Genomic DNA, 55,030 nt, shown 5'->3' with positions numbered 1-55,030 from the left:
GCTGGAACACGAGGATACCGGTCTCGCGCGCCGCCGCTGCCAAACCCCCGACCAAGCTCGGCCTGAAGCCTGGTGGGACGGTGACCGTCCGCGAAGCCGTCGACGGCATGATCATCAAGTCCGCCAACGATGCCGCAGCCGCCATGGCGGAAGCGCTCGGCGGCAGCGAAAGCGGCTTTGCCCGGCTGATGACGCAAAAAGCGCGCGAAATCGGTATGCGCCGTACCACCTTCCTCAATGCTTCCGGTCTTCCGAACATGCAGCAGTGGACAACGGCTCGCGATATGTCGACGCTCGCCGTCGCGCTCATCAACAACTATCCCCAGGAATACCGGCTCTTCTCGCAGGCAAGCTTCAACTATCGTGGCCGCAGCGTTCGCGGCCACAATAATCTGATGTATCGCTACGAAGGCATGGACGGCATCAAGACCGGTTACACCAATGCCTCCGGCTTCAACTTGGTCAGCGCCGTGCGCCAGGGCAATCGCCGCGTGATCGGCGTCGTCATGGGCGGTGCCACCGCGCGCGGCCGTGATGCGCTGATGGCCTCTCTGCTGGATCGCTATGTGCCGAAGGCTAGCCCAGTCTCGACCTCGCGCCTGCTGGCGAGCGTCGGTGGCGGCAAGGCGGCAAAGCAGGTCGAAGTGGCGTCCGCGTCGGACGACGTTGCCGTGGATGTCGATACGCAGACCACCGCGGCGACGCCGCGCAAGCGCGTCGAGGTCGTTCCGATGGCATTCGCCGCTGCCTCGAACGTCACCGTGCCGATGGATCGCCCGGCTGCGATGGACGAGATCCTCGTTGCCAACAAGCCGGCTGCGACCGGTAGCTGGCAGGTGCAGATCGCCGCAACCCCGACGGCTCAGGCCGCCAAGGACCTGCTTTCCGAAGCGAAGTCCAAGGCCGGCAATGCACTCGCTAACGCCTCGCCCTATACCGAGGCTGTCGGCAAGGGCGGCAACACGGTCTATCGCGCCCGCTTCGTCGGCTTTGCAAATCGCGACGATGCGAATTCCGCCTGCTCCGCGTTGAAGCGCAAGGACTTCGATTGCATGCTGCTGCCGAGCAAGGGCTGAGCATAATCTCAATTGGATAAGAGCGAGCCGGTGGGGCGCATCTCCGCCGGCTCGACTTTTTTGCGGGAATCGTTCATGAATGTCAGGAACATAAAGGGAACGATTTCATGCTGAAAGATCTGATGAAGCAATTCGAGACGGCTTCGGCGACCTATGCCGCCGAAAACGGCCTGGAGCGCGACGACGATTGGTTTGTCCTGAAACTCCAGGAGGAGATGGGCGAGCTGATCCAGATATGGAACCGGATCACCGGCCGCGGGCGCCGCAAGGGCATGAGCGAAGAGGAGCTTGCGACGGCGCTCGCCGATGAAACGGCCGATGTGCTCGGCCACATCCTTCTTTTCGCGCACAGCAACGGCCTGGATCTGACCGCTGCCGTCGAGCGCAAGTGGCTCTTCCGCCCGCAGGAGTAATGAGGAGGGGGCTCTAAGCCTTGGTGCCGCCCACCGTGATCTGGTCCATCCGCAGATGCGGCTGGCCGACCCCGACGGGGACCCATTGACCGCCCTTGCCGCAATTGCCGATGCCGGTATCGAGCTTCATGTCGTTGCCGATCATCGTCACGCGCTTCATCGCATCCGGGCCGTTGCCGATCAGCATGGCGCCCTTGATCGGAGCGCCAACCTTGCCGTCCTCGATGAGATAGGCCTCGGTGCAGCCGAAGACGAACTTGCCGGATGTGATGTCCACCTGGCCGCCGCCGAAGGAGACGGCATAGATGCCCTTCTTCACCGAGGCGATGATCTCTTCCGGCGTCTTGTCGCCGCCGAGCATGTAGGTGTTGGTCATGCGCGGCATCGGCGTATGGGCATAACCCTGACGACGGCCGTTGCCGGTCGCCTTCAGGCCCATCAGGCGGGCATTCTGCCGGTCCTGCATGTAGCCGACGAGTTTGCCGTTTTCGATCAACACGTTATAGGCCGAGGGCGTACCTTCGTCGTCGACCGTGATGGAGCCGCGACGGTTCTCGATCGTGCCGTCATCGACGACGGTGACGCCGGGCGCGGCTACCATCTGGCCCAAAAGGCCGGCGAAGGCCGATGTCTTCTTCCGGTTGAAATCGCCTTCCAGCCCGTGACCGACAGCTTCATGCAGCATGACGCCCGGCCAGCCGGAGCCGAGCACGACGTCCATCGTGCCGGCCGGCGCCTCGATCGCCTCGAGATTGACGAGCGCCTGACGCAAGGCTTCGTCGGCGCCGTGGTGCCAATTGTCCTCGCTGACGAAATCGCCGAAGCCGATGCGTCCACCCGTGCCGAAGGAGCCAGCCTCCTGCCGGTCGCCGTCACCCACGATCACCGAGATGTTGATGCGCGTCATCGGACGGATGTCCCGCACGCGGTGGCCGTCGGCGCGGAGGATGTCGACCACCTGCCAGCTCGCGGCGATGGATGCCGTCACCTGCCGCACCTTGTCGTTCTTGTCGCGCAGATAGCTGTCGATCCGCTGCAGGAGTTTGGCCTTCTCCTCGAAGCTCGGCGTGCCGATCGGGTTCTCGTCGCCATAGAGCACCTTGTTGGTGCGCTGGGGCGCAGCTGCATAGGAGCCGGCATAACCCGACGTCACCGCGCGCACGGCATCGGCGGCGCGCTTCAGCGCGGCTTCGGAGAGATCGCCCGCATGCGCGTAGCCCACCGCTTCGCCGGCAACGGCGCGCAGGCCGAAGCCCTGTTCGGTGTTGAAGCTGCCGCCCTTCATCCGACCATTGTCGAATGTCAGCGATTCGGCCTGGACATGCTCGATGAAGAGCTCACCGTCGTCGGCGCCCGAAAGCGCCTCGGCAACGATGCCGCGCAACTTGGCTTCATCGGCATCGAAAAGAGTAAGGAGATCGGTATTCATGGGTCAGGTGCTCCGTTCAGAGCCGATGTAGGCTTCGCACGGCGCAAGAGCAAGCCCATCCCGTCAGGGAAGGGCGTCATAGCCTTCGGCGAAGCCCTTCAGATCCACCGGAATGCCGATGCCTTCTTCCGGCGACTGGAAGACGATGAAGGTTGCCGTGGCGCCACTGCGCAGCGTCTTCAGCAATTCGTCCTCGAGCACGACTTCGGCGTAGCAGCCATCCGAGAAGCAGCGCACGAAATAGGCGCGACCGATATCCTTGCCGTCGATGTTGAGGCCGAGGCCGTTCGGCAGTAGCACGCCGAGCGGGGCCAGCACGCGCAGGATCTTGGACTTGCGGTCAGCCGTCTTCAGCACCACGACGGAAAGGCCGATTTCCGGACGATCCTCGGCGATCACGTTCTGCATCAGCGCGCATTGCTCGGTTGAAGCACCGGCCGGCTTGTCGCAGACGACGGACCAGGCGCCATGGCTCGAACGGACCGTACCCGGCGGTTGCGGAACCTGGCTGGTCGGCACCTGCTGCGTATGCGGCTGCTGCTGGCCCGGCTGGTCTGGCTGCAACTGTTGGGTCTGCTGCGCCGGCGGCTGAGTCTGCTGTGCCTGTTGCGCCCACGCGGGCGAGGCGACCGCGGCAGCGACGCTGCCGGTAACAAGCAAAAGCCGGGCGAGGGAACGAAAACCCATGGAAACCTCTAGATTCGAATCAGTGCCGATATTGTTGAAGCCCAGGCCGGCAAATGAAAAGCCCCGGGTGCTGGATTCCAACCGACTGCGGCGGAAATACGACGTCTACTCCATTTTGTCCCGGCGGCGCCATGGACCATGATGCAATTTTTCGTATGATGATGAAATGCTTGCCATGTCCGGGACAGGCATGGGGGGAATATTCGCGCAAAAATGCCGCACTAACAAATGTCGTGAGTTGTTGCGGAGCACCCCAAACTGTGGTTTGAAGCGCAATGGATTGTAGGGATACTGCGTTTGAGGAAGATCTGGGATCAAACGCTGGAGGGAGAGACATCGTGATTAAAAGAGCTTACGCGGCTCTGGCGGCTATGATCTGTCTGCTTTTTGCGACAGGTAGTTACGCCGATCAGCCGAGACCTTGGGAAACCGGTATGCAGCAGGCGGCAACCGGCAACATGCATCAAATCCGCTGGTTTGAAGCATACACGCTTTGGTTTATCATTCCGATCACGCTGCTTGTTCTGGCCCTCCTTGTGGTGGTCATGGTCAAGTTCCGGGCTTCCAAGAACCCGGTTCCGTCCAAGACGAGCCACAATACGCTGATCGAAGTTGTCTGGACCATCGGTCCGGTCCTCATTCTTCTCTTCCTGGCTATTCCCTCCTTCAATCTGCTGACCGACCAGCTGACCTTCCCGGAGAAGACGGACGTCACCGTCAAGGCGACGGCGACGCAATGGCAGTGGAATTACGAATATGAAAACGGCGGCGCGACGCCGCTCGCATTCGATTCCTTCATGCTGAAGGAGCCGGATCGCGCAGCAGCCGGCAAGGAAGACAAGTCGAAATATCCGCGGCTTCTCGCCGTCGACAACGAAATGGTCGTTCCGGTCGGCAAGAACGTGCGCGTTCTCGTCACGGCCGCGCCGACCGACGTCATCCATTCCTTTGCCATGCCCGCCTTCGGCGTCAGGATCGACGCCATTCCGGGCCGCCTGAACGAAACCTGGTTCAACGCTGACCGCGAAGGTCTGTTTTATGGACAGTGTTCCGAGCTCTGCGGCAAGGATCACTCTTTCATGCCGATCGCCATCCGTGTCGTCTCCGATGATCAGTACAAGCAGTGGCTGGCTGCCGCTGCAACTGATCTGAGCAAGGCGAACAAGGCTCTGATGGCCGCCGTCGATCAACCGACGACCGTCAAGGTCGCCGAAAACACGGCGAAATAAGAGGGATAGGAACAATGGCTGGATCTAAGGCACACGACGATCACTCCCATGATCTTCACGACGCCCATGCGCATGACGATCATCACGAACACAAGCAGAGCTTTGCGGATCGCTGGCTGTTTTCGACGAATCACAAGGACATCGGCACGCTCTATCTGATCTTCGCGATCTTCGCGGGCGTGATCGGCTTCCTCCTGTCGGTTGCCATCCGCATGGAATTGCAGGAACCCGGCATCCAGATCTTCAGTGGTCTGGCGTCGATGGTCTACGGCTTTTCGGGCGATGCCGCGATCGATGGCGGCAAGCAGATGTACAACGTCTTCGTGACGGCCCACGCGCTGATCATGATCTTCTTTATGGTCATGCCGGCGATGATCGGCGGCTTCGCCAACTGGATGGTGCCGATCATGATCGGCGCGCCTGACATGGCTTTCCCGCGCCTGAACAACATCTCCTTCTGGCTCATCGTTCCCGCCTTCCTGCTTCTCATCCTCTCGATGTTCGTCGAAGGCCCTGCGGGTGCTTACGGCGCGGGCGCGGGCTGGACGATGTATGCGCCTTTGTCGGGGACCGTCGGTCATCCCGGCCCGGCGATCGATCTGGTGATCTTCGCGCTGCATCTTGCAGGCGCTTCGTCGATCCTCGGTGCCATCAACTTCATCACCACGATCCTCAACATGCGCGCTCCTGGCATGACGCTGCATAAGATGCCGCTTTTTGCCTGGTCGGTGCTGATCACGGCGTTCCTGCTGCTCCTGTCGCTGCCGGTGCTTGCTGGCGCCATCACCATGCTGCTGACCGACCGCAACTTCGGCACGACCTTCTTCTCGCCGGAAGGCGGCGGCGACCCGCTGCTCTACCAGCACCTGTTCTGGTTCTTCGGCCATCCGGAAGTCTACATCCTGATCCTGCCCGGCTTCGGCATGATCAGCCACATCATCTCGACCTTCTCGCGCAAGCCGATCTTCGGTTACCTCGGCATGGCCTATGCCATGGTGGCGATCGGCGCGGTCGGCTTTGTCGTCTGGGCTCACCACATGTATGTGACCGGCCTCTCGCTCGACACGCAGCGCTACTTCGTCTTCGCCACGATGGTCATCGCCGTCCCGACGGGCGTCAAGATCTTCTCGTGGATCGCAACGATGTGGGGCGGTTCCATAGAGTTCCGCACGCCGATGATTTGGGCGCTCGGCTTCATCTTCCTGTTCACGCTCGGCGGCGTTACCGGCGTTCAGCTCGCCAATGCCGGTCTCGACCGTGAATTGCATGCGACCTACTTCGTGGTCGCGCACTTCCACTACGTGCTGTCGCTCGGCGCCGTCTTCGCCATCTTCGCCGCCTGGTACTACTGGTTCCCGAAGATGACCGGCTACATGTACAACGAGCGGATCGGCAACTGGCACTTCTGGATCACCTTCATCGGTGTGAACATGGTGTTCTTCCCGCAGCACTTCCTCGGCCGCGCCGGCATGCCGCGCCGCTACATCGACTATCCGGATGCCTATGCGGGCTGGAACTTCGTCTCCTCCATCGGCTCCTATGTCGCAGCCGTGGGCCTTTGCTTCTTCTTCTGGGGCGTTATAGATGCATTCGCCAAGAAGCGCGCTGCGGGCAACAATCCCTGGGGTGACGGCGCAACCACGCTCGAGTGGCAGCTTTCGTCGCCGCCGCCGCACCACCAGTGGGAAGAGCTGCCGCGCATCAAGTAGCCTGTTTCCGGACGCCGTGCTAAGCGGCGTCCGGCCCAACTGATAATTGGAAGAAAGAATGACGGTCATCGACAATCACGAAGCGCTCGTAAAGCAAGGCGAAGCCGGCCTGTCGGAAGCGAGTGCGCGCGATTATTTCGAGCTTCTGAAGCCGCGCGTGATGTCACTGGTCGTGTTCACCGCCTTCACCGGCCTGGTGCTGGCGCCTGGCCATATCAACCCGGTCCTTGGGTTCATCGCCATTCTCTGCATAGCGGTGGGTGCCGGCGCATCCGGTGCCCTGAACATGTGGTATGACGCCGACATCGATGCTGTCATGAGCCGCACGGCGCGCCGTCCGATACCGTCGGGCCGCATCAACCCGTCGGAGGCGCTGGCTTTCGGCCTGGTGCTGTCGGGCTTCTCGGTGGTAATCCTCGGCCTTGCCGTCAACTGGCTTTCCGCCGGCATTCTCGCCTTCACGATCTTCTTCTATGCCGTCGTCTATACGATGTGGCTGAAGCGCTCGACGCCGCAGAACATCGTCATCGGCGGTGCTGCCGGCGCCTTTCCGCCCGTTATCGGCTGGGCTTGCGTCACGGGCAGCGTGCCAATCGAGAGCATCGTGCTCTTCCTCATCATCTTCCTCTGGACGCCGGCGCATTTCTGGGCGCTGGCGCTCTTCAAGATGCGCGACTACGAAGCCGTCGGTGTGCCGATGCTGCCGAATGTCGCGGGCATCCCGACGACGAAGAACCAGATTGTTATTTATGCCGTGCTGACCGCGATCGTCGGCGTGGTGCCTGCCTTCATGGGCTTCGCCAGCCTGGGTTATGGTGTCGCCGCCACAGCGCTGGGTGTCATCTTCGTACACTGTTCCATCGCCGTCTGGCGGATGGCCGATGGCGACGAAAAGATGGTGCCGGCAAAGAAGCTCTTCGCCTATTCCATCTTCTATCTTTTTGCGATCTTCTCCGCGCTGCTCATCGACAGGCTCATCGCCGTGCTGATGTCGGGTGGTGTTGGAGGCTGGCTATGATCGAGCTTGTCAAATTGACGGAAGCGCAGAAGAAATCGCGGCGAGGGCGCAATATCGCGCTCGGACTGGTGTTGGCCGGCCTGGTGGTCCTGTTTTATGCGATCACTATCATCAAGGTCGGCTCCGGACACGTTTGAGGAGGCGTGATGGGGGAGGCAAAGAAAAGCGCGGGAACGGGTGGCCGTAACAACGGCCTGGTCGTTGCCATGTGCCTGAGCTTCGTCGTCGGCATGAGCGCCATGTGCGCCGCCGCAGTGCCGCTCTATCGCATGTTTTGCCAGGTTACGGGCTACAACGGCACGACGCAGCGCACCGAGCAGGTGTCGAACGTCATTCTCGACAAGCAGATCCAGGTTTCCTTCGACGCCAACGTCGCCCCCGGTCTGCCCTGGGATTTCAAGCCGATACAGAAATCGGTGAACCCGAGGATCGGCGAGACGATCGAAGTTAAGTTCCTGATCGAGAACAAGTCCGACAAGATGGAGCGCGGTCAGGCGATCTTTAACGTCACGCCGCTCGAAGCCGGCGTCTATTTCAACAAGGTCCAGTGCTTCTGCTTCAACGAAACAGATCTTGCGCCAGGGGAAAAACGCGAGATGCCGGTGGTTTTCTACGTCGATCCTGAGATCGCCAAGGCAGTGGAAACCAAGTCGATCAGCGCGCTGACACTGTCCTACACCTACTACCCACGGGACGGCGCAAAGCCCGTGGCATCGAATGAGGGCGCCGTGCAAGCGGCGGAAAAGAAGCTTTGATGGAGAGTGCTTTTCGGTTTGACCGGAAGCAATATGGGAAAAAGTTATTCGGGGATTGCTGATATGGCCGAAGCGCATCAGAGAAAACACGACTATCATATTATCGATCCGAGCCCATGGCCGATCGTCGCGGCCATCGGGGCTTTTGTGATGACCTTCGGTGGCGTTGGTTTCATGCGTTACCTCAACGGTGGCACGCTGCACCTGTTCGGGTTCAATTGGGCACATCCCTGGCTGTTCTTCATTGGCCTCGCCGTAGTCCTCTACGTGATGTACGGCTGGTGGTCGGACACGATCAAGGAAGCGCATGAGGGCGCGCATACCCGCGTCGTGTCGCTGCATCTGCGCTACGGGATGATCATGTTCATCGCCTCCGAGGTGATGTTCTTCGTCGCCTGGTTCTGGGCCTATTTCGATGTCAGCCTGTTCCCGAACGAGGCGATCCAGGCATCGCGCACGGCCTTCCTCGGCGGCCAGTTCCCGCCGAAGGGCCTGGAAGTCCTCGATCCCTGGCACCTGCCGATCTACAACACCATCATCCTGCTCTTGTCCGGCACCACGGTTACGTGGGCGCACCACGCGCTGCTGCATGGTGACCGCAAGGGGCTGATCCAGGGCTTGACGCTGACCGTCCTGCTCGGCGCCTTGTTCTCCTGCGTGCAGGCCTATGAATACGCGCATGCGCCGTTCGAGTTCAGAAACTCGATCTATGGCGCGACCTTCTTCATGGCGACCGGCTTCCATGGTTTCCACGTTCTGGTCGGGACGATCTTCCTGCTGGTCTGCCTGATCCGTGCCATCCGGGGCGATTTCACGCCGAAACAGCATTTCGGCTTCGAGGCGGCCGCCTGGTACTGGCACTTCGTCGACGTCGTCTGGCTGTTCCTGTTCTTCTGCATCTACATCTGGGGCAGCTGGGGCGCGCCGCTCGCGGCCGGCTGATCGGCATCGATCTTTCGATAGGAAAAGGCGGGCGCCTTGCGCCCGCCTTTTGCTTTTGTGCGTTCAATCGCTTGAGGCGATCCTCTCGAACGCAGTCGGATGGAGAAGGCCCCTAGCAAGCAACAGCCGGATTTCCTCGGCGCAGCCTTCAGGACTGCTGACCGACGTATCGACCTCCAGATCATAGATCCCGGGCCGATGGACATGCTCCTGCCAGGCGATAATCGGCGCAGGGATTGGCATGCCGGCTTCAACCGCAACATAGCCGCCTTGCCTTTCCGGCCCTTCCGCCAGACGCCGTTGCATGATGACATCAAGCGGACAGCGCACGCCGACGAACAACGCGGGCAGTCCCGCCAACAGCCGGGCACAGTCGCCAAGGATGCTGAGTGGCTGCGAATGACTGTCGTGATGTCCGAATTCGGCGACCACATTCAGCCCCATTCGGCTATGCGCGGCGATCGAGGCATAGAGTGCGGCATAAAAGCGCGGAACCAGCGGCTCGAGGTCAGGCCGCTCGCCGCCGGGGCGCAAGCCGATACCCGGGCGATAGCGCGCAGGCGTGATCTGTCGCACATAGGCGTCGACCCCGAGATTGACCCACACGCCCTCGAATTCAGCCTGTATGACCTCGACGATGCTGCTTTTTCCGGATCGCGGCGCACCGTTGAGAATGACGATCTGGCCGGGCGATGTGCCTTTGCTGAATGCCACGATTCAAGTCCTTTCTGCATGCTTTCCAGGCCGATGAGGAGGGCATCCGAGCTTTTCGATTGGACGGATGCGCGCATCGCGGTTACTGATGGTGGCGGGGCGAGGTCGATATGTTCGCCCGTAATGGCAGGCCGATCGAGACAGAACTTTGAGCTCAGAGCAAGACAAGACGCCAGACGAGGCATCCCATAGTGACAGCGCCCTCTTTGCGCCCGTCGATCCGTTCAAGGTCGGCATTAGGGGATGTTGCCCGCGCTGCGGCCAGGGCAAGCTCTTCGATGGATTATTGTCGATAAAGCCGCGCTGCACCGCCTGCAATCTCGATTATGCCTTCGCCGACGCGGGCGATGGTCCGGCCGTCTTCGTCATCCTGATCGTCGGCTTCATCGTCATCGGCCTGGTCCTGTGGATGCAGATCAATTACGCGCCGCCGGTCTGGGTCTATATCGTGCTGTTCGCGCCGCTGACGATTATTCTGTCGCTTTTGTCGCTGCGCTGGTGCAAGGGCATCCTGATCGCCCTGCAATATCGCAACAATGCCAGCGAAGGACGCGTCCATCGTGACTGAAACGAGCGTATCGGTCCGTCGCGCCAATCCATTCTGGCAGATCGGCAAGGCGCTGCTCCTGTTTGTGGCATTCGCTATCCTGATCGGGCTCGGCACATGGCAGGTCGAGCGGCTGCAGTGGAAGGAAGGCCTGCTGGCCGATATCGCGGCGCGCAAGGATGCGCCCGCCGTCCCCTTGTCGGCAATCGAAGCGATGGCGGCGTCGGGCGGCGACATCGAATATCGCGTCGTGACGGCCACCGGCCATTATCTGAATGACAAGGAGCGGCATTTCCTTGCCACCTATGACGGCGATCCCGGCTTTCATGTCTATACGCCGCTGCAGCTCGACGATGGCCGCTACCTCTTCGTCAACAGGGGCTTCGTGCCCACCGAGGCCAAGGAATCCGAAAAGCGCAAGCCGGGTGAACTGGCCGGCGAACAGACCGTCACCGGCCTCGCGCGCGCCAAACTCACCGACCGGCCAGATGGCATGCCGGACAATGATCTCGGCAAGAACATCTTCTTCTGGAAGGATCTGGATGTCATGGTGGAGAGCGTCGGATTGCCGAAGGACAAGGTGCTGCCCTTCTTCATCGACGCCGACAAGACGCCCAATCCGCAAGGTCTGCCGATCGGCGGCGTCACCATCATCGATCTGCCGAACAATCATCTCCAATATGCCGTGACCTGGTATGGCCTGGCGGTGGCGCTGGTTGCGATCGTTGCGATTTCCTGGTGGCGCAAGCATCATCCGGACGCGCCCTCACAATAGAGGCATGCAATAGAATAGCTTCATTTCGATGGAATATTCCGCTAGAGCAGGCGGCAGGGCGCTCCTATCTATGGCTGAGCCACTGCTGCGGATTTCGGAAGAGACATGAATATAGCCGTTTCCAAACCTGACCTGACCATCCGGCTTTGCGGGCCGCGCGGCTTTTGTGCCGGCGTCGATCGCGCCATCCAGATCGTCGTTCTGGCGCTGAAGGCCTATGGCGCGCCTGTTTATGTCCGCCACGAGATCGTCCACAATCGCTACGTCGTCGAAGGGCTCGAAGCCAAGGGCGCCATCTTCGTCGAGGAGCTGGACGAGATCCCGGCCGAACATCGCGCCCAGCCCGTGGTCTTTTCAGCACATGGCGTGCCGAAATCCGTGCCGGCCGATGCCGACCAGCGCAATCTCTTCTATCTCGATGCCACCTGTCCGCTGGTCTCCAAGGTCCACAAGCAGGCCATGCGCCACAATCGCCTTGGCCGCCACGTCGTCCTCATCGGCCATGCCGGGCACCCGGAAGTGATCGGCACCATGGGCCAGCTGCCCGAGGGCACCGTATCGCTGATCGAGACGGTGGAAGATGCCGACGTCTATCAGCCCGTCGATCCCGACAATCTCGGTTTCGTCACGCAGACGACACTTTCAGTCGACGATACCGCCGGCGTCATTGCGCGGCTGCAGGAACGCTTCCCCAATCTCACGGCACCGGCCGCAGACTCCATCTGCTACGCCACCACGAACCGCCAGGAAGTGGTGAAGGAGGCAGCGCCAGGCTGCGATCTCTTCCTCGTCGTCGGTGCGCCGAACTCTTCCAATTCCAAGCGCCTCGTCGAAGTGGCGCTGCGGGCAGGGGCGAAACAATCCGTCCTCGTCCAGCGCGCTTCCGAGATCGATTGGGACAACATCGGCGATATCAGGACGGTTGGCCTCTCGGCTGGTGCATCTGCGCCAGAAGTCATCGTCAACGAGATCATCGAAGCCTTCCGCGCCCGTTATAATGCTGTGGTGGAACTCGCTGAAACTGTGAAGGAAACCGAGAATTTCCTCGTCAATCGCGAGCTTCGCAGTATAGAGCTGACGACGGCGGATATGGCTTTCGTCAACGGAGAATGAGAGGGCCACCCCGTCCTTCGAGGCCTTGCCGCTTGCGCTGACGCTGCATCGGCAAAGCACCTCTGGATGAGGTGGACGAGAGTTTCGACGCCAGGCGCCCAAAGATCAGCCCTCATGGTGAGGAGGCCCTGCTGAGCTTGTCGAAGTGGGGCCGTCTCGAACCACGAGAGCGGGTGGTTGCGGTGGTCGGCGTGTATCAAGGGAATAATTCGTGGCTGTTTATACCGATATTACCGAAGACGATTTGAAGTGGTTCCTGACTGAATATGATGTCGGCGAGTTGCTCTCCTACAAGGGCATTGCCGAGGGCGTCGAGAATTCCAACTTCCTCTTACACACGAGCCGCGATCCGCTGATCCTGACGCTTTACGAAAAGCGCGTCGACAAGGGCGACCTGCCGTTTTTCCTGGGCCTGATGCAGCACCTGGCAAGCCGCGGTCTGTCCTGCCCCTTGCCGCTGCCGCGTAAGGATGGCGAGCTGCTCGGCCATCTCTCCGGCCGTCCTGCTGCACTCATCTCCTTCCTTGAGGGGATGTGGTTGCGCAAGCCCGATGCCAATCATTGCCGGGAGGTCGGCAAGGCTCTGGCCGCCATGCACGTTGCCGGCGAGGGCTTCGACATTCGCCGCCCGAATGCGCTGTCGCTCGAGGGCTGGCAGGGGCTTTGGGAAAAGTCCGAGGCGCGCGCCGACGAGGTCGAACCCGGCCTGCAGGACGAGATCCGCGGCGAACTCGATTTTCTTGGGCGGCACTGGCCGAAGGATCTGCCCGAGGGCGTCATCCATGCCGATCTTTTCCCGGACAATGTCTTCTTCTTAGGCGACACGCTCTCCGGGCTGATCGATTTCTATTTCGCCTGCAACGATCAGCTCGCCTACGACGTTTCGATCTGCCTCAACGCCTGGTGCTTCGAGAAGGATCACGCCTACAACATCACCAAGGGCATGGCGTTGCTCGAGGGCTATCAAAGCGTGCGGCCGCTGAGCCCGGCCGAAATCGCCGCCTTGCCGACACTTGCGCGCGGCTCGGCGCTGCGATTCTTCCTGACGCGTCTCTATGACTGGCTGACGACGCCGGCCGGCGCGATGGTCACCAAGAAGGACCCGATCGAATATCTGCGCAAGCTGCGCTTCCACCGCCAGATCGCCTCTGCTGCCGAATACGGGCTGAAGGCATGAAGCACGTCGATATCTTTACCGACGGCGCCTGCTCCGGCAATCCCGGCCCCGGCGGCTGGGGCGCGGTGCTTCGCTATGGCGAGGTGGAAAAGGAACTCTCCGGCGGCGAGGCTGACACCACCAACAACCGCATGGAGCTGCTGGCGGCGATCTCGGCGCTGTCAGCCCTGAAGAGCCCTTGCGAGGTCGACCTCTACACCGACAGCGTCTACGTCAAGGACGGCATCACCAAATGGATCTTCGGCTGGAAGAAGAACGGCTGGAAGACCGCTGACAAGAAGCCGGTGAAGAATGCCGAGCTCTGGCAGGCGCTGGACGAGGCCTATAACAGGCACAAGGTGACGCTGCACTGGGTGAAGGGCCATGCCGGCCATCCGGAGAATGAGCGGGCGGATGAGCTGGCGCGCAAGGGGATGGAGCCGTTTAAGAGGAGGTAGAGGGTTGGGTGTTTTTGGGCGCGATTGGGACGAGCGACGGCGCATTTTGAGGTGCGAACGCCGATGGGTTCGTACTTGGTAACGGCTTCGCGCCAATTGTGGATTTCTGGGCTTCTTTGACATTCGGTTTTATGTCAGCCTTCGCGGGGCGTCCAAATGTCACAACGTAGATTCACTGTTGCGCTACCTGGGGGGCGAAAAGCAAAACGGAGTTTTCAATTTCGTCCAGAACTGACCTTTCCAATGATTCGTGCGATTTCGGCGTCCGTCATACTAACGGCAAACTGGTTGAGCAGTCCCATGGGCTTACTGGCAGCTTTGAGTGCACGTGCATAGGTTTCAGACAACATGGGGACATAGACCCCCCAGTTGGTGACAAACTCCGGGTCGGACTTGGTCTGGTCCATTTCGCTAAGGGTCCGTTCAGCAGCCCTTTGACCACCATGTATTGCTATCAGTCGCCATCTTTCGATTCGGAGAAGCGGTCGCGGGTCGGCGTCCAGGGCTTGATCCATGTATTCGATTGCCCCAGCATAATCCCCTTCGAATTCTGCCTCTTCCGAACGAACTTCGAAATGTGCGCTATTGACACCGGGGTTTTTGGCTAAGTCTTCAAGGGCATCGCGGTAGAGTTTGTCGATGTTCTTTGGCTTATCTCGCAGGGTCTCCGAACCGCGATATTTCCAGTGCAAGTATACCCGGGCGAGACACATCAGGCTGAAGATCGTGCGACGTAGTTCTACATAAGCCAGTGAGTAGCGCTGTGCTTTAGCGAAATCTGGAAAAGGAGTTCGCAGGATGCAGGAGATCAGCGGACGGTAGGTGTGTTCGAGGCGTGAGTCCTTACCTTGATTGAGATTCAGCGCAGTTTCATAGCATTTAATTGCATCGAAGAATTCACCTTTGAACTCATAGACATTGCCACGAAGAAACGCCGCAATAGACTTTGTACGGTGATCATTGCCCAGCAACTGAATGCATTTTTCCGACACGCTGAACTTTCTTAGTCGCGTGGCACTCAAACAATAATAGCGGATGATCTCGACGCGCGTGGTTTGGGAAAATTCTGTTCGATGCTCGAACGCTTTCTTCAAAAGTCGATAGGCGGCATCGCGACGGTTCGCATGATAGAGCCGTACACCTGCCTGCAACCAATGTGCCGCCGAGACAAATCGTGCGATGCTGTCGGGGAGTTGACCCTCGCCTGAAATAAGGGCCGCCTGGATACGGCTTTCTATCCGGGTAAACTCGTGGTCCTGGGTCTCGAACTCGGGGGGATTTGAAACGAATTCTCTCGCAGCCTGCCAGAACCAATCAACCAATTCCGGCTGAATCAAACTGCGGTTCAGCCGGTTTGCAAGCAGCGGATTGAGGCGATAGAGACTGTCCGCCTCCCTTTCAATAAGACCATATTCGAGTAGCTTTCCCAGAACTCTGAGTATTGGCCTACTAGGCTTTACGACGCGTTCTAGGTCTGCGACGTCACAGGGCGAGACGTCATTAAGGAAGATCAGCGTTCTCTGTTCGTCCGGAAACTCAGCAAGCTGAGCGAAGGCCCAGCGTGTATATACAGTCATCTGCTCGACCATCGGAGAGCCCTCGGCGGCGATCAGAGCATCAAGCTGATCAAGATCGTCGATATTCGAAGCCGCTCGAACCAGCGAGACCAAGAAGCCGACGTTCCCACAAGCCGCAGAGACTATCTGATCGACTAAGTCATCTGTCCACCGCTCGGTGTGGGGGTCAAAGTGGCCCACGAGTTGATAGCAATAATCTCTTAGTACGTGTTCATCGATTGTAGGGACTCGTTTGGTTTCGATCCGCCCGCGACAGCGGACCCGCCGTTCGACTGGAAGCGGCACTTGCGAGATAATAAAGAGCTTGCCTCGGGTTGCTGGCTCAAGCGCATTGACCACATCGTCGAGCCATTCCGGCAGTTCGATCCTTTCTTCGACGATGCGTCCATGTCGCAGTATCAGATAATTCCCCGCCTCAATGACTTGCTCGATCGCCGCCGCAACTTCGTTTATCTCGCTCGTGAATGTCGAACCTTGAAGCTCTTCAAGTCGCCGTTGTCTCGCGCCAAGCGCTTCGCTTTCAATTCGAAGGAGGAGCTGCCTGGGAAGGGTCGCCTCATTTACTTCAATGGTGACCCCACGACCGTTGGGAACAAAGTCGCGATTGTATTCACGAACGATTGTTTCGCGGCCTATTCCATTGAAGCCAGACACCCAAGCCGCTGGAAAGAATTTAAAACGATCATTCGGCAATTGCAGTGACGCCCGCATAGACTGAAGCAATTCGGGTCGCGGCAGGCGAGGATGGTTAGGGACAAGGAGAGGCTCGGAAACCCGCGAGACGAGTTCAATCGCATGGTCAATGGATACGTTTTCTTGCGAGGTCCGGAAGTCTAACGCGCTTCTCAGCGAGGCGAACACCTCTTTCGTGCTTTCGGGAAAGTCATCTGTCCAACTAAGGGGGCAGTCATCGAGCCGCAAGACCAGTGGACGCAGCCGTCCACTATCCAATAAACCCGCAGCCTGCTTTATCTCCCGAATGCACCCCGCCGCCTCGAGGTATTTTCGTGACCAAAAGATTACGATGATTTTCGCTCGCGGAAGCTCAAGCTGCGAAATCTCATCCCACATATGTGCGGATTCCTCTCCCGTTTTGGAGTAGAGATAAATCCAGTCGTCAGGGAACTGCTTCCAGACCTTTTCGGCAAAGTCTATCTCAGTACTCGAAAACGAGAAGAAGATCGGGAACGCTTTTTTTTGGTCATCGAGAATCTTTCGTGGTGATCAACATTCAAGAGTGCAGACCGTCGCGGAAGTTGCAACTGCTTTTTCGAGACCTAAAGAGTTCCCGCTTTCGATAGGTAGTCGACTTTGAGGCTTTCAGCTCAGCGTACCAGCGCTATCAAACATGCAGCCAATAGCCGCTTCCCGCTCAGCTTTGTCATTCGCGACATTGAAGCGGACGTCTGCAAAGGGTCAAACGCAGCCATTGCGGCGGGTGTTGCAGAGATGTGAACATCACCACCCCCACCTTGCCCCATCCCCCTTTCCCTCTATGCTGCCCCCGACACCCAGGGAGGCTGACTTATGATCCTGCATTGCGTTTTTCTCCGGCTCAAATCCGCCATGACACAGGATGAGAAGAAATCCCTCTTCGAATCCGTGGTTGCCTTGCAGCAGGTCGTTCCCGGCGTTGTCGATGTGAAATACGGGCCGAATGTCTCGCCCGAGGGTCTGCATGGCGGTTTTGCGGATGGCTTTGTCGTCACCTTCGAGAGCGCCGAAGCGCGCGATGCCTATCTGGTGCATCCCGATCACGTCGCCGTCGGCGAGCGCATCGTTTCGTCCACGGATGGCGGTCTCGCCGGGCTTATGGTCTTCGACTTCAATCTCTGAATAGAAAAGGGCCGCAGGCGAAACATACCTGCGACCCGGATTGCCTGATGCCTGTCTGGTTGACGGCTCAGCTCGACTTCGCCATCGCGGCGGCCAGCTGATCAACGTTATAACGGAACATCTTTTCGTAAGTCGAAGCCGGTCCGTTGGCCTTGGAGAGGGCCTCGACATAAAGCTCGCCGCCCGGCTCCGCGCTCGTAGCCTTGGCGACCTGCTTGACGAGGCGCGGATCGTTCGAGTTTTCGAAGAAATAGGTCTTCACATGCTCGGTCTTGATCTGCTCGATCAGCTTGGCAACGTCGGCGGCCGAGGCTTCCGTCTCCGTCGAAAAGCCGAGCGGGGCGAGGAAGCTCACTTTGTATTCGCGGCCGAAATAGCCGAAGGCGTCGTGGCTGGTCAGCACCTTGCGGCGGTCGTCGGCGATCTTGTCGAACTTGCTGTGGGCATAGGCGTCGAGCTCGGTCAGCACCTTGGTATAGCGTTCGGCATTGGCCTTGAAGTCGGCGGCGTCGGCGGGATCGGCCGCGGACAGCGCCTTTTCGATATTGCCGACCCAGACCTTCACATTGACCGGGCTGTTCCACACATGCGGGTCGGTGACTGTCTTGCCGTCGTCGACCATGGTGCGTGTGTTGATGCCATCCGAGGCGACGACGGGCGTGCCCTTGTAGCCGGATGCGGTGATCAGGCGGTCCATCCAGCCTTCCAGGCCTTCGCCGCTGACGAAGACGACCTTCGCGGCGTTGAGCTTCTTGGCGTCGGCCGGCGACGGTTCGAATTCATGGGGGTCGCCGTTCGGGCCGACGAGGCTCGATACCTTCACATGGTCGCCGCCGACCTGCTTGACGACATCGGCAAGCACGGTGAAGGAAGCGACGACATCAAGCGTCTCGGCGGAAGCCGGGCCGGCGACGCCGAAGGCGACGAAGGCTGCCGCAGCGGCTGAGAGAAGCAGTCTCTGTTTGTTCATGCGAGTCTCCTTGTTCGAATTAGCCCCGGAGATGGGGACGGGGGAAGAACCGCCGGGCAACGCCCGAGGGTGCGAAGAGGATGGAGAAGCCGTAGATCAGGCTCGCGGTGATGATGATGGTCGGGCCCGAGGCGAATTCGAGGTGGTAGGAGGCGATGAGGCCGATATAGCCCGAAGCAATCGCCGTCGCCGTAGCGGTCGCCATCATCGCGGGCAGGCTGCGCGACCAGAGCTGCGCGATCGCCGCCGGCAGCATCATCAGGCCGACGGCCATCAGCGTTCCGAGCGCCTGGAAGCTCGCGACGAGATTGAGCACGACCAGCAGCAGGAACAGGAAGTGGTAGACGGGCCCGCGCCCACCGACGGCGCGCAGGAAGCCGGGATCGAAGCACTCCATGACCAGCGGCCGGTAGATGACGGCAAGCGCCAGCAGCGTTACTGTCGTGATTGCGCCAATCTGGTAAAGCGCAGGCGCATCGATCGCGAGGATGGTGCCGAAGAGCACATGCAGCAGATCGATATTGGAGCCGCGCAGCGACACGATGAGCACGCCGAGCGCCAGCGAGGTCAGATAGAAGCTCGCAAAGCTCGCATCCTCCTGCAACACCGTCACGCGGCTGACAAGGCCGGAGAGCAGCGCCACCGAAAGGCCGGCGACGAGCCCGCCAAGCCCCATGGCGGTCAGCGACAGCGAGCCGGCAATGAGATAGCCGATGGCAGCCCCCGGCAGGACGGCGTGGCTCATGGCGTCGCCCATCAGGCTCATGCGCCTGAGCATCAGGAAGACGCCGATCAGCCCGGAACCGAGGCCGAGGCAGACGCAGGCGATGAGCGCGCGCCGCATGAAGCCATAGTCCGCAAAGGGCGCCAGGAAGATATCATAGGCGGTCATTCGGCCGGCTCCCGCTTCGTGAGGGAGCGGGGGGCGGGTTCTTCATCTTCGGGCAGGCAATCCTCGGCCTCGTCATCCCAGCGCTCGGCCATGGCGCGCGCCTTGATGAGGTTTGCCGGGCTCATGACATCCTGTGTCTTGCCCCAGCCGATCAGTTCGCGGGCAATCAGCAGCGTCTGCGGGAAATGGGCGCGCACCTGCTCGAAATCATGCAGCACGGCGATGACGGTGCGTCCTTCCTTGTTCCAGCGCAGCACGAGGTTCAGCAGGTCGCCGGTCGTCCTCTGGTCGATGGCGGTAAAGGGTTCGTCCAGCAGGATGACGCGGGCGTCCTGCAGCAGCAGCCGCGCGAAGAGGACGCGCTGGAACTGCCCGGCCGAAAGCGCGCCGATATGGCGGCGTTCGAAGCCCGAAAGCCCGACAATATCGAGCGCCTCGCGCGCGCGGTCGGCATCCTTTCGCGAGAACTGGCCGAAGGCGCCGGCATTCTTCCACGCGCCGAGCATGACGGTGTCGGCAACCGAAATCGGAAAGCGGCGGTTAATCTCGGCCGCCTGCGGCAGATAGCCGAAATCGTTGCGCGTTAGCGCACCGCGATCGATCGACCCACCCGCCGGCCTGAGTTCGCCGACGATCGCCTTGAGCAAGGTCGACTTTCCCGCCCCGTTCGGCCCGGCGATTGCCGTCAGGCTGCCGGCGGCAAAAGCGCCAGAGATATGATGCACGGCCGGATGGCGCTCATAGGTGACAGTGAGATTTTTGAGGTGGATCAGCTCGTTCATGCCAGAGCCACCGCCCAGCCTATGGCCGCCCAGAGTATCGCGATGCCGACGGCCACATAGGCAAGGCGCATCAGGGCCGAGCGTCCCATGAGGGAGGACGCGAAGGGATCGTTATCGAAGGGCATGCGAGGGGCTTTCAATTATGTAATAACATTACACGTTGTAGCCGATGAAATACGGCGAAAAAGAGACGGTGAGTGGATTGGCTGCCATTCGCAGTAGACTTCACCGGAATATTGACAGGCTAACACCGCCGGCTCTTTCCTGTCGCAACAATCGTGACGACATAGTCTGGTAAGAGGGTCCGGAAAAGGAGGATGCTGTGGGATTACGGCTGGAGCTATTTGTTACCGATTTTCAAAGATCGATAGAGTTCTACCGTCGTGTTCTGAATTTCCAGGTCGTTGGCGAGGTGGGCAGAGAATACACGATGCTAATGAATGGCGAGGCGACCATTTCCATAAATACGCAGAATGCTCTAGAGCCGGATCATCCCCTTAGGGCCGGAAATGGCGAGCGGCTCGGCTTGGGCCTCGAAGTCGTATTGAGCATTCCAGATATAGAAAGCTTTTATCAAAGCACCAAAGCGCATGGCCACCCGGTATCAGAGCTTGTCTTGCAACCTTGGGGTCTGCGGGATTTTCGCATCACCGATCCGGACGGCTATTATATCCGGGTGACAAGCATGTAGCGAACGGGGGAACAAAGAGACCCGGCAACACCCCGCGTTTCGAAGCGACATGGGAGCCGGCCGCGAGGCGCCCGGTTCCCATGTTTTGCTGAAAATCAAAGCTGCTCGATCATCGCGGCAGCGCCCGAAACCGTCGCCTGTCCGGGGCTTTCCTCGATGTTCAGCGTCTTCACCACGCCGTCTTCCACCAGCATGGAATAACGCTTGGAGCGAATGCCGAGGCCGCCGGCGGAGAGGTCGACGTCGAGGCCGAGCGCCTTGGTGAAGGAGCCGTCCCAGTCGGCGAGGAAATGGATCTTGCCCATGCCGCCGGATGATTGTGCCCAGGCGCCCATGACGTGCCAGTCGTTGACCGCGACGACGGCGATGTCATCGATGCCCTTGGCGAGAATGGTGTCGCGGTTTTCGAGAAAGCCCGGCAGGTGATTGAGCGAGCAAGTGGGCGTAAACGCGCCGGGCACGGCGAAGAGCACGACGCGCTTGCCGGCAAACAGCTGCTCGGTGCTGATCTCGACCGGGCCGTCGGCGGTCTTTTCCTTGAAGGTGGCGGCAGGCAGCGTGTCGCCGATGGCGATAGTCATGGCTCTCTCCTTGGGTCGTTGTTTCGGGGCGCTCGAACGGCCACCGATGGCATGATGACGGTTTAGGGAACTATAGATCCGGCCTATTCGAGCGCAAGGGTGGTTTCCATCGCCCTATCGCCATCGACGACCAGAATGACCCAGTTCTTGCCCTTCGGATCATAATCCTTCGGCAGCGTGCCGATCTCCATATCGGCCGAGAAGGCAGTCCCCTCCCGCGTCGCGTTTGCTTGCTGAAAGAACACGTAGCCCGACGGCCCCGTGACGTAGATTGCGGGCGCCTTTCCGCTCGCTTCCGGCAGGGTCAACTGCAGCGAAAGGCTCTTGGCGTCGGCGGAGATCCTATGGCTCCGGACGGTGAAATCCGGGGAGGGGGCTTTGGGCAGCAGCGCCTTCGCCGTATCGAGCACGGCCAGTTCACGCGATGTCGGCTGTTCATTTGCCGGCAACGGTAGCGAAAATTCAGCCTGGAACGGGATGCAGATATCCTTGCAGAGGCCGATGAAAGCCGTCAGCTCAAGCTTTGCCGGCGCCTTGCCTGTGACGCGAAGATCGAGCGGCAATGTGACCGGCGCATCGTAGCCGATTTCCCGGATGGGGCCGACGCTGATCGGCTTCGGTATCGGATAGCCGGTGTTTTTCACCGTTACGCCGCTACCGGGCGCTGGCGTTATTTGCGGCGGAATTCCGCCTTGGCCCGGCTCCCGCCAATAGGTAATCCAGCCCGGCTCCGGTTCGATCTGCAGGGCGGCACGGATATGCCCTTCCGCGTCCGGCGCCAATGCGATCAGGCGCATTCTGCCGCCCTGATTGTCTATCCAGTCGCTCGTTGCGGCATGGGCCGTAGCGGCGCTGAAAAAGAGAGTGGCGATGAGTGCCGACAGGCGGGCAATGGTGCTTATTTCAATCATGAAACAAGGATTTAGCGGATCGGATCGCCCGGAGCCAGCACGAGCGGAGCAGGAAACGATCATTTTCAGTTGATTGATTTATGACATTGCCCCATCTTGGTATCAGGCGGTGCAGTTGCAAACTGCGGTCAGGAGGCACGATGTCCCTATCGACGCTGAAGAATAGACGCGAAAGAGGTTTTCTCGACGGTCAGTTCCTGATCGCCATGCCTGGCATGGAGGATCGGAACTTCCATCGCACGGTGGTTTATATCTGCGCCCATTCGGATGCCGGTGCCATGGGCTTCGTCATCAATCGGGGCCAGAAGCTGACATTCACCGACGTCCTTTTGCATCTCGATATGATCAAGGATGACGATGCCATCGTGCTGCCGCAGATGGCGCGCGATTTTCCCATCCAGACCGGCGGTCCCGTCGAAAGCGGTCGCGGTTTCGTCCTGCATTCCGACGATTACATCAGCGACAGCAGCATTCCGGTCAGCGATGACATCAGCCTGACGGCGACGCTCGATATCGTGCGCGCCATTTCCAAAGGCAGTGGTCCGAAGCGCGCGACCATGCTGCTCGGCTATGCCGGCTGGGGCGCCGGTCAACTTGAAGCGGAGATCGGGAACAATGGTTGGCTGAACTGCCCCGCCAGCGAAGAATTGATCTTCGATCGCAGCCTCGACAACAAGTATGATCGCGCTCTTGCCCTCATGGGTATCAATCCCGCGATGCTGTCGCTGCAAGCAGGCCATAGCTAAGCCGATACGCGTTATTTTGGAACGAAATAACGCGCGTGGCGTTTCCTGACAGAGCAACGGCAATTCCGCCGTGCTAGCCAAGGAGGCGCCAGACATGAGCAGCACGACCGACAAGATGTCCGGTAAGGTGAACGAAGTCGCCGGCAAGGCCAAGCAGATGGCCGGCAAAGCGACCAACGACAAGGAAATGCGCGCCAAGGGCGCTGCCCAGGAAGCCAAGGGCAAGGTGCAGACCGCCGTTGGCAAGGCTAAGGACAAGGTCAAGGGCGCAGTAGACCGGATGTGACCGGCTGCTCGTGTTTAACGATCTAGGGTCGCTGTTCCGTCCGAATTGACGTGGTAGCAGCGAATTGGGAGGAAGAGCCTGTTACGGAAACGTGGCAGGCTCTTTACTATGGAACAGCACGGCCTTCCGAGGGAACATGCGGCTTTTCACCTGCGATCATTGCGGCCAACCCGTTCATTTCGACAATAGGCAATGCGTCCGCTGCGGCCACCAGCTGGGTTTCCTGCACGATCGTCTGGCAATTTATGCGCTTGACGTCGGTGAAGGTTCGAACTGGCATCCGGTTTCAGAGACAACGCGACATGTCCGCTTTTGCGCCAATGCCGAACTCGATATCTGCAACTGGCTCATCGATGCGGACGATCCGCAACCCTATTGCGTTGCCTGCCGCCATAACCGACTGGTGCCGAATACCGATACCGAGCAGGGCATAGATCGCTGGCGCCGCATCGGCCAGGCGCAGCGGCACCTGTTCTATTCCCTGCTGCGCTGGAACCTGCCGCATCCCGACCGGGCGGAGGACCCTCAGGGCGGGCTGGTGTTCGATTTCCTCGAGGACGGAGTGCAGGGCGACACCGTTGTCCCGGCAGTGACCGGCCACGAAGAGGGGCTGATCGCCATTCGAGCCGCCGAAGCCGACGACGTGACGCGCGAACAGGCGCGTATATCCATGAACGAGCCTTATCGCACCTTGCTCGGCCACTTCCGCCACGAGACCGGTCATTTCATCTGGGATAAACTTGTTCGTGACCGTGGGCAGTTCGATGCCTTTCGCGCCGTCTTTGGTGACGAGCGCGCCGATTATGGCGCCGCACTTCAGGCGCACTATGACAACGGTCCGCCTGCGAACTGGCAGGAAAGCTTCATCAGCGCCTATGCCAGCTCGCATCCATGGGAAGATTTTGCCGAATGCTTCGCGCATTATCTGCATATCGTCGACACACTGGAAACGGCGCGCTCCTTCGGCCTGGCGATCGACCCCTACAGCTACCACGACATGGCTGCCGAAGTGGACTTCAATCCTTACAAGGCTGAAAGCGCCGAACAGCTCGTCAATGCCTGGGTACCGCTGAGCGTGGCGATCAATTCCATCCAGCGCAGCATGGGCCAGCCGGATGCCTATCCCTTTATCCTCTCGCCGCCCGTCGTTGCGAAGCTCGATTACATCAGGGAACTGATCGACGGGCCGTAATCATTACCCTCCCCTTGAGGGGGAGGGTCGAAGCAACGCTCCGGGGTGGGGTGATTTCCGAGCGGGGTCACCCCCATCCGCGCGTTCCGCCGCGACCTCCCCCCCCTCAAGGAGGAGGTGGACCTTGTTGTTAGAGCATTTCCAGGAAAAGTGCGCAGCGGTTTTCCGTCCGGAATGCGTAAAGAAACAAGAGGATAGAGCGTTTTCGCGATTCGAAGAAAAGCGGAAATGCTCTAGGCGCGCTTCGTCAGCGGAAAGCGTTCCTTCAAGAGGCGGATCACGGAATCAGAGCCCATCGGCGGCCCAAAGATGAAGCTCTGGCCGTAGGTGCAGCCGATCTTGGCAAGCTCCAGTGCATCTTCCTCGGATTCGATACCTTCGGCGACGACGCGCATGTTGAGTTCGCGCGCCATGGAGATGACCGAGCGCAGCAGCACGGCCTTCTTGTCGCTCTCGTCGCGGACCATGGCCTTGTCGAGCTTGATCGTGTCGAAGGGGAAGCGGGTGAGATAGGCAAGCGATGAATAGCCGGTGCCGAAATCGTCGAGCGCCAGTCCGATACCGGCGTCGCGCAGCTTGTCGAGCACCAGCCGCGCCTGTTCCGGATTCTCCATCACCTGCGATTCCGTCAGCTCCAGCTTGATGCGGTGCGGATCGCAATGGGTCTTGGCGAGCAGGGCGCGGATATCGTCGTAAAGCTCGTTGTTCAGCAGCTGCACGCTGGAAAGATTGATAGAGACGAACAGCGGCAGGTCGCCGGTTTGCCGCTGCCACGCCTTCAGGTCGTTGGTCGCCTGCTCCAGCGCGAACATTCCGAGCGGGCCGATGATATCGGATGCCTCGGCAATGGGGATGAATTCCGTTGGCGGAATATTGCCGCGCTTGGGATGTTCCCAGCGCATCAGCGCCTCGAAGCCTGCGACCTCGGCATCTTCGAGCCGCACGATCGGCTGATAGACGAGCGAGAGCTCCTTGCGCTCGACGGCGCGGCGGAGATCCGTTTCGAGCTGCAGCCGGTCGGTGCCGAAACTGCGGAACGCTGGCTGGAAGGGTTCGACGCGATTGCCGCCGGCGCGCTTGGCGCGATACATCGCGAGTTCCGCGTCGCTCAGCATGCCCGCCGCATTTTCCTGCTGGTCGACCCAGGACGTCAGCCCGACCGAGGCCGTCAGGATGATCTCACGGTTGGCGAAATTGATCGGCACCATGATCGCCTTGCTGATCGCATCGGCAAAATCCGCGACCTTGGCGGGATCGCGCTCGGAAACGAGGATGAGGCCGAACTGGTCGCCCGAAAGACGCGCCAACGTATCCTGCGGTTTCATCAGGCGGCGCAGGCGCCGGGTCAACGCGATCAGGATATTGTCGCCAGCGGCAAAACCGAGCGTGTCGTTGACGAGTTTGTAGCGATCGATGTCGATGACCATGACGGTCGGCCTGAGCTGGTTGCCCTCCGATGCGAGCGTCAGAACGGCCTGAAGGCGATCGAGGAAGACCTGGCGGTTCGGCAATCCGGTCAGATTGTCATGGACTGCGTCGTGCAGCAGCCGTTCGACCGAGTTCTTCTGCTCCGTGATATCGACGATGGTTCCGACGCAGCGAATGATCTCGCCGTTGGAGCCAAGCACCGGCCGGGCGCGGATCGACAGCCAGTGGAAATGTCCGTCCTCCGCGCGAATGCGGAATTCGTGGTTCAGCCGGCCGCGGCGATGCTCCAGAAGCACGTCGAGCGTCGCGCGGAAACGATCCCGGTCGTCGGGGTGCAGCCGCGGCAGCCAATTGCGTGCCGCGCCGTGCATGCTGCCGGGGGAAAGGCCGAGCTTCATGGAGATATCGGGTGTTGTGACGACACGGTCGCGCGCCACGTCCCAATCCCAAACGGTGTCGCCGGAACCTGTGAGCGCCAGGGATTGCCGCTCCAGATCCGAGAACAGGCCCTGCTGGAAGGCGCCGCCGGCAAAGGCGTGCTGCATGACGGTGAAGCCGATCAGCAGGACGATGAGCACGAGGCCACCGCCGAGCGCCGGCTGAATGATGTCGTTGTCGAGCTTGCCCGTGACCGTCATCCAGGCCCCGAACAGCCAGACGAGGATGAGTGCCCAGGCGGGGACGAGCAGGATGGCGCGGTCGTAACGGCTGAAGCCGAGATAGATGATGAGCAGCAGGCCGGCCGTTGCCGTCAGCGCCAGCGATAGACGCGCGATGCCGGCTGCAATCGACGGATCGTAGATCGCGACGCCGAAGAGCAGGGCAAGGCCGAGAACCCAGGCAAGCGTCACATAGCCGAGATGCGCATGCCAGCGATTGAGATTGAGATAGGTGAAGAGGAAGATCACCAAACTCGACGCGAGCGCCACCTCCGCACAGGCGCGCCATATTCGCTGGTCGCTTGATGTTATGCTGATGAGCTTGCCGAGGAAGCCGAAGTCCACGCAGATGTAGCCGAGCACCGCCCAGGCGAGTGCGGCCGTGGCCGGCAGCATCGAGGTGCCCTTCACCACGAAAAGAATGGTGAGGAACACCGCCAGCAGGCCGGCAATGCCAAGCACGATGCCGCGATAGAGCGTGAAGGCGTTGACCGTATCCTTGTAGGCGTTCGGTTCCCAGAGATAGAGCTGCGGCAGGTTCGGGGACGAAAGCTCGGCAACGAAGGTGACGACGGCGCCGGGGTTCAGCGTGATGCGGAAGACATCGGCCTCGTCGCTCGGCTGACGGTCGAGCGCGAAGCCTTCGCTCGGCGTGATCGCGACGATGCGCTGCGAGCCGAGATCGGGCCAGAAGACCTTCGAATTCACCAGGCGGAAATGCGGAGCGACGATGACGCGCTCGAGCTGCTCTTCGGAAACATTGGCGAGCGCGAACACGGCCCAATCGCCCTGGTGGTTCGGCGAGGAGGATCGTACCTCAATGCGGCGCCGGATACCGTCGGCGCCAGCCGCTGTGGAAACCTGAAAGGCCTCGCCCTGGTTGGTGTAGATTTCCGTCGTCGCCGTCAGGTCGAGCGCGGTATCGTCGCGCGAGATCTTCACGGGCTCGGCTGCGTGCGCCATGCCGGCGATCATCAGCATCATGGCAGCCCCTAGCGTTGCTATGACAGCGCATAGCCGCCGGGCCATCGGCCACGTCTGCATCAATCCGGCGATCATCGCTGGTCTGAGCTTCGGTTCAGGTTGGTATCGGATGCCAACCTTGAAAACATCACATGGTCGCGCCACTGACCGTTGATTTTAAGATAACCGCGCAAATGACCTTCCCGCTGGAAACCGGCTTTTTGCAATAGCCGCATGCTACGCTCGTTATCCGGAATACAGGCTGCTTCAATTCGGTGCAACTCAAGTCCGGAAAAGATATAGGGTATAACCAACTGAAGTGCGGCGAACATGTGGCCCTGACCGGAATAGCGCTCGCCCATCCAATACCCGATCATGCAGCTCTGTGCAGCACCGCGGCGAATATAGCCGATCGTGATGCCGCCAACCAGCGTTCTGTTTTCCCTGAGGAAAATGAACAGCGGTATGGCCTGGCCGGAGCTATATTCCTGCTTGCCGCGGATGATGCGCGCCCTATAGGCAGCCTCAGTCAACTCGTCATGCCGCCAGGTCGGCTCCCAAGGTTCTAGGAAGCGGCGGCTTTCAGCCCGAAGCTTATGCCATTGATTGAAGTCGGAGTGGCGTGGCAGGCGCAGCAAATATGTGTCGTTTTCGAGTTCAACCGCGTCCGGATGACGTGAGAGAAACCGAAAGACAGATTTTTGCATGCCGCCAAGCACTCCCCCGAGAATTGAACCCATAGGCCCGCGGCGTGCGCTTAGCCGCTTGCGCTTCTGGAAGCAGGCGCCGGCGACGACAGCGACGTGACGATGTCTTCCATCGGTGCGAGCTGTTCGAGCGGCCCGATCGCCGAAAGCGTCGGTACTGTATCGAAGAACAGCCGGCCGGCAAGGTCCGTGAGGCGATCGATGGTGATGCCTTCCAGGCGCTCCAGCATCTCCTGGTTCGGGATGGGGCGGCCATAGAGCATCATCTGCCGGGCGACCTGGCCTGCGCGGGCGGCCGGGCTTTCCTGACCCATCAGGAGCTGTGCGCGGATCTGGGCGCGGGCGCGCTCGATTTCCTGCTGCTGGATGTCATGGGACGACTTGTGCAGTTCGTTCACGATGACGGGCAGCAATTCCGGCAGGTTCTCGCCGCCGGTCGCGGCATGGATGCCGAATATGCCGGTGTCGGAGAAGCCCCAATGGAAGGCATAGACCGAATAACAGAGCCCGCGGAATTCGCGCACTTCCTGGAACAGGCGCGAGGACATGCCGCCGCCGAGGATGTTGGCGAGGATCTGCGAACAATAGAAATCGCGGGTGTGATAGGCGCGGCCTTCGAAGCCGAGGAGGATCTGCGCGTCCATCAGGTCGCGCGTTTCGCGGACGTTGCCGCCGATATAGCGAGCCGGCTCGATGATGGGCGAAGTGGAGGGTTTGGTCGGCAGGCTGGAAAAGCGCTCCTCGACCTGGCGCACGAAGCTTTCGTGGTCAACCGCACCGGCGGCGACCACGAACATGCGGTCGGTGGTGTAATTGCGATCAAGATAGCCGCGAATCTGCGCGGGCGAGAAAGAGACGACGGTCTCCGGCGTGCCGAGGATGGCACGACCGAGCGTCTGGCCGCGGTAGGCGACCTCGGAAAACTTGTCGAAAACAACATCGTCGGGCGTGTCGTTCGCGGCATTGATTTCCTGCAGGATGACCTGCTTTTCACGGGCGAGTTCTTCCTCGTCGAAAGCGGACTCGGTCAGGATATCGGCAAGGATATCGACGGCGAGTGGCACATGGTCCTTCAAAACGCGAGCGTAATAAGAGGTGGTCTCGGTCGAGGTGGCGGCGTTGACTTCGCCGCCGACATTCTCGATTTCCTCGGCGATCTCGCGAGCTGTGCGCCGTGCCGTGCCCTTGAACGCCATATGCTCGAGCAGATGCGCGATCCCGTGTTCCGCTTCGGTCTCGTTACGCGAACCCGACTTGATCCAAACGCCGAGCGCCACGCTTTCGAGGTGTGGCATCGATTGGGTCGCTACTGTCAGCCCGGACGCTAGCCGGGTGCACTCCACTGTCATCGCCTGTCTTTCCGCGTCTGTTATTCACCGGTCCGGGTATGTTTTCCGATAAAGCTTTCAACGGCTTTAAGTTCCGGATCGAGAATATCGAAACGCTCCTCCCTGGTCATCAGACCAGCAAGCCACGTCGGAAGCGCCGGGTCAATACCGGATGCGGATTTTACTGCGGCGGGGAATTTTGCCGGATGGGCGGTGGCAAGCGTCACCATCGGGCTTGTGGTACGCTCGTTCTTTTCGGCGACGAAGACGCCGATCGCGGTGTGCGGATCGAGCAGATAGCCTGTATCGGCAAGGGTCTTGCGGATCGTTTCGGCCACCTGCTTCTCGCTGGCGCGGCCGGCACGGAAGTCCTTCTTGATGAACTTCAAGGCCTCCTTGCTGATCGAAAAACCGTTCGACTGCTTCAGGCTCTCCATGGCGGCGCGCACCTTGGAAGCGTCGCGGCCATTGGCCTCGAACAGCAGCCGTTCGAAATTGGAAGAGATCTGGATATCCATCGACGGCGCGCTGGTCGCCTTGACGGAGCGCATCTCGTAGCGGCCGGTCTTCAGCATGCGTGCGAGGATGTCGTTCTCATTGGTGGCGATCACCAGCCGCTCGATCGGCAGGCCCATCCGCTTGGCGGCGTAGCCGGCGAAGATGTCGCCGAAATTGCCCGTCGGTACGGTGAAGGAAATTTTCCGGTCCGGACCGCCGAGCGCAACGGCAGTGGTGAAATAATAGACCACCTGCGCCATGATTCGCGCCCAGTTGATCGAGTTGACGCCGGAAAGCTTGACCTTGTCGCGGAACGAAGCGTCGTTGAACATGGCTTTGACGAGGTTCTGGCAGTCGTCGAAATTGCCCTTGAGTGCAAGGGCATGAACGTTCGCCGCCGTCGACGTGGTCATCTGCCGCTGCTGCACCGGCGAGACCTTGCCATGCGGGAACAGAATGAAGATGTCGGTGCGCTCGCGACCGGCAAAGGCGTCGATGGCAGCGCCACCGGTATCGCCGGATGTGGCGCCGACGATGGTTGCGCGCTGGCCGCGCTTTTCCAGCGCATAGTCCATCAGCCGCGCCAGCAGCTGCATGGCGACATCCTTGAAGGCGAGCGTCGTGCCGTGGAAGAGCTCCATGACGAAGCTGTTCGGCCCGGTCTGGACGAGCGGGGCCACCGCCGGATGCCTGAACGTGGCATAGGCGTCGTCGATCATGCCTCGGAAGACGTCGGCCGGGATCTCGCCATTGGTAAAGGGCGACAGGACCGCGAAGGCGACGTCCTGATAACTCTTGCCACGGAAGGCGCGGATTTCCTTTTTCGTCAGGACAGGCCATTCACGGGGAACATAGAGCCCGCCGTCACGGGCAAGGCCAGCCAGGAGGGCATCACAGAAGCCAAGGGCAGGGGCTTCTCCCCGCGTTGAAATGTAGTCCACGGTATAGAATTCCTTTGGTCGCAAAATTGCCTGAGTGATCGGTTGAGAGAGTAGAGGAACGAAGCGGCGGCGGCCTGTCTTTTTGCGTCGGATCAGCCGCGTGGTTTTCGCGTTTGCGCAAGGCGCGTGGGATCAGCGCCGGACGGAGGCTGTTTGTGGCAATATGTCGATCTCGAAAAGTGAGCCAAAACGGTGTCTACCCAATCGATTTTTCGCTGCGCCGCTGGTATAGACCATCGCCAAGTGTCATAAAAGGCCCGTCGGACAGGCTTCAGGCCGATAATGTGAATTATATGGAGAGGGTGGAATTATAGTGTTTGGCAGGGTTTCGCGTCGTCTTTTCTCCGCTTCGCTTCTGGCATTGCTGACGGGCTGCAGCACTCTCGGTATTGGTGGCAACAGTGAGAAGCAGCCAGGGGCTGACATCACGGTGGCGCCGCAAGCCGGAGCCGCGACTGCTGCGCCGACCGGCGCTCAAACCTATGTCGCCGGCAAATGCCCACAGGCTGTCATCCGCGACGAGGACTCGGTCTATCGCACTTACGCCAAGGGCGCCAAGGATGATGCCAGCCAGCTGATGTATCAGGCTTCGCTGGCGCAGGCGACCCGCCAATGCACGAGCGACGGTACCAGCCTCGGCATCCATGTGGTTGCACAGGGGCGCCTGGTTGCCGGCCCGATGGGCAGCTCCGGCAAAGTGACCCTGCCGATCCATGTTGCCGTCATGGACAACGACAACGCCCTCTACAGCAAGACCATCATGTACACGGCTGAAATTCCGCCGGGCGAGACCACGGCGCAGTTCCTCTTTACCGATGACGACATCCAGGTTGCCGGCGGCTCCGGCGGCTTTACGATCGTCCAGATCGGCTTCGATCAAGGCCCGCAGAAGCCTGCGAAGGGCGAAAAGCCGGTGCGCAAGAAGCGTCACTAGGCACGTCGGCCGTGCTGCGGCGCTATTATTATGGCGTGCGCAAACTGCATTTGACACTGATTAGGTTGAATGGTCCTGCTATTTGGCAGGGCCATTCTTTTGCGGAAGCCAGATGGAATCGATGTCGGCTCCGCCCGTTGCCTAGCCGTTGTCCCGACCAAACCGAGCGGTTGCGTCAGTCGATAATTTGAGCGCCTTGTGCCCTCGCGCGCTGAACATTGTCCTTCATTTCCTGCAATCGTTCTGGAGAGTGGCCTTGCCACTCCGTAACCTCGCCTATCACCCGCAACGGCTCCCGCGAGCGATAGGACTGCGTCGGATTGCCGGGGAATTTCTTGTCCGTCAGGTTGGGATCGTTCACGATCGAGCCGGTCGGCTCCACAATGTAGATCCTCTCCCGACCGTCGCCCGCGGCGAGCTCGGCGCCCCAAATAGCAGCATCCAGCGTGCCGGTGAGATAGACCCAGGACAGCGGTTTGCCCGTGCCATAATTGGATTTGTAGCCAACTGCGATCAAGTCTCCCGGTTTCAGGTTGGCCCGAGTGCCGTGATAGAATCGTTGCGGAATGGCATCGTCGTTGGCGGGCATTTGCTTCCTCCGTGTGCTTTTCGGAAGCGTTATACCCGGGCACCGGGGTCTTGAAGCAAGCCGTTGCCGCGCTCTATATACCCACTATCGGACACATTCCCCGCTGTTTCGGCGCCAGCAAAACCTGCGGCCAAGGTCGCAGCGTTCCGACTTGCATCGGAGGAACGCAAGGCTTCAATATTCCAGTTACGAGTTAAGACGCCTAGCGACGTGCCCTTAGAGCACGCCATCCCATTCAGCGAGTGCCATGACGACGCCAGGCAGGTCGGCCATGCGGCTGACGACCGTTTCGGCGCCGGCATCGGTCAGCCGGTCGGCATGGGAGGGGTAGGTGTGTGACGCGCCGGTAAAGCCGATGACGCGCATGCCGGCGGCGCGCGCCGCCTGGACGCCGTGAACCGAATCCTCAACGACGATCGTGTTGGCCGGGCTGACATTCATCTGCTTCGCGCCATGCAGGAAAATGTCCGGCTTCGGCTTCACGCGGTCAGCGCCGAGATCCTTGGCGGAATAGATATGCGGTGCAAACAGCTTGATGTAGCCGACCTTCGTCAGCATCATCTCGAGGCGGGCGGAGCTGGAGTTCGAGCAGATGCAGCGCGGCATCGGCAGTCGCGATAGCGCCAGCGGAACACCAGATATAGGCTGAACCTCATTGGCAAGCGCGAGATCAAGGATCTTTTCCGACTTGTCGAGCAGCGAAGCGGAGAGCGGGATGCTGGCCTCGCGCTCGACTTCGAACAGGATGTTGCGCCAGGTCATGCCGGCGAAGCGCTCGCCCATTTCCTCGGTGCTGATCGGGTAGCCCGCATCGGTCAGCAGCTTCGATTCGACCTGCGCCGCGATGATTTCCGAATCGACCAGAACGCCGTCGCAGTCGAAGATGATGAGGTCGAAGCCATTGCTCATGAAAATTGCTGCCTTTGATGTGGCTGGGTTGGGCACGCTCCAGGAAATTTCGGTGTTTCGGGAGATGCTCTGAAAAATGACCGTCGCGCTTTACACGATATGTCGACAAAGCTCAACCAATTGGCGGGCATGGCTGCGCTGCAGTGAACGAAAGGGTCGAAATGCGCAAAAGCGGCGATGGCCATCGCTTGTCGCTCGACATCAGGCAGGCCCGCCTTTAAGGATCGGCCATGGCCAAGGAGCGCGACGACACCATTGCCAGCCGCATCAGCCGGGTGCTTGCCGACCGCATCATCCGTGGCGAGATCGCGCCCGATGCGCACTTGCGGCAGGATCACATCGCTGAGGAATTCGGCACCAGCCATGTGCCCGTGCGCGAGGCGTTCCGGCGGCTGGAGGCTCAAGGGCTGGCGATCAACCTGCCGCGCCGCGGCGTTCGCGTCGCCTCTTTCGATCTCAAGGAAGTCCGCGAGGTCGCGGAAATGCGGGCAGCGCTGGAGGGCCTTGCGCTGAAGCACGCGGCGCCGCATCTGACGTCAGCCATTCTGGACGAAGCCGAGCAGGCGACGCGCGACGGCGATGCCGCCGGTGACGTCCATGCCTGGGAGGAGGCGAATCGCCGCTTCCACCGCCTGATTCTCGCACCCTGCGGCATGGCGCGCCTGCTGGCCGCCATCGATGACCTGCATGCCGCCAGCGCCCGCTTTCTCTTCTCTGCGTGGCAATCCGGCTGGGAAAAGCGCACGGATCACGATCACCGCGCCATTCTGGCGGCATTGCGCCAGGGGCGAGCCGATGAGGCCGCCGCCATCCTGCAGAAGCACGTGCAATGGATCGGCCGCGCACCTGTGCGCACGCCTTCGGGATCAACGCGCGAAGCCTTCGCTATCGTTGGCTAAAAATTATAGATAATTTTGAGATGTATGGTTGAGCACACTTTGAGGGTGTTGTTCTGCGAGGCCCTCTTCGCTCTAACGCCACCGTGTCGCTGTCAGCATCCAGTTCCAGCGCGCCGCCACTCTTGAATCTTATTGTCATTATTTTTCAATGCGATCTCAAGCTTACTCAGAATTTCGGGGGCTTGCTACTTGCCTGATTTCACGATCTCTCTCATAAAATAGATGAGACTCAAAAATTATCTATAATTCTAAAAGGAGAGCCTATGTCCCTGTTGCAGCATCACGATGAAGTTGGTTTCGATCCGCTCCGTCTCGGGCAGCGTTCGCTTGTCACCAAGGCTGTGTTCGTTCTTGCGGGAACGCTGATCTTGGCGCTGGCATCGCAAATCGCGGTGCCGATGGTGCCCGTGCCGATCACCATGCAGACATTCGCGATCACCATGATCGGCGCGCTCTATGGCTGGCGTCTTGGCGCGGTCACCGTTCTCGCATGGCTCGGCGAAGCCGCGATCGGCTTTCCGGTGCTTGCCGGCGGGGCAGGCGGCATTGCGCCTTTCATGGGGCCGACGGCCGGTTATCTGGCGTCTTTCCCAATCATTGCAGCTCTGGTCGGCTGGTTGGCCGAGCGCGGCTGGAGCGGCAATCGTGTCGTACGCAGCTTCATCGCTCATCTCTCGGCCAACATCCTGTGCCTTGCAATCGGCGGTGCATGGCTTGCGGCTTTGATCGGCGCGGAAAAGGGCTGGCTCCTCGGCGTTGCGCCCTTCATCCTCGGTGCCGTGCTGAAGTCCGCGCTTGCAGCCGCCGTGCTGAAGACCGTTCAGGTTTATGGCGGCAAGGCGCGCCTGAATTGACCGTCAGGCTTCGCGCACATCATCTGCTCTGCATGCTGACGTTCGTCGGTGAAGGCTATACCTCAGCCTTCACCGACAACTATCGCCGCATTGCCGAGCGGCTGTCGGAAGGGGAGGAGATCAAACTGGTCTCCGGCCCGGACGATATCTGCGCGCCGCTTCTGGGCGGAGAGGAGCCGCATTGCTACAAGACCTCCGTCATCGAGCGGGATGCGGCTGCTCTTGCCGATATCGCGGCATTGCTTGGGGAGGAAATCGGCCCCGGAACCACGTTGGCGCCGGATGCCAGGCTGCTTTCCAAGCTTCGCCGGAATTTCGCCAGTGGTGAAATCCGTCATGCATGCCTCGGCTGCGAATGGGGCGACCTCTGCAGCCGTATTGCTGACAGCAATTTCAGCGGTGTGCTTATCAAGGCGGCCTAAGGCTTGTCATCCAGCTCCGGCTGCGGGTCGCCATCTTGCGCCTCGATAGGAAAGAGCGCCAGAAAACGGCGCTCGCCTTCGGGCGTGAACAGGATCGAGCGGCTGTTTTCGGTTCGGCGCGCCCAGCTCTTGTCCAGGAAGTTCGAAAGCAACGCCTTGCCGAGGCTGCCGGCCAGATGTGCTCGCCTTTCGCTCCAATCCAGGCAGGATCGACAAAGCGGGCGCCGGCTGGAGCGCAGCCCGGACACATCGATGCCGATCGATCCCAAATGCGTCTCGCCGTCGGCCGTCAGGCTCAAACCTTCTCCCATCACCGAGATCGAACCGGCCTCTATCAGGCTGTCGAGCATCCGCACGCCGTAATCGCCGGCAAGATGGTCGTAGCAAATGCGCGCCTTGCGAAGCGCCGGCTCCTTCGGTCCGGGACGATGGCGCAAATGTCCGCGGCTTGCCGCAAAACCCATGATGCCTTCAAGCAGCTTGCCGACGCGATCGTCTGCCAGCGTGAAATAGCGATGGCGACCCTGCTTGCGCTGCGCCAGCAACCCACCCGCTTCGAGCTTGGAAAGATGGGCGCTTGCGGTCTGCAGCGTCACGCCGGCCGCTGCTGCCAGTTCCGTCGCTGTCAGTGCACGGCCGCCCATCAACGCCGTCAAGATGTTCGCTCGTGCCGGATCGCCGATCAGCGAGCCGATCTGTGCAATGTCTGGACCTTCCTTCATACTTCGATCGTAGCCGAAGCATCTCCGTTCTGCAATGTGCGAAAACTTTCGCATCAGCAAAGGAGAAAGCCAATGATCACCTGTTTCATCCGCTATCAGATCGATCCGTTCAAGCAGGAAGCCTTCGGCGAATATGGCAAGGCCTGGGGTCAGATCATCCCGCGAAACGGCGCCGATCTGATCGGCTATTTTGCCCCGCATGAGGGGTCGCTGACGACGGCCTACGGCATCTACAATATCGAAAACCTGACTGCCTACGAAGCCTATCGCAAGAGCCTCGCCGCCGATCCGCTGGCCAGGGCCAATCATGATTTTTCCCGCCGCGAGCGGTTCATCTTGCAGGAAGATCGCATTTTCCTGAAAAATGTATCCCTGCCGCACGCTCAGAGGATGTCGCCATGATCGCAGTTATTTTCGAAGTCATTCCCCATCCCGGTGAACGCCAGCACTATCTCGACATCGCTGCAAGGCTGCGCTCCGAACTGGAAGCGATCGACGGTTTCGTCTCCATCGAGCGCTTCGAGAGCCTCAGCCAGCCAGGCAAGATCCTGTCGCTTTCCTTCTGGCGCGATGAAGCTGCCGTTCGCGAGTGGCGAAACCGCGAGGCGCATCGCGCCGCCCAGAAAACGGGCCGCAAGACGGTATTCGCCGATTATCGGCTGCGTGTTGCGCAGGTGCTTCGCGACTATGGGATGACGGAGCGGGCCGAAGCGCCTGATGACAGTCACGCAGTCCACGACATCCAAGACAATTCGGCGTGATGGCGCCATTCAACGAGCGATAAATTCCCGGGGGCTTCCTCGGGAATTTGGAAAATGTGCTGTCGCTTCAGTCTTTGGTAACCAAGTTAGGTAACCATAACACTCAGTTAAGAGCACCGAGTAAGTGTAACAGCGAGTATCAAATGGCGTCAGTTTTCCCGCTTGCCGACCTCAGGACCTCAGCAGTTCCGGGTTCCTGGATCGACACGATCATCAAGGGCGATTGCGTGGCCGCTCTTGAGGCACTGCCCAATCAATCCGTCGACGTCATCTTCGCCGACCCGCCATACAATCTCCAGCTTGGCGGCACGCTGCATCGCCCGGACCAGTCGCTGGTCGACGCGGTCGATGACGAATGGGATCAGTTCGCCTCCTTCGAAGCCTATGATGCCTTCACCCGCGCCTGGCTGCTCGCCTGCCGCCGCGTGCTGAAGCCGACGGGCACGATCTGGGTCATCGGCTCCTATCACAACATCTTCCGCGTCGGCGCGACGATGCAGGATCTGAACTTCTGGATCTTGAACGACATCGTCTGGCGCAAGACCAATCCGATGCCGAATTTCAAGGGCCGCCGTTTCCAGAACGCCCACGAGACGATGATCTGGGCGAGCCCGAACGCCAAGGCCAAGGGCTATACCTTTAACTACGATGCCATGAAGGCCGCCAACGACGACGTGCAGATGCGCTCCGACTGGCTCTTCCCGATCTGCAGCGGCAATGAGCGGCTGAAGGGCGACGACGGCAAGAAAGTGCATCCGACGCAGAAGCCGGAAGCACTGCTTGCCCGCGTCATCATGGCCTCGTCCAAGCCCGGCGACATCATCCTCGATCCCTTCTTCGGATCGGGCACGACCGGCGCGGTTGCCAAGCGCCTGGGCCGCCACTTCGTCGGTATCGAGCGCGAGCAGGATTATATCGATGCGGCCAGCGCCCGCATCGCCGCCGTCGAGCCGCTCGGCAAGGCGGAACTGACCGTCCTGACCGGCAAGAAGGCCGAGGTGCGCGTCGCTTTCAACGTGCTGATCGAGAGCGGCCTCATCAAGCCCGGCCAGGTTCTGACGGATGCGAGACGCCGCTATAGCGCCATCGTGCGCGCCGATGGCACGGTTGCTTCCGGCGGCGAGGCCGGCTCCATTCATCGCCTTGGCGCGAAAGTCCAGGGCCTTGATGCATGCAACGGATGGATGTTCTGGCATGTCGACGATGGCCGTTCCCTGCGTCCGATCGACGAACTCAGAGCCATCATTCGCAGCGATCTTGCGAAGGTGGAATGAGCCTCAGTCATTTCTAGCAAGCATATCCGTCTTCTTCCGTCGTGTACCTCCAGTTAGGGAAGAAGGCGAAACACTTAGGGCCTTGCCGGACATAGCGTACGGTAAGGCCCTGAGTGTTTTCAGCTCTGGATCTCAGAATTCCTGATAGTCCGTGACGTCGACGCGCACGACGCGGCCATCCTCGTTGAAGGTGATCGTTTCCTCACCCTCGCGGATCAGCGGCTGGCCCGTCTTGCTGTTGGTGGCGCGCACGGACCAGATGGCACGGCCGGAAAGCGGCGTGAGCGTCTCCACCAGGGAGTTGGACGCCGTCTGATCGGGATAGGTGTCGAAATAGCCACGGAAGGCTTCCATGATCGCCGCGCGCCCGGCAAGGCTGCCGACGCCGTTGGAGACATAGGTGGCATCGTCGGCAAAGAAGTTCTCGATCGCCTCATAATCGAGACGGTTGATCGCATCGTGGAACAGGTCGATACGTTCTGCGGGATCGAAAATCATGGTTCAGACCTTTATGCCATAGGCGGCGAGATCGCTGCGCAGCTTCTCGGCGCCGGTGAAGTGAACTGCATGCCAGCCGGCAGCCCGCGCGCCTTCGACGTTCGGATAGGAATCGTCGATGAAGATCGTGGTGGCTGGGTCGAGACCGAAGCTTTTGGCGTGCGTGTCGTAAATCGCGACGTCAGGCTTGATCAGCCCGATATCGCCGGAAACGGTGACGCCGCGCGGCTTGCTGAGGAAAGGATAGCGCGCCTGTGCCTCGCGAAACGTGTCGGAGGCAAAGTTGGTCAGCATGGTGACGTCACGTCCCTCAGCGATCAATCCCTCGAAGATGGCGACGCTGTCGTCATAGGCATGCGGCACCATCTCGTTCCAGTGCTTGCGGAATGCGCGGATCTGTTCAGCCCGCTCCGGATGCTCGGCAATCAACAAGGCTTCCGCTTCCTCCCAGGTACGGCCGCGATCCTGCTCCAGATTCCATTCATGGGTGCAGACGTTGGCGAAGAACCATTCGCGCTCGACATCGTCTGGAATGACGTGGCTGTAAGGAATGCTCGGATCGTAATGAAGAAGAACCTTGCCGATATCGAAAACGATGTGCCGTATTTCCGTCGTCATGAATGAATTCCTGATTCTTGCTCTAAAGGCATTTTTGCGAACGCATTGGGAATAGCCTGAGCGATCGCTTTTTTCATGACTGTCGGCAGCGCCTGCTCTTCAAGATTTGTAACCGGCGCCCACCATCCGTCATGGTTGTTCTTCTCCGAGACTGACTTGGCGCGCCAGATCGACAGCCTCAGTTCGAAGTGAGTGAAGACATGCGTCACCGTGCCCGCCGGCTGCCAGTCGGCCGGGAAGGGGGCTGCCTCGATGCCGGTCTCGCCATCGACCCGCGCCGTCCAGCCGGTCGTCGGCACTTCCGTCATGCCACCCAGCAGCCCGCTCGCGACGCGGCGCCGCAGGAAGATTTCGCCCTTGTCATTGACGGCGACGAAGGCCGCGCCCTGGCGCACCGGCCTTTCCTTCTTGGCGACCTTGACCGGGAAATGCTCGGGATCGTGCCCGGCCAGCGCCTGACAGGCGCCGTTGAAGGGACAGAGCGAACAGACCGGACGCCTGGGCGTACAAATCGTCGCGCCGAGATCCATCATCGCCTGCGCGAAATCGCCCGGCCGCTCAGTGGGCGTCAGCAGGGCGACTTTCTGCTTCATCAGCGGCTTGGCGCCGGGCAGGGGCGTTGAAATCGCATAGAGGCGTGAAATGACGCGCTCCACATTGCCGTCCATCACCGCCGCCTGACGATTGAAGGCGATCGCAGCAACGGCGGCGGATGTATAGTCGCCGATGCCCGGAAGCGCTTTCAGGCCCTCTTCGGTATCCGGAAAGCGGCCGCAATGATCTGCCGCAACTGCCTCGGCGCATTTCTTCAGATTGCGGGCGCGGGCGTAATAGCCAAGCCCGGCCCAGGCGGCCATGACGTCGTCATTCGCGGCAGCGGCGAGATCGCTGACTGTCGGCCAGCGCTCCAGGAACTTTGCGAAATAGGCCTTGACCGCCGGCACCGTCGTCTGCTGCAGCATCACTTCCGATAGCCAGATGCGATAGGGATCGGGCTTGACCCCGCGCGCGGCCATGGATGGCGAGACCCGCCAAGGCAGGTCGCGGTGGTGTCTGTCGTACCAGGCAAGCAGGGATGCGGCCGTGGGGGAATGCGAAGTCTTGGTCATGATTTGCCGCGTCGAGGGGAAGTGCTCTATACTTGGCCAAGCTGCGTCGGGTGATCAAGCGCCCGAACGGACAAAGCATGCACCGGAAGCCGATTGAGATGAGTTATCCCCGAAAAGGCGAAAAGCAGATTTCCGAGCTGACCAACGGCATCGTCGATCCGGTGCTGGCAAAGCGCGCCGGCATCAATACGACGCTGCTCGGCTGCTGGGACGAAATCGCCGGCGAGGAATTCGCCGATTGCACGCGACCGGAAAAGATCGCCTGGGCCAGACGAACTGGCCCCGGCATGGACGACCGCTATCAGCCGGGCGTCTTGACCATCGCCTGCGAGGGTGCCCGTGCCCTCTTTCTGACCCACGCGCAGGGCGAGCTCATCCAGCGCATCAACAGCTTCTTCGGCTTCTATGCCGTCAATCAGATCCGTATCGTGCAGAAGCCGGTCTCCGTCGCATCCAAACGCTCGCGCACGCCGCCGCCGCTAAAGGGCGAGGCGGCACGCAAGCTGAGTGACATGATGGACGGCATCGAGGATGAGAAGATCAGGGCCGCCGTTCAGCGCCTGGGCACGGCCATGGCCTGGAAGCGGCGTTAAGCCAGAACAAACGGCTCGTTTCTCGAATTGTGGACAGAATTTAAGTTGTTTGTCTTTGCCAGGTCACAATTCTTTGAAGAAAGTTGGTCAACCGTGCCTTGTTAGCGGCAGGCAGCCGTTATATCGCATGAAACATTCGAAGACCTCTTTTAACGACGGGTGACTCTATGCCGATGTCCGACATGCTCTTGACCAAACGCCATCTGCTGGGCGGCTCTGCCGTTGCAGCCCTTTCGGTGGCGTTCTCTGCCTTTGCCGACACCGCATCCGCCGCAAATTCAGCTGAGTCCGCTGATGACGCCCCTCCGTCGCCGGATGGCGACGTCAATATGACCGACGTGCTGAAGCCCGGCCCGCTGCCGGAAATCGCGCTCGGCAAGCAAGATGCGCCGGTCAAGATCGTCGAATATATGTCGCTGACCTGCCCGCACTGCGCGCATTTCGCCGTCACGACCTTCGAGACGATCAAGCAGAAATACATCGATACCGGCAAGGTTCTCTTCATCATCCGCGAATTCCCGTTCGATCCGCGCGCTGCTGCAGCCTTCATGCTCGCCCGTTGCGCCCCGCAGGAGCAGTACATGCCGATGGTCGAAATGCTGTTCAAGCAGCAGATCGCCTGGGCCTCGCCCGATGTCGACGGCCGCGCCGCGCTGCTGCAGATGTCGAAACTTGCTGGTTTTACTGAGGATAGCTTCACGAAGTGCTTGACGAACCAGAAGCTTCTGGATGATGTCAACTCTGTACGGGAACGCGCAGCCAAGGATTTCGGCGTCAATGCCACGCCGACCTTCCTGATTAATGGCAAGCGCTACGCAGGGGACATGTCTGTTGCTGCCATGTCGAAGCTTATCGACAGCCTGCTCTGATCCGCGCCTTTTTCAATCACAGGCGGGCGGCTGGGGTCGCGCGCCTGTTTTCTATTACCTCCCCCTTGAGGGGGGAGGTCGCGTGGAACGCGCGGGTGGGGGTGATTTCCGGGGTGAACGCATGATCACCCCACCCCGAACCTTCGGTCCGACCCTCCCCCTCGAGGGGAGGGTGGAGATCCGCTCATGAAATTCAACAGACTGAGAGTTGTCGGCTTCAAATCCTTCGTCGAACCGGCGGAATTCGTCATCGAGCGCGGCCTGACCGGCGTCGTCGGCCCGAACGGCTGCGGCAAGTCCAATCTGGTCGAAGCGCTGCGCTGGGTGATGGGCGAGAATTCCTACAAGAACATGCGCGCTTCCGGCATGGACGACGTGATCTTTTCCGGCTCCGGCAACCGTCCGGCCCGCAACACGGCCGAAGTCGGCCTTTATCTCGACAACAGCGACCGCACCGCACCCGCGGCCTTCAACGACAGCGACGAAATCCAGGTCACCCGCCGCATCGAGCGCGAGCAGGGTTCGGTCTATCGCATCAACGGCAAGGAGGCGCGCGCCAAGGATGTGCAGCTTCTGTTTGCCGATGCCTCGACCGGCGCGCGCTCGCCCTCCATGGTCGGACAGGGACGTATCGGCGAGCTGATCCAGGCAAAGCCCCAGGCGCGACGCCAGCTTCTGGAAGAGGCGGCCGGCATTTCCGGCCTGCATTCGCGCCGGCACGAGGCGGAGCTGCGCCTGCGTGCTGCCGAAAGCAATCTCGAGCGCCTTGACGATGTGACGTCGCAGCTCGAAAGCCAGATCGAGAGCCTGAAGCGTCAGGCGCGTCAGGCCAACCGTTTCAAGATGCTTTCGGCCGATATTCGCGCTCGCGAGGCCATGTTGCTGCATATCCGTTGGGTACAGGCCAAGGAAGCTGAAGCCGAGGCCGATAGCGCGCTCAATCAGGCAACGGTGCTCGTCGCCGAAAAGGCGCAGACCCAGATGGAAGCGGCGAAGGCGCAAGGCATTGCCAGCTTCAAGCTGCCGGATCTGCGCGACGATGAAGCGAAGGCCGCAGCCGCCTTGCAGCGTCTGCAGATCGCCCGCTCGCAGCTGGAAGAAGACGTCAACCGTATCCTGCGCCGCCGCGATGAGTTGATCCGCCGCCTGGCGCAGCTCGCCGAAGACATCAGCCGCGAGCAGCGCCTTGTCGCCGACAATGCGTCCATCCTTGCCAAGCTCGATGCCGAGGAAGCCGATCTCGCCGACATCCTCGCCGATTCCGGCAGGCTTGCCGAGGAAACGCGCTTAGCCTTCGAGGAGGCTGCAACCAAGCTTGCCGACAGCGAGCGAATCTTTACCGCTCTGACCGCGGAACGCGCCGAGGCTGCTGCCGCCCGCAACCAGCTGGAGCGTGCCATCCGTGACCTTGCCGACCGCAAGATGCGGCTGGAGCGTCAGGCCAGTGAAGCGAACGGCGAGCTTGCCGCCATTGAAGAGAAGATGGCTCATCTGCCCGATCCCGGCGAAAAGCGCGATATGGTCGAGACGGCGGAAAATGTCGTGGCGGACGCGGAAGGCGAGATCCAACGCGTCGAGGCGGTTCTGGCCAAGGCGCGCGAAACCGAAGTGCTGTCGCGTGGCCCGGTCGAGCAGGCGCGGGCGCGCGTGAATGCGCTCGAAACCGAAGCGCGGACCATTTCCAAGATGTTGGCGGCGGGTGATACGTCCGGTGCCTTTTCGCCTGTTGCCGAGGAGCTGCGCGTTGACCGCGGCTTCGAGACGGCACTCGGTGCGGCGCTCGGCGACGATCTGGAATCCTCGCTCGATTCCGGAGCGCCGGTCTATTGGTCCGACAATGGCAGCGGTGCCAACGATCCGGCCCTGCCGGAAGGCGTCGCCCCTTTGATTACCCATGTCGGCGCGCCGGCGGCACTGACGCGGCGCCTTCGCCAGATCGGCATCGTTTCGACTGAAGACGCGCTGCGGCTGATGTCGCAGCTGAAGCCCGGACAACGGCTCGTCACCAGGGATGGCGCCGTGTTCCGTTGGGACGGCCATGTCACCGGGGCGGATGCGCCAAGTGCTGCTGCCTTGCGGCTGGCCCAGAAAAACCGGCTTTCCGAACTGGAGGCCGAGGCCGGGCTTGCCCGCGACGTGCTTGTGGAGGCCGAAGAACGCCTTTCGGCCGCCGCCGATGCGATCCGGGGTGAAGAAGGTCGCTTGGCGACCGCCCGTGATGCCAACAGGCTTGCAGCCCGGCATCTGGCCGAGGCGCGTGAGGCGCTTGCCGTGGCGGAGCGAGCCTCCGGCGACCTCATTCGCCGCCGCGACGTGATCATCGAGGCCGTCAGCCGGTTGCGGGAGCAGCTGGAAGATGTCGTCATGCAGGATGAAAATGCCCGCATCGAGCTGGAAGACGCACCCGATCTGTCCGCCATCGATCTGAAGCTGCGCGACCAGCAGGCGGAGGTCGCGACGGATCGCGGCGCTCTGGCCGAAGCCCGCGCCCGCCATGAAGGCCTGAACCGCGAAAACGAGGCGCGGCAACGCCGTCTTCTGGCAATTCGGCAGGAGCGCGACACCTGGCGCCAGCGCGCCGCCAGTGCCGAGGAGCATATTCAGACGCTGCGCGACCGTGAAGAGGAAGCGCGCGAGGAAGCGGCCGAGCTCGATCTCGCGCCTGATGAATTCGACGACAAGCGCCGCGCATTGATGACCGAGCTGCAGAAGGCCGAGGAGGCGCGCCGTCAGGCCGCCGATCGCCTGGCCGAAGCGGAAGTCATCCAGCGCGAGGCCGATCGTCATGCGGCGACTACCCTCTCCGAACTCGCCGAAAGCCGCGAGAAGCGCGGCCGCGTCGAGGAGCGGCTGGTGTCTGCGCGGGAGCGGCGGCAGGAAAGCGAATTGCGTATCCGCCAAACCCTCAATGTCGAGCCGCATGAGGCCATGCGCCTGACCGGCCTTTCGGCCTCGCAAAGTGCGCCGGATCTGCGTGAGGTCGAGCGCGAGCTGGAACGGTTGAAGATCGAGCGCGAGCGTCTCGGTGCCGTCAACCTGCGCGCCGAGGAGGAGAGCAAGGAGCTGACGGAGCGGCTGCAGGCGCTGATCAAGGAGCGCGATGACGTCATCGACGCCATCCGGAAGTTGCGCGGCGCGATCCAGAGCCTCAATCGCGAGGGCCGCGAACGTCTGATCGTCGCCTTCGACATCGTCAATGCCCAATTCCAGCGCCTGTTCACCCATCTTTTCGGCGGCGGCACGGCTGAGCTGCAGTTGATCGAATCGGACGACCCGCTGGAAGCCGGTCTTGAAATCCTCGCCCGACCGCCGGGCAAGAAGCCGCAGACCATGACGCTGCTTTCGGGCGGCGAGCAGGCGCTGACGGCGATGGCGCTGATCTTTGCGGTGTTCCTGACCAATCCCGCGCCGATCTGCGTCCTCGACGAAGTGGATGCGCCGCTCGACGACCACAATGTCGAGCGCTATTGCAATCTCATGGACGAGATGGCGGCCTCCACCGAGACCCGCTTCGTGGTCATCACCCATAATCCGATCACCATGGCCCGCATGGATCGCCTCTTCGGCGTGACCATGGCCGAGCAGGGGGTCTCGCAGCTCGTTTCCGTCGACCTGCAGACCGCCGAACGGCTGCGCGAAATCGCCTGAGCGCCATTCCGCGCATCGATTGAGAAAACTGTTCCCGTTTCGACAAGAAATTGCTGCGTCAGCTGCCGCACATCACTAAAGCGTGTTAGTTTCGTTTTTCGATCAACAACATGGGCGCTGATCCGCCCGGAAGGGAAGTATGTCTGACTCGACTGGCAGTATTTTCGATTTCCTCGGAATACTTGCCGTATTACTGCTCGTTGCCGCCAACGGCTTTTTCGTTGCGGCCGAGTTCTCTCTGGTATCCGTCCGTCGCAGCCGCGTGACGGAGCTCATTGCCGAAGGACGCATGAACGCCAAGGTTCTGCAGAAGGCGGTCGATAATCTCGATGCCAATCTCGCGGCCACGCAGCTCGGCATTACCATTTCATCCCTGGCGCTTGGCTGGGTCGGTGAACCCGCCCTTGCTCATCTTCTCGAGCCGCTTCTCGGTTTCCTTCCCGGAGCATGGGCCGCGGCCAGCTCGCATGCGATCGCCGTCGTCATTTCCTTCGTCATCATCACGGCGCTTCATATCGTGCTCGGCGAGCTTGCCCCGAAGAGCCTCGCCTTGCAGCGCAGCGAGGGCACGGCTCTCGGCGTCGTGCGGCCGCTCGGCCTGTTTCTCTTCCTGCTGCGCCCGGCAATCACCGTGCTCAACGGCCTCGGCAATCTCGTCCTTCGCCTCTTCGGGCTGCGCCCCGGCGCCGGTGAGGGCTCGCTGCATTCGCCGGCCGAGATCAAGCTTCTGATCGCCGAAAGCCAGGAGGCAGGCCTGTTGGAACAGGCACAGCAAGATCTGGTCGAGCGCGTCTTCAATATCGGGAATCGCGACGTCTCCAACATCATGACGCCGCGGCTGGAGGTCGACTGGATCGATGCCGACGATACGCCGGCGGAAATGCAGAAAACCATTCGCGACAGCCGCTTCGAGCAGCTTCTGGTCGCCCGTGGTTCGATCGACGAACCGATCGGCATGATCCTGAAGAAAGATCTTCTCGATCAACTGCTGAACGGCGAGCCGCTGAACCCGATGGCCGTCATCCGCCAGCCGCTGGTCGTTCACGAGTCGACGGCCGTCTTCAAGGTGCTCGAAAGCTTCAAGCGCGCGCCCGTTCGCCTCGCCATGGTCATCGATGAATATGGCAGCCTGGAAGGCATCGTTACGCAGACCGATCTGCTGGAAGCGATTGCCGGCGATCTACCCGATATGGACAACGACACGCCCGATGTTGTCGAGCGGGCCGATGGGTCGCTGCTGATGGAAGGCATGATGCCGGTCTATGACGCCTTCGCGCGGCTCGGGCTCCGCGTGGGCGAGGAGGACGTCAACTTCCATACGCTCGCAGGCTTCGCTCTCTACCAGCTCGGCCATCTGCCCGAGGTGGGCGAAAGTTTTGCCTTCGGCGGCTGGCATTTCGAGATCATTGATCTCGACGGCATGCGCATCGACAAGATACTGGCGCAGCGGGAGCCTGGGGCTTAGCCGCTGGTTGTTGTGAATGACCCGGAAGCTTCCGGTTTCGATCAATCGATTGAAATCGAAAGCTCCGGGTCATATTTATTGTGCAGCGCAACATTTTGCCATATTTGTCGATTTTCATTTGTGCCTCAATGAATTAAGTTCAACCGGAGGAGTTGGACGGAGACGATGACGAATTGGGTTTACACATTCGGCGACGGCAAGGCCGAGGGAGGCGCCGGAGATTTTGAACGTCTCGGTGGCAAGGGCGCGAATCTTGCTGAAATGTGCAATCTCGGCCTGCCGGTCCCACCGGGCCTGACGATCGTCAGCGATCTCTGCGCTTTCTATTACAAGAATGGCCGCACGATCCCTGATGAGCTGAAGCCGCAGGTGATGCGAGGGCTGCAGCGGATGGAGGCCATTACCGGGCGCAAGTTCGGCGATATCGAGCGGCCGCTGCTGGTTTCCGTGCGCTCTGGCGGCCGCGCCTCGATGCCGGGCATGATGGATACCGTCCTCAATCTGGGTCTTAACGATGCCACGGTGCAGGCACTCGGCCACGACGCCGGGGATGCCCGTTTTGCCTGGGACAGCTACCGTCGCTTCATTCAGATGTATGCCGATGTCGTCATGGGCCTCGACAACGAGGTCTTTGAAGAAATCCTTGAGGATGAGAAGGCGCGGTTCGGCCACGAGTTCGATACCGATCTGACCGCCGTCGAATGGCAGCATGTCGTCTCGATCTACAAGACCGTCATCGAGGAAGAACTGGGCGAAGCTTTTCCGCAGGAGCCGGAGGTTCAGCTCTGGGGCGCTGTCGGCGCCGTCTTTGCCAGCTGGATGAACGCACGCGCTGTCACCTATCGTCAATTGCACAATATTCCCGAGGCCTGGGGAACCGCCGTCAACATTCAGGCGATGGTCTTCGGCAATCTCGGCAATGCCTCCGCCACCGGCGTCGCCTTCACCCGCAATCCGTCGACCGGCGAGAAGGAGCTTTACGGCGAATTCCTCGTCAATGCGCAAGGGGAGGATGTGGTTGCCGGCATCCGCACGCCGCAAAGCATCACCGAAGCCGCCCGCATCGCGTCCGGTTATGACAGACCGTCGATGGAAAAGCTGATGCCGGAAGCATTCGCCGAATTTCGCGGCATCTGCGCGCAGCTGGAGGCGCACTACCGCGACGTTCAGGATCTGGAATTCACCATCGAGCGTGGCAAGCTCTGGATGTTGCAGACCCGCAACGCCAAGCGAACCACCAAGGCGGCGATGAAGATAGCCGTCGACATGGTCGACGAGGGGATAATCACCGAGGACGAAGCGGTATCCCGCATCGAGCCGGCGTCGCTTGACCAGCTACTGCATCCGACGATCGATCCACGCGCTCGCCGCGAGGTCATCGGCTCCGGCCTGCCCGCATCGCCGGGTGCCGCCACCGGCGAGATCGTCTTCACCGCGGAAGAGGCGATCATTGCCGAGGAAGAAGGCCGCAAAGCCATCCTCGTGCGGATCGAGACGAGTCCCGAGGATATTCACGGCATGCATGCCGCCGAAGCGATCCTCACCACCCGCGGCGGCATGACCAGCCACGCGGCGGTGGTTGCCCGCGGCATGGGCATCCCCTGCGTCGTCGGCGCCGGCACCATGCGCATCGACATGCGCAATGAAAAGCTGATCGGCGTCGGCGTCACCTTGAAGAAGGGCGATATCGTCACGATCGACGGCTCCACCGGCCAGGTGCTGAAAGGCGAGGTGCCGATGATCCAGCCGGAGCTTTCTGGCGATTTCGGGCGCATCATGGCCTGGGCCGACCGTTCGCGACGCATGACGGTGCGTACCAATGCCGATACGCCGGCCGATGCGCGCGCGGCCCGTTCCTTCGGCGCAGAAGGCATCGGCCTTTGCCGCACCGAGCATATGTTCTTCGAAGGCGACCGCATCCACGTGATGCGCGAGATGATCCTCGCCGAAGACGAGGAGGGGCGCCGCGCGGCTCTCGCCAAGCTGATGCCGATGCAGCGGCTCGACTTCACCGGCCTCTTCACCATCATGCACGGCCTGCCGGTGACCATTCGCCTGCTCGATCCGCCCTTGCATGAATTCCTGCCGAAGACGGACGAGGAGATCGCCGAGGTTGCCGGGATCATGGGCATGGAGCCGGCCATTCTGCGCCAGCGTGTCGATGCGCTGCACGAATTCAACCCCATGCTCGGCCATCGCGGTTGCCGTCTGGCGATTTCCTATCCGGAGATCGTCGAGATGCAGGCGCGCGCGATCTTCGAGGCGGCGGTCCTCGCCGCGCGCGAAACGGGGGCTGCGGTCGTGCCCGAGATCATGGTGCCGCTCGTCGGCCTGCGCTCGGAGCTGGACTACGTCAAGGCGCGTATCGACGAGGTGGCGCGCACAGTCATGACGGAAGCCAGAATGAAGATCGATTATCTCGTCGGGACGATGATCGAGCTTCCGCGCGCGGCGTTGCGCGCGCATATCATCGCCGAGGCTGCCGAGTTCTTTTCCTTCGGCACGAATGACCTGACGCAGACCACCTTCGGAATGTCGCGTGACGATGCCGCCGCCTTCATCCCAACCTATCAGCGCAAGGGCATCATCGAGCATGATCCCTTTATATCGCTTGATTTCGACGGGGTGGGCGAGCTCATTCGCATCGCGTCCGAACGCGGCCGGCGGACGCGCAACGACATGAAGCTCGGCATCTGCGGCGAGCATGGCGGCGATCCCGCTTCCATCCATTTCTGCGAGGATATCGGGCTGGACTACGTGTCCTGCTCGCCCTTCCGCGTGCCGATCGCACGCCTCGCTGCAGCCCAGGCGGCGATCAAGGGGCGAGCCTGATTCTTGAAAGCTTGAATGCGGCGATTAGCGGCGCCAATAGCCGCCGCGATAGTAGTACCCCGGACCGCCGACAACGACTGTCGGCCCCCAGAAGAAATCATCGTTGCTTTCCATGAAAGCCCGTTGGTCGGCGCGCCGACTAAGATCCTGATTCATCAGGCAATTGGCGAAGTTCTGGGTGCCTGGCTTGAAGCCGTAGCCGCTGCATCTGCCTGCGTCCGCCGCTCGGATTTCTTCGGCTGTCTGGCAGGATGAGAGCGCAAGCGTAATGGCGACGAGGGATAAGACGGAGGCAGCGATACGCATGACTTGGTGTCCCTGAATGCAGATGTGCAGGCGCGAACTATAGCGCCGCGCGTGCAGGCGCGAAAGGCGTATTACCGCCGCAGGCCGAATTGCCTACGCTGATCCCTTGGAATTTGCCGGCAGCCTCTGCAGTAGATCGACGAAGGCATCGGCAAACCGCAGCAGGTGCTCGGTTTCCTCATCCGGCTGTAACAGGCGGATTTCGGCGCCGTCTCCGTCAAGCGCGGCAAACAGCGTGCGCATCGTCGCATCGCCTTCGGGAATCCGGATGACGGCCAGTCTGCGGCAATCGGCGATCAACCCCGCAGCGGGCAGATCGAACAGGAAGTCGCCATGCACCGCCGAGGCGGCGTTCCGCACGGCCTCGCAAAAGCCGGGTTCGCCGCCGGAGAAACCTTCGAGCGAAAGCTCCAGTTCCAGAAGCTCCAACGGCAGGATCGGGTCGGCGGTATCGGTTCCGGCAATCGCCGCGCCCGCCAGCGGCTTGGCCGCGACGTCTTGAGAAAGCATCGGTTCCATCTCATCAAGTCCTTTCAGAACCTCGATAAAACGCTAAAGAATGGCCTTTTTTAGGAATTTAAGCAAGCGCTCACGTTTTTGGTCTAAAGCATGGCGCGCAAAAGTGCGCAGCGGTTTTGCGATAACGTCATGCGAAGAATGAGGGCGGAAAGCGCAAGGAGCGAATCTTCGAGATCGCAATGCGCTTTGCGCGTTACTGGTTTCAGCGTTGAGGGAACATTGCCTGTTGGTGTCGTGACATTCGATTTATTTCCGTCATTTCTTGATCTAAACATAAGTCGTTTTCCGGGATTCGGTGCATCCGGCTTCCGATCCGACGCGCCGATGAGCCCTTGATGACCATTCGCTTCGACCGTCCCGTTTCACATGCCGCCCGCGCCGCGCGTTTGATCGCCTCGTTTGCATTGGTGCTCTGCGGCGTGACGCTCATCGGCCATCGCTTCGGGCCGCTGGACACGCCGTACTTCGTGCTGTTGCTGCTGATATCGGCCGGCTGCGCCGTCCTTGCCGTGCTGCTTGCACTGATCGGCCTTGTGCAGCTCTGGCAGAATGCGGCCATAGGCGGCGTCTCCGCTGTCAAGGCGCTCGTCTATGCCGCCCTGCCGCTTGCCGTTTTCAGTTTCGGCGCCGAGCGCTATTGGACCCGGCCGCCAATCTACGAGATCTCGACCGATCTCAACGACTCGCCGGAATGGCTTGCGACGCCGGATGTGAGGCAGATGTGGCTGCCGCCGCGCCATCTGGTGACGCAGCAGGAGCGCGAGGCGCAATTCGATGCTTACCCCGCTTTGATCAGCCGCCGCTATGAGGGTGCTGCCGACCGTGTTCTGGAGGCGGTGCGCAAGGTCGCGCATGACTATCACATCACCATCGTCAAGGCCGAGGGTGCCGATGTCGCCGACCCGAACGGCAATGCCAGAGCGAAGCGGCGCGTGCGCCCGCGGACAGTCGGTCCGGCGCAGGATGACAGCGCCGTCGGCGATGTGCCCGATTTCATTCCCGTGCCGACGCCGCGACCCTTCCGCGATGGCGTGGCGGCCCTCATCCGTCAGAATACCGACGTCATTTTGCAGGGCGAAACCCGCACCCGCATCTTTGGCTTGCCATGCGATCTGGTGATCCGCATTCGCGAGGAGGCCGAAACGACGCTGGTCGATATTCGCGTTGCCTCCCGTTACGGCCAGAACGATCTCGGCGTCAGCGCCGATATGGCGGATGGCTATCTGAAGGCGCTCGATGCGGAACTGCTCGGCATTGCCGGAAGCTGAGGTTCACCACCCCTCCTTCTCCCCTCGGGGAGAAGGTGCCCAACGGGCGGATGAGGGGGAATCGTGCCCGCCATCAAACTTCTGAAATCCCCGATATCACCCATCTCAGCTCAAGCCGGGCGATAGGCCCCGGAGAGCGCCGGCGGTCCATCGGTTTCCACCTGACCCTTCTCGACGAGATCTTCCAGGTGCGCCAGCACCGAGAGCGCGGCGGCTCCGTGCAGGCGCGGGTCCGTATCGCGATAGATGGCTTTCACCATATCCGGGATCAGCCGGTCGCCGGCCTTGATGCGCTCCAGCACGGCGCGCTCGCGCATGCGGCGATGGGTTCTAAGTCCGCGCATGAAGGACGCGGGTTCCTTTACCGGGCCGCCATGGCCGGGCAGGAACAACCGGTCTTCGCGGACGAGAAGTCGTTCCAGCGAGGCCATGTAGTCCGCCATGGAGCCATCCGGCGGCGCAACGATCGAGGTCGCCCAGGCCATGACGTGATCGGCGGAGAAGACGATGCCGGTGCCGTCGAGCGCGAAACAGGCGTGGTTTGCCGTATGGCCTGGTGTCAGCAGCGCCGTCATCTGCCAGCCGTCTCCGGAGACGCTTTCGCCATCGCCAAGCACGATATCCGGCTGGAACTCCATGTCGGAGCTTTCGGCGAAGGGATTGACCTCACCCCGATAGAGCGGCCGCGCGGGGCGGTGCGGCCCTTCGCCGACCATCAGCGCCCCCGTCGCCTCCTTCAGCCGCCTGGCGAGCGGCGAGTGATCGCGGTGGGTATGGCTGACGAAGATATGCGTGACCTCGCGCCCCTTCAGGGCCGCCATCAGCGCGGCGAAGTGTGCCTCATTCTCCGGACCGGGATCGATGACCGCCACGGACGAGCCGCCGACGATATAGCTGTTGGTGCCGTGAAAGGTAAACGCGCTGGGATTGTTGACCGTCATCCGCTCGATGCCGGGGGCAGCTTGGACGGCGCGGCCATAGGCGGGGTCGAAGGCAAGGTCGAAGTCGGGCGTGCTCATGATTGCTTGTATTCGATTTCGATAAAGGACATGGGTTCGGAGCCGGCATTGACGACATTGTGCTCGACGCCCGCTTCGCGCCGATAGGCGGCACCCTTGGCGATATCGACACGGCGGCTGCCGCCGGGTTCCTCCAACAGAAACTCACAATCGGTCATCGGCACGACAACATAGCCAAGACCGTGGACATGATGCCCGGTGTCGGCGCCGGGCTCGAAATCCCAACGGGTGATGCGGCAGACGGCATCATCGAGAAGCACGGTGGGCACGGCCGGCGGGCGGGCGCGAAACTGGCTCATCGGACCTCCTCATTTTAAATGCAGTGCAGCGAGACCTAGCATAGCCGCCTGGAAAGCACACAGAAATATGCATCTGCGCGCAACTTAGTCATTGTGGCGGCAAGCGACCTTTGCTAATCAGACGCCGGTTTGGCTGGTATAGTGGCCATTTCCTCTGTTGGGGCGTCGCCAAGCGGTAAGGCACCGGTTTTTGGTACCGGCATTCCCAGGTTCGAATCCTGGCGCCCCAGCCACTGATTTTCAATAAATTGGCCTTTCAGTATGCCGCGAATTCCAGGTAGCAATATCTAGTAAATACAGTGCTTGGCGAGCCCGGTGCTCAGTCTTGCTGCTCCAATTTGGGTGGCGGCGGAAATGGATTCGCATTACCCACAATCATAGGGGTAATCGGGAACGGGCGCTTGTTCTCCAAGACTTCGACTAACAAGCTTTGAATATAACGTTGTCGTTCGGCCTCATTGCCCCAACCTGCGGGGACATAACCGAATTTCCCTAGATCGCGTCGATCAAAATCATAGCCAACAGCTTTTCCGATAACGTGAAGCAAATCTATAAAGAGATCACGTCTGTCTTCGAAAAATTTATCTTGCGCATCTACTGCTGGTAGAGGTGTGTTTAAATGATTCATATAGTTTCGATAAGCCGAAACTATCTTCTCTTCACCGTAGAACTCGAGCTCAACTAAATTAAGGGCATAAACATGCTCGGCATCTAATTGTATCTGACGCGTTCGCATTAAATTACGAAATATATCTATGCGTCTATTCTCTCTTGCTCTTTTATCATCCATTTCTCTGGTGATTTTTACTGCTTTGATAGGGCCGTAAATGATCGCGAAAATTGTTGCAAGTAATATCGCGGAATTTAACCAATCAGCCGGCTGCATCATAGTGTCCTAACTAATACAAATCGTGCATTTAGCGGGCTAAGTGGTGTTTCAATTCTGATAAAATCACTGGATGTAAAGTTCAATGGAAGTTTAATTGGGACGTTAATTTTTAATGGCTCTTGAGTTGCAACCTGCCCTGTTATAGTTGCTCCACCAGGTGGAAGTGTGAACGCAATTGTGCCAATCCAACTTAGTCCATCAGGACTAAGGGTGTAGGTTCCGTCATAGATTCCACCGCCGGCATCAGCTCCGGCAATAATGCCGTTATTTAGCAAAAACATACCGAAGGAATTTCCGGTTACTCCTGCCAAGTATGCCGTGTAAATTCCATCCGGAGAGGGTTCATCTGTCATTATTCGAACCTCCATTCTATGTAGCATAATGCATATAGAATACTTATTGCAACTTTTACGAGGTGCGTTTGGTAAAGAATAGTTATGAAAATCTACAGCCGACTATCAGTGCCACTCATCATCCAAAGTGAATATAACTGGGAAAAGTGTTTTACGGCTTAAATATTGCTTAAAAATTTCGGTCGTTCAGGTTGCGAATACAGGCATTGAGCGACTGTCAACCAAAAATTCTGCGAAGCGCCGCTTTTCAAAATTGCCTCAAGATAGCGAGGAGAAGTGGTCTGCCCCCTGAAAAGTGATCCTTCTTGAAGTATGGCTTATGAGCCGAAGAAGGACATTGAAATGGCAGCGAAAAGACACAAGGCGGAAGAG

At 60.4% G+C, this 55,030-nt stretch carries 57 protein-coding genes and 1 tRNA gene (1 of these 58 cut by a window edge); 32 read left to right on the top strand and 26 right to left on the bottom strand.

All coding sequences use genetic code 11. The features are described from left to right. Positions 1-1,076: the 3' portion of a serine hydrolase gene (locus ACIQWP_RS24170; protein WP_402793074.1), read on the top strand. The gene continues 211 nt to the left of window position 1, outside the view; only the last 1,076 of its 1,287 coding nucleotides appear in the window; its start codon lies beyond the left edge, outside the window; its stop codon occupies positions 1,074-1,076. Between the two features lie 107 nt (positions 1,077-1,183). Then, on the top strand, positions 1,184-1,489 hold the full coding sequence (locus ACIQWP_RS24165; RefSeq protein ID WP_402793072.1) for a pyrophosphatase: 306 nt from the start codon (positions 1,184-1,186) through the stop codon (positions 1,487-1,489). 13 nt (positions 1,490-1,502) lie between these two features. On the opposite strand, the gene tldD is transcribed toward ACIQWP_RS24165, so the two are convergent. Further along, positions 1,503-2,918, bottom strand: coding sequence for a metalloprotease TldD (gene tldD / locus ACIQWP_RS24160; protein WP_402793070.1), 1,416 nt, complete (start codon positions 2,916-2,918; stop codon positions 1,503-1,505). 63 nt (positions 2,919-2,981) lie between these two features. Further along, the gene (locus ACIQWP_RS24155; protein WP_402793068.1) at positions 2,982-3,605 is read right to left on the bottom strand and encodes an invasion associated locus B family protein; all 624 of its coding nucleotides are present in this window, start codon (positions 3,603-3,605) and stop codon (positions 2,982-2,984) included. Between the two features lie 338 nt (positions 3,606-3,943). Here ACIQWP_RS24155 and coxB point away from each other — a divergent pair, with 338 nt between their 5' ends. The 6 genes from coxB to ACIQWP_RS24125 all read left to right on the top strand — a co-directional run bounded on the left by coxB (position 3,944) and on the right by ACIQWP_RS24125 (position 9,258). After that, entirely contained in the window at positions 3,944-4,834 is an 891-nt protein-coding gene (coxB, locus tag ACIQWP_RS24150; RefSeq protein WP_402793066.1) for a cytochrome c oxidase subunit II, read from the top strand. Positions 4,835-4,848: 14 nt separating this feature from the next. Next, positions 4,849-6,543 (top strand): cytochrome c oxidase subunit I, encoded by a 1,695-nt coding sequence (ctaD, locus tag ACIQWP_RS24145; protein WP_402793064.1) that lies wholly within the window; start codon positions 4,849-4,851, stop codon positions 6,541-6,543. A 58-nt stretch (positions 6,544-6,601) separates the two neighbouring features. Beyond that, entirely contained in the window at positions 6,602-7,561 is a 960-nt protein-coding gene (locus ACIQWP_RS24140) for a heme o synthase (protein ID WP_402793062.1), read from the top strand. Further along, positions 7,558-7,698 carry a hypothetical protein gene (locus ACIQWP_RS24135; protein WP_015339051.1) on the top strand — a complete coding sequence of 47 codons (141 nt, stop codon included), beginning with the start codon at positions 7,558-7,560 and terminating at the stop codon, positions 7,696-7,698. Before ACIQWP_RS24140 ends, ACIQWP_RS24135 begins: the two co-directional genes overlap by 4 nt. A gap of 9 nt (positions 7,699-7,707) precedes the next feature. Continuing rightward, positions 7,708-8,316, top strand: a complete 609-nt coding sequence (locus tag ACIQWP_RS24130; protein WP_402793060.1) for a cytochrome c oxidase assembly protein — start codon at positions 7,708-7,710, stop codon at positions 8,314-8,316. Positions 8,317-8,379: 63 nt separating this feature from the next. Beyond that, positions 8,380-9,258: a cytochrome c oxidase subunit 3 gene (locus tag ACIQWP_RS24125; protein WP_402793058.1), complete on the top strand. Its 879-nt coding sequence runs from the start codon at positions 8,380-8,382 to the stop codon at positions 9,256-9,258. A 63-nt stretch (positions 9,259-9,321) separates the two neighbouring features. Here ACIQWP_RS24125 and ACIQWP_RS24120 read toward each other — a convergent pair whose 3' ends face one another. Further along, positions 9,322-9,972 carry a chloramphenicol phosphotransferase CPT family protein gene (locus ACIQWP_RS24120; RefSeq protein ID WP_402793056.1) on the bottom strand — a complete coding sequence of 217 codons (651 nt, stop codon included), beginning with the start codon at positions 9,970-9,972 and terminating at the stop codon, positions 9,322-9,324. A 148-nt stretch (positions 9,973-10,120) separates the two neighbouring features. Between ACIQWP_RS24120 and ACIQWP_RS24115 the strand changes: the two genes are divergently transcribed. The 5 genes from ACIQWP_RS24115 to rnhA all read left to right on the top strand — a co-directional run bounded on the left by ACIQWP_RS24115 (position 10,121) and on the right by rnhA (position 14,021). Next, positions 10,121-10,540: a DUF983 domain-containing protein gene (locus tag ACIQWP_RS24115; RefSeq protein WP_402793054.1), complete on the top strand. Its 420-nt coding sequence runs from the start codon at positions 10,121-10,123 to the stop codon at positions 10,538-10,540. After that, positions 10,509-11,294: an SURF1 family protein gene (locus ACIQWP_RS24110; RefSeq protein WP_402793052.1), complete on the top strand. Its 786-nt coding sequence runs from the start codon at positions 10,509-10,511 to the stop codon at positions 11,292-11,294. Before ACIQWP_RS24115 ends, ACIQWP_RS24110 begins: the two co-directional genes overlap by 32 nt. A gap of 105 nt (positions 11,295-11,399) precedes the next feature. Continuing rightward, positions 11,400-12,407, top strand: a complete 1,008-nt coding sequence (gene ispH, locus ACIQWP_RS24105) for a 4-hydroxy-3-methylbut-2-enyl diphosphate reductase (protein WP_402793050.1) — start codon at positions 11,400-11,402, stop codon at positions 12,405-12,407. A gap of 211 nt (positions 12,408-12,618) precedes the next feature. Then, entirely contained in the window at positions 12,619-13,584 is a 966-nt protein-coding gene (locus tag ACIQWP_RS24100) for a homoserine kinase (RefSeq protein ID WP_402793048.1), read from the top strand. Next, positions 13,581-14,021, top strand: a complete 441-nt coding sequence (gene rnhA, locus ACIQWP_RS24095) for a ribonuclease HI (protein ID WP_402793046.1) — start codon at positions 13,581-13,583, stop codon at positions 14,019-14,021. The genes ACIQWP_RS24100 and rnhA overlap by 4 nt, the downstream gene beginning before the upstream one ends. A gap of 215 nt (positions 14,022-14,236) precedes the next feature. Here rnhA and ACIQWP_RS24090 read toward each other — a convergent pair whose 3' ends face one another. Next, positions 14,237-16,669 carry a tetratricopeptide repeat protein gene (locus ACIQWP_RS24090; RefSeq protein ID WP_402793044.1) on the bottom strand — a complete coding sequence of 811 codons (2,433 nt, stop codon included), beginning with the start codon at positions 16,667-16,669 and terminating at the stop codon, positions 14,237-14,239. A gap of 456 nt (positions 16,670-17,125) precedes the next feature. Between ACIQWP_RS24090 and ACIQWP_RS24085 the strand changes: the two genes are divergently transcribed. Further along, positions 17,126-17,434 (top strand): Dabb family protein, encoded by a 309-nt coding sequence (locus tag ACIQWP_RS24085; protein ID WP_402793042.1) that lies wholly within the window; start codon positions 17,126-17,128, stop codon positions 17,432-17,434. Between the two features lie 67 nt (positions 17,435-17,501). On the opposite strand, the gene ACIQWP_RS24080 is transcribed toward ACIQWP_RS24085, so the two are convergent. From ACIQWP_RS24080 to ACIQWP_RS24065, 4 genes are read right to left on the bottom strand one after another with little or no spacing between them, the layout of a single operon-like run. Further along, positions 17,502-18,404: a metal ABC transporter solute-binding protein, Zn/Mn family gene (locus ACIQWP_RS24080; protein WP_402793040.1), complete on the bottom strand. Its 903-nt coding sequence runs from the start codon at positions 18,402-18,404 to the stop codon at positions 17,502-17,504. Between the two features lie 19 nt (positions 18,405-18,423). After that, positions 18,424-19,296, bottom strand: coding sequence for a metal ABC transporter permease (locus ACIQWP_RS24075; RefSeq protein WP_402793038.1), 873 nt, complete (start codon positions 19,294-19,296; stop codon positions 18,424-18,426). Continuing rightward, positions 19,293-20,078, bottom strand: coding sequence for a metal ABC transporter ATP-binding protein (locus ACIQWP_RS24070; protein WP_402793036.1), 786 nt, complete (start codon positions 20,076-20,078; stop codon positions 19,293-19,295). The genes ACIQWP_RS24075 and ACIQWP_RS24070 overlap by 4 nt, the downstream gene beginning before the upstream one ends. After that, positions 20,075-20,203, bottom strand: coding sequence for a hypothetical protein (locus ACIQWP_RS24065; protein ID WP_402793035.1), 129 nt, complete (start codon positions 20,201-20,203; stop codon positions 20,075-20,077). Before ACIQWP_RS24065 ends, ACIQWP_RS24070 begins: the two co-directional genes overlap by 4 nt. A 197-nt stretch (positions 20,204-20,400) precedes the next feature. Between ACIQWP_RS24065 and ACIQWP_RS24060 the strand changes: the two genes are divergently transcribed. Further along, positions 20,401-20,769, top strand: coding sequence for a VOC family protein (locus tag ACIQWP_RS24060; protein ID WP_402793033.1), 369 nt, complete (start codon positions 20,401-20,403; stop codon positions 20,767-20,769). A 95-nt stretch (positions 20,770-20,864) separates the two neighbouring features. Here ACIQWP_RS24060 and ACIQWP_RS24055 read toward each other — a convergent pair whose 3' ends face one another. Next, entirely contained in the window at positions 20,865-21,350 is a 486-nt protein-coding gene (locus ACIQWP_RS24055) for a peroxiredoxin (protein ID WP_402793031.1), read from the bottom strand. Positions 21,351-21,433: 83 nt separating this feature from the next. Beyond that, positions 21,434-22,261, bottom strand: coding sequence for a protein-disulfide reductase DsbD domain-containing protein (locus tag ACIQWP_RS24050; RefSeq protein ID WP_402793029.1), 828 nt, complete (start codon positions 22,259-22,261; stop codon positions 21,434-21,436). Between the two features lie 140 nt (positions 22,262-22,401). Here ACIQWP_RS24050 and ACIQWP_RS24045 point away from each other — a divergent pair, with 140 nt between their 5' ends. The 3 genes from ACIQWP_RS24045 to ACIQWP_RS24035 all read left to right on the top strand — a co-directional run bounded on the left by ACIQWP_RS24045 (position 22,402) and on the right by ACIQWP_RS24035 (position 24,485). Next, positions 22,402-23,007 carry a YqgE/AlgH family protein gene (locus ACIQWP_RS24045; protein ID WP_402793027.1) on the top strand — a complete coding sequence of 202 codons (606 nt, stop codon included), beginning with the start codon at positions 22,402-22,404 and terminating at the stop codon, positions 23,005-23,007. Between the two features lie 94 nt (positions 23,008-23,101). After that, the gene (locus ACIQWP_RS24040; protein ID WP_402793025.1) at positions 23,102-23,293 is read left to right on the top strand and encodes a CsbD family protein; all 192 of its coding nucleotides are present in this window, start codon (positions 23,102-23,104) and stop codon (positions 23,291-23,293) included. 136 nt (positions 23,294-23,429) lie between these two features. Then, on the top strand, positions 23,430-24,485 hold the full coding sequence (locus ACIQWP_RS24035) for a putative zinc-binding metallopeptidase (RefSeq protein ID WP_402793023.1): 1,056 nt from the start codon (positions 23,430-23,432) through the stop codon (positions 24,483-24,485). A gap of 233 nt (positions 24,486-24,718) precedes the next feature. Here ACIQWP_RS24035 and ACIQWP_RS24030 read toward each other — a convergent pair whose 3' ends face one another. The 4 genes from ACIQWP_RS24030 to thrC are packed head-to-tail and all read right to left on the bottom strand — an operon-like array spanning position 24,719 to position 31,009. Next, on the bottom strand, positions 24,719-27,631 hold the full coding sequence (locus ACIQWP_RS24030; RefSeq protein ID WP_402793021.1) for an EAL domain-containing protein: 2,913 nt from the start codon (positions 27,629-27,631) through the stop codon (positions 24,719-24,721). After that, positions 27,628-28,242 (bottom strand): GNAT family N-acetyltransferase, encoded by a 615-nt coding sequence (locus ACIQWP_RS24025; protein WP_402793019.1) that lies wholly within the window; start codon positions 28,240-28,242, stop codon positions 27,628-27,630. Before ACIQWP_RS24025 ends, ACIQWP_RS24030 begins: the two co-directional genes overlap by 4 nt. Before the next feature lie 50 nt (positions 28,243-28,292). Continuing rightward, positions 28,293-29,591, bottom strand: coding sequence for a M16 family metallopeptidase (locus ACIQWP_RS24020; protein ID WP_402793018.1), 1,299 nt, complete (start codon positions 29,589-29,591; stop codon positions 28,293-28,295). A 20-nt stretch (positions 29,592-29,611) separates the two neighbouring features. Beyond that, positions 29,612-31,009 carry a threonine synthase gene (gene thrC, locus ACIQWP_RS24015; protein ID WP_402793016.1) on the bottom strand — a complete coding sequence of 466 codons (1,398 nt, stop codon included), beginning with the start codon at positions 31,007-31,009 and terminating at the stop codon, positions 29,612-29,614. Positions 31,010-31,322: 313 nt separating this feature from the next. Between thrC and ACIQWP_RS24010 the strand changes: the two genes are divergently transcribed. Next, the gene (locus ACIQWP_RS24010) at positions 31,323-31,943 is read left to right on the top strand and encodes a hypothetical protein (protein ID WP_402793014.1); all 621 of its coding nucleotides are present in this window, start codon (positions 31,323-31,325) and stop codon (positions 31,941-31,943) included. Positions 31,944-32,118: 175 nt separating this feature from the next. Here the strand turns inward: ACIQWP_RS24010 and arr are convergent, their stop codons facing one another. Next, positions 32,119-32,532: an NAD(+)--rifampin ADP-ribosyltransferase gene (gene arr / locus ACIQWP_RS24005; RefSeq protein ID WP_402793012.1), complete on the bottom strand. Its 414-nt coding sequence runs from the start codon at positions 32,530-32,532 to the stop codon at positions 32,119-32,121. Between the two features lie 216 nt (positions 32,533-32,748). Continuing rightward, positions 32,749-33,441, bottom strand: coding sequence for an HAD-IA family hydrolase (locus ACIQWP_RS24000; RefSeq protein ID WP_402793010.1), 693 nt, complete (start codon positions 33,439-33,441; stop codon positions 32,749-32,751). A 230-nt stretch (positions 33,442-33,671) separates the two neighbouring features. On the opposite strand from ACIQWP_RS24000, the gene ACIQWP_RS23995 reads away from it, so the two are divergent. The 3 genes from ACIQWP_RS23995 to ACIQWP_RS23985 all read left to right on the top strand — a co-directional run bounded on the left by ACIQWP_RS23995 (position 33,672) and on the right by ACIQWP_RS23985 (position 35,616). Then, positions 33,672-34,340 (top strand): GntR family transcriptional regulator, encoded by a 669-nt coding sequence (locus ACIQWP_RS23995; RefSeq protein WP_402793008.1) that lies wholly within the window; start codon positions 33,672-33,674, stop codon positions 34,338-34,340. Between the two features lie 263 nt (positions 34,341-34,603). Continuing rightward, positions 34,604-35,194 (top strand): biotin transporter BioY, encoded by a 591-nt coding sequence (locus ACIQWP_RS23990; RefSeq protein WP_402793006.1) that lies wholly within the window; start codon positions 34,604-34,606, stop codon positions 35,192-35,194. Beyond that, the gene (locus ACIQWP_RS23985; protein ID WP_402793004.1) at positions 35,191-35,616 is read left to right on the top strand and encodes a DUF1284 domain-containing protein; all 426 of its coding nucleotides are present in this window, start codon (positions 35,191-35,193) and stop codon (positions 35,614-35,616) included. The genes ACIQWP_RS23990 and ACIQWP_RS23985 overlap by 4 nt, the downstream gene beginning before the upstream one ends. Here the strand turns inward: ACIQWP_RS23985 and ACIQWP_RS23980 are convergent. Further along, positions 35,613-36,338, bottom strand: a complete 726-nt coding sequence (locus ACIQWP_RS23980) for an ArsR/SmtB family transcription factor (protein WP_402793002.1) — start codon at positions 36,336-36,338, stop codon at positions 35,613-35,615. The two genes, ACIQWP_RS23985 and ACIQWP_RS23980, sit on opposite strands and share 4 nt — an antisense overlap. Before the next feature lie 72 nt (positions 36,339-36,410). On the opposite strand from ACIQWP_RS23980, the gene ACIQWP_RS23975 reads away from it, so the two are divergent. The 3 genes from ACIQWP_RS23975 to ACIQWP_RS23965 all read left to right on the top strand — a co-directional run bounded on the left by ACIQWP_RS23975 (position 36,411) and on the right by ACIQWP_RS23965 (position 38,373). Next, positions 36,411-36,740, top strand: coding sequence for an NIPSNAP family protein (locus tag ACIQWP_RS23975; protein WP_402793000.1), 330 nt, complete (start codon positions 36,411-36,413; stop codon positions 36,738-36,740). Continuing rightward, a complete protein-coding gene (locus tag ACIQWP_RS23970) occupies positions 36,737-37,099 on the top strand; it encodes an antibiotic biosynthesis monooxygenase family protein (RefSeq protein WP_402792998.1) in 363 nt (120 codons plus the stop codon). Before ACIQWP_RS23975 ends, ACIQWP_RS23970 begins: the two co-directional genes overlap by 4 nt. A 143-nt stretch (positions 37,100-37,242) precedes the next feature. Further along, positions 37,243-38,373: a site-specific DNA-methyltransferase gene (locus tag ACIQWP_RS23965; protein ID WP_402792996.1), complete on the top strand. Its 1,131-nt coding sequence runs from the start codon at positions 37,243-37,245 to the stop codon at positions 38,371-38,373. 132 nt (positions 38,374-38,505) lie between these two features. Here ACIQWP_RS23965 and ACIQWP_RS23960 read toward each other — a convergent pair whose 3' ends face one another. The 3 genes from ACIQWP_RS23960 to mutY are packed head-to-tail and all read right to left on the bottom strand — an operon-like array spanning position 38,506 to position 40,598. Continuing rightward, positions 38,506-38,871, bottom strand: coding sequence for a nuclear transport factor 2 family protein (locus ACIQWP_RS23960; RefSeq protein WP_402792994.1), 366 nt, complete (start codon positions 38,869-38,871; stop codon positions 38,506-38,508). Between the two features lie 3 nt (positions 38,872-38,874). After that, on the bottom strand, positions 38,875-39,489 hold the full coding sequence (locus ACIQWP_RS23955; protein ID WP_402792992.1) for an HAD family hydrolase: 615 nt from the start codon (positions 39,487-39,489) through the stop codon (positions 38,875-38,877). Then, entirely contained in the window at positions 39,486-40,598 is a 1,113-nt protein-coding gene (mutY, locus tag ACIQWP_RS23950) for an A/G-specific adenine glycosylase (protein ID WP_402792990.1), read from the bottom strand. Before mutY ends, ACIQWP_RS23955 begins: the two co-directional genes overlap by 4 nt. Before the next feature lie 98 nt (positions 40,599-40,696). Between mutY and ACIQWP_RS23945 the strand changes: the two genes are divergently transcribed. From ACIQWP_RS23945 to ppdK, 5 genes are all read left to right on the top strand, one after another. After that, entirely contained in the window at positions 40,697-41,191 is a 495-nt protein-coding gene (locus ACIQWP_RS23945; protein WP_402792988.1) for a DUF721 domain-containing protein, read from the top strand. 167 nt (positions 41,192-41,358) lie between these two features. Further along, the gene (locus ACIQWP_RS23940) at positions 41,359-42,060 is read left to right on the top strand and encodes a DsbA family protein (RefSeq protein ID WP_402792987.1); all 702 of its coding nucleotides are present in this window, start codon (positions 41,359-41,361) and stop codon (positions 42,058-42,060) included. 186 nt (positions 42,061-42,246) lie between these two features. Then, positions 42,247-45,708: a chromosome segregation SMC family protein gene (locus ACIQWP_RS23935; protein ID WP_402792985.1), complete on the top strand. Its 3,462-nt coding sequence runs from the start codon at positions 42,247-42,249 to the stop codon at positions 45,706-45,708. A 139-nt stretch (positions 45,709-45,847) separates the two neighbouring features. Next, positions 45,848-47,173, top strand: a complete 1,326-nt coding sequence (locus tag ACIQWP_RS23930; protein ID WP_402792984.1) for a hemolysin family protein — start codon at positions 45,848-45,850, stop codon at positions 47,171-47,173. A 165-nt stretch (positions 47,174-47,338) separates the two neighbouring features. Further along, entirely contained in the window at positions 47,339-50,005 is a 2,667-nt protein-coding gene (gene ppdK, locus ACIQWP_RS23925) for a pyruvate, phosphate dikinase (protein WP_402792982.1), read from the top strand. Between the two features lie 24 nt (positions 50,006-50,029). On the opposite strand, the gene ACIQWP_RS23920 is transcribed toward ppdK, so the two are convergent. Both ACIQWP_RS23920 and ACIQWP_RS23915 read right to left on the bottom strand, forming a co-directional pair. Beyond that, positions 50,030-50,311 carry a hypothetical protein gene (locus ACIQWP_RS23920; protein WP_402792980.1) on the bottom strand — a complete coding sequence of 94 codons (282 nt, stop codon included), beginning with the start codon at positions 50,309-50,311 and terminating at the stop codon, positions 50,030-50,032. A 93-nt stretch (positions 50,312-50,404) separates the two neighbouring features. Next, complete coding sequence (locus ACIQWP_RS23915) at positions 50,405-50,821, bottom strand: hypothetical protein (RefSeq protein ID WP_402792978.1); 417 nt, start codon at positions 50,819-50,821, stop codon at positions 50,405-50,407. A gap of 344 nt (positions 50,822-51,165) precedes the next feature. Between ACIQWP_RS23915 and ACIQWP_RS23910 the strand changes: the two genes are divergently transcribed. Further along, the gene (locus ACIQWP_RS23910) at positions 51,166-52,098 is read left to right on the top strand and encodes a DUF1499 domain-containing protein (protein WP_402792976.1); all 933 of its coding nucleotides are present in this window, start codon (positions 51,166-51,168) and stop codon (positions 52,096-52,098) included. Between the two features lie 110 nt (positions 52,099-52,208). Here ACIQWP_RS23910 and ACIQWP_RS23905 read toward each other — a convergent pair whose 3' ends face one another. Together ACIQWP_RS23905 and ACIQWP_RS23900 are read right to left on the bottom strand one after the other, a co-directional pair. Further along, the gene (locus ACIQWP_RS23905; protein WP_402792975.1) at positions 52,209-53,117 is read right to left on the bottom strand and encodes an MBL fold metallo-hydrolase; all 909 of its coding nucleotides are present in this window, start codon (positions 53,115-53,117) and stop codon (positions 52,209-52,211) included. Beyond that, positions 53,114-53,416 (bottom strand): cupin domain-containing protein, encoded by a 303-nt coding sequence (locus ACIQWP_RS23900; protein WP_402792973.1) that lies wholly within the window; start codon positions 53,414-53,416, stop codon positions 53,114-53,116. The genes ACIQWP_RS23905 and ACIQWP_RS23900 overlap by 4 nt, the downstream gene beginning before the upstream one ends. Before the next feature lie 158 nt (positions 53,417-53,574). Between ACIQWP_RS23900 and ACIQWP_RS23895 the strand changes: the two genes are divergently transcribed. After that, positions 53,575-53,649 (top strand) — tRNA-Gln (locus ACIQWP_RS23895). 86 nt (positions 53,650-53,735) lie between these two features. Here the strand turns inward: ACIQWP_RS23895 and ACIQWP_RS23890 are convergent. Next, positions 53,736-54,302, bottom strand: a complete 567-nt coding sequence (locus tag ACIQWP_RS23890) for a DUF6680 family protein (protein ID WP_402792971.1) — start codon at positions 54,300-54,302, stop codon at positions 53,736-53,738. Further along, on the bottom strand, positions 54,302-54,658 hold the full coding sequence (locus ACIQWP_RS23885; RefSeq protein WP_402792970.1) for a hypothetical protein: 357 nt from the start codon (positions 54,656-54,658) through the stop codon (positions 54,302-54,304). Before ACIQWP_RS23885 ends, ACIQWP_RS23890 begins: the two co-directional genes overlap by 1 nt. Positions 54,659-55,030 lie beyond the last annotated feature (372 nt).

Source organism: Rhizobium sp. NPDC090279, assembly GCF_044769665.1.
In the GTDB taxonomy this organism is placed as follows: domain Bacteria; phylum Pseudomonadota; class Alphaproteobacteria; order Rhizobiales; family Rhizobiaceae; genus Rhizobium.
The sequence above is the reverse complement of the archived record's forward strand: the minus strand, read 5'-3'. Positions and strand labels throughout refer to the sequence as shown.

Bases quoted from the DNA above. Each gene is read 5' to 3' on its own strand.
- ppdK (WP_402792982.1), top strand. From the start codon at position 47,339: ATGACGAATTGGGTTTACACATTCGGCGACGGCAAGGCCGAGGGAGGC.
- ACIQWP_RS24020 (WP_402793018.1), bottom strand. From the start codon at position 29,591: ATGACAGTGGAGTGCACCCGGCTAGCGTCCGGGCTGACAGTAGCGACC.
- ACIQWP_RS24050 (WP_402793029.1), bottom strand. From the start codon at position 22,261: ATGATTGAAATAAGCACCATTGCCCGCCTGTCGGCACTCATCGCCACT.
- ACIQWP_RS24155 (WP_402793068.1), bottom strand. From the start codon at position 3,605: ATGGGTTTTCGTTCCCTCGCCCGGCTTTTGCTTGTTACCGGCAGCGTC.
- ACIQWP_RS24025 (WP_402793019.1), bottom strand. From the start codon at position 28,242: ATGCAAAAATCTGTCTTTCGGTTTCTCTCACGTCATCCGGACGCGGTT.
- ACIQWP_RS24090 (WP_402793044.1), bottom strand. From the start codon at position 16,669: ATGTGGGATGAGATTTCGCAGCTTGAGCTTCCGCGAGCGAAAATCATC.
- ACIQWP_RS24030 (WP_402793021.1), bottom strand. From the start codon at position 27,631: ATGATCGCCGGATTGATGCAGACGTGGCCGATGGCCCGGCGGCTATGC.
- ctaD (WP_402793064.1), top strand. From the start codon at position 4,849: ATGGCTGGATCTAAGGCACACGACGATCACTCCCATGATCTTCACGAC.
- ACIQWP_RS23885 (WP_402792970.1), bottom strand. From the start codon at position 54,658: ATGACAGATGAACCCTCTCCGGATGGAATTTACACGGCATACTTGGCA.
- ACIQWP_RS23930 (WP_402792984.1), top strand. From the start codon at position 45,848: ATGTCTGACTCGACTGGCAGTATTTTCGATTTCCTCGGAATACTTGCC.
- ACIQWP_RS23960 (WP_402792994.1), bottom strand. From the start codon at position 38,871: ATGATTTTCGATCCCGCAGAACGTATCGACCTGTTCCACGATGCGATC.
- ACIQWP_RS23955 (WP_402792992.1), bottom strand. From the start codon at position 39,489: ATGACGACGGAAATACGGCACATCGTTTTCGATATCGGCAAGGTTCTT.
- ACIQWP_RS23920 (WP_402792980.1), bottom strand. From the start codon at position 50,311: ATGCGTATCGCTGCCTCCGTCTTATCCCTCGTCGCCATTACGCTTGCG.
- ACIQWP_RS24165 (WP_402793072.1), top strand. From the start codon at position 1,184: ATGCTGAAAGATCTGATGAAGCAATTCGAGACGGCTTCGGCGACCTAT.
- ACIQWP_RS24135 (WP_015339051.1), top strand. From the start codon at position 7,558: ATGATCGAGCTTGTCAAATTGACGGAAGCGCAGAAGAAATCGCGGCGA.
- ACIQWP_RS23980 (WP_402793002.1), bottom strand. From the start codon at position 36,338: ATGAAGGAAGGTCCAGACATTGCACAGATCGGCTCGCTGATCGGCGAT.
- ACIQWP_RS24065 (WP_402793035.1), bottom strand. From the start codon at position 20,203: ATGCCCTTCGATAACGATCCCTTCGCGTCCTCCCTCATGGGACGCTCG.
- ACIQWP_RS23975 (WP_402793000.1), top strand. From the start codon at position 36,411: ATGATCACCTGTTTCATCCGCTATCAGATCGATCCGTTCAAGCAGGAA.
- ACIQWP_RS23905 (WP_402792975.1), bottom strand. From the start codon at position 53,117: ATGAGCACGCCCGACTTCGACCTTGCCTTCGACCCCGCCTATGGCCGC.
- ACIQWP_RS24045 (WP_402793027.1), top strand. From the start codon at position 22,402: ATGTCCCTATCGACGCTGAAGAATAGACGCGAAAGAGGTTTTCTCGAC.
- ACIQWP_RS23990 (WP_402793006.1), top strand. From the start codon at position 34,604: ATGTCCCTGTTGCAGCATCACGATGAAGTTGGTTTCGATCCGCTCCGT.
- ACIQWP_RS23945 (WP_402792988.1), top strand. From the start codon at position 40,697: ATGAGTTATCCCCGAAAAGGCGAAAAGCAGATTTCCGAGCTGACCAAC.
- ACIQWP_RS24035 (WP_402793023.1), top strand. From the start codon at position 23,430: ATGCGGCTTTTCACCTGCGATCATTGCGGCCAACCCGTTCATTTCGAC.
- ACIQWP_RS24040 (WP_402793025.1), top strand. From the start codon at position 23,102: ATGAGCAGCACGACCGACAAGATGTCCGGTAAGGTGAACGAAGTCGCC.
- ACIQWP_RS23910 (WP_402792976.1), top strand. From the start codon at position 51,166: ATGACCATTCGCTTCGACCGTCCCGTTTCACATGCCGCCCGCGCCGCG.
- ACIQWP_RS24000 (WP_402793010.1), bottom strand. From the start codon at position 33,441: ATGAGCAATGGCTTCGACCTCATCATCTTCGACTGCGACGGCGTTCTG.
- ACIQWP_RS24130 (WP_402793060.1), top strand. From the start codon at position 7,708: ATGGGGGAGGCAAAGAAAAGCGCGGGAACGGGTGGCCGTAACAACGGC.
- ACIQWP_RS23915 (WP_402792978.1), bottom strand. From the start codon at position 50,821: ATGCTTTCTCAAGACGTCGCGGCCAAGCCGCTGGCGGGCGCGGCGATT.
- mutY (WP_402792990.1), bottom strand. From the start codon at position 40,598: ATGACCAAGACTTCGCATTCCCCCACGGCCGCATCCCTGCTTGCCTGG.
- ACIQWP_RS23890 (WP_402792971.1), bottom strand. From the start codon at position 54,302: ATGCAGCCGGCTGATTGGTTAAATTCCGCGATATTACTTGCAACAATT.
- ACIQWP_RS23970 (WP_402792998.1), top strand. From the start codon at position 36,737: ATGATCGCAGTTATTTTCGAAGTCATTCCCCATCCCGGTGAACGCCAG.
- ACIQWP_RS24070 (WP_402793036.1), bottom strand. From the start codon at position 20,078: ATGAACGAGCTGATCCACCTCAAAAATCTCACTGTCACCTATGAGCGC.
- ACIQWP_RS24140 (WP_402793062.1), top strand. From the start codon at position 6,602: ATGACGGTCATCGACAATCACGAAGCGCTCGTAAAGCAAGGCGAAGCC.
- ACIQWP_RS23965 (WP_402792996.1), top strand. From the start codon at position 37,243: ATGGCGTCAGTTTTCCCGCTTGCCGACCTCAGGACCTCAGCAGTTCCG.
- ACIQWP_RS24055 (WP_402793031.1), bottom strand. From the start codon at position 21,350: ATGACTATCGCCATCGGCGACACGCTGCCTGCCGCCACCTTCAAGGAA.
- ACIQWP_RS24075 (WP_402793038.1), bottom strand. From the start codon at position 19,296: ATGACCGCCTATGATATCTTCCTGGCGCCCTTTGCGGACTATGGCTTC.
- ACIQWP_RS24085 (WP_402793042.1), top strand. From the start codon at position 17,126: ATGATCCTGCATTGCGTTTTTCTCCGGCTCAAATCCGCCATGACACAG.
- ACIQWP_RS23935 (WP_402792985.1), top strand. From the start codon at position 42,247: ATGAAATTCAACAGACTGAGAGTTGTCGGCTTCAAATCCTTCGTCGAA.
- rnhA (WP_402793046.1), top strand. From the start codon at position 13,581: ATGAAGCACGTCGATATCTTTACCGACGGCGCCTGCTCCGGCAATCCC.
- ACIQWP_RS24080 (WP_402793040.1), bottom strand. From the start codon at position 18,404: ATGAACAAACAGAGACTGCTTCTCTCAGCCGCTGCGGCAGCCTTCGTC.
- arr (WP_402793012.1), bottom strand. From the start codon at position 32,532: ATGCCCGCCAACGACGATGCCATTCCGCAACGATTCTATCACGGCACT.
- ACIQWP_RS24125 (WP_402793058.1), top strand. From the start codon at position 8,380: ATGGCCGAAGCGCATCAGAGAAAACACGACTATCATATTATCGATCCG.
- ACIQWP_RS24110 (WP_402793052.1), top strand. From the start codon at position 10,509: ATGCCAGCGAAGGACGCGTCCATCGTGACTGAAACGAGCGTATCGGTC.
- ispH (WP_402793050.1), top strand. From the start codon at position 11,400: ATGAATATAGCCGTTTCCAAACCTGACCTGACCATCCGGCTTTGCGGG.
- ACIQWP_RS23995 (WP_402793008.1), top strand. From the start codon at position 33,672: ATGGCCAAGGAGCGCGACGACACCATTGCCAGCCGCATCAGCCGGGTG.
- ACIQWP_RS23900 (WP_402792973.1), bottom strand. From the start codon at position 53,416: ATGAGCCAGTTTCGCGCCCGCCCGCCGGCCGTGCCCACCGTGCTTCTC.
- ACIQWP_RS23940 (WP_402792987.1), top strand. From the start codon at position 41,359: ATGCCGATGTCCGACATGCTCTTGACCAAACGCCATCTGCTGGGCGGC.
- tldD (WP_402793070.1), bottom strand. From the start codon at position 2,918: ATGAATACCGATCTCCTTACTCTTTTCGATGCCGATGAAGCCAAGTTG.